43 protein-coding genes and 1 pseudogene (1 of these 44 running past the window's edge) are annotated in these 57671 nt (G+C 46.9%); 24 read left to right on the top strand and 20 right to left on the bottom strand.

The window, feature by feature from the left end:
• Positions 1-227: the beginning of a Dps family protein gene (locus QUB26_RS13755; protein ID WP_006632871.1), read on the bottom strand. Its footprint begins 316 nt before the window's first position; only the first 227 of its 543 coding nucleotides appear in the window; its start codon is at positions 225-227; the stop codon falls past the left edge of the window.
• A 355-nt stretch (positions 228-582) separates the two neighbouring features.
• On the opposite strand from QUB26_RS13755, the gene QUB26_RS13750 reads away from it, so the two are divergent.
• The 3 genes from QUB26_RS13750 (at position 583) to QUB26_RS13740 (ending at position 3541) form a co-directional block, all read left to right on the top strand.
• Positions 583-828 (top strand): Asr1405/Asl0597 family protein, encoded by a 246-nt coding sequence (locus QUB26_RS13750; RefSeq protein ID WP_333238114.1) that lies wholly within the window; start codon positions 583-585, stop codon positions 826-828.
• Positions 829-901: 73 nt separating this feature from the next.
• Positions 902-1564 carry a (2Fe-2S) ferredoxin domain-containing protein gene (locus QUB26_RS13745; RefSeq protein WP_333238111.1) on the top strand — a complete coding sequence of 221 codons (663 nt, stop codon included), beginning with the start codon at positions 902-904 and terminating at the stop codon, positions 1562-1564.
• A 645-nt stretch (positions 1565-2209) separates the two neighbouring features.
• Entirely contained in the window at positions 2210-3541 is a 1332-nt protein-coding gene (locus QUB26_RS13740) for a hypothetical protein (protein WP_333238109.1), read from the top strand.
• Positions 3542-3707: 166 nt separating this feature from the next.
• Here QUB26_RS13740 and QUB26_RS13735 read toward each other — a convergent pair whose 3' ends face one another.
• On the bottom strand, positions 3708-5870 hold the full coding sequence (locus QUB26_RS13735) for a flavin-dependent dehydrogenase (RefSeq protein WP_333238107.1): 2163 nt from the start codon (positions 5868-5870) through the stop codon (positions 3708-3710).
• Between the two features lie 181 nt (positions 5871-6051).
• On the opposite strand from QUB26_RS13735, the gene QUB26_RS13730 reads away from it, so the two are divergent.
• Positions 6052-6291 carry a hypothetical protein gene (locus QUB26_RS13730; RefSeq protein WP_333057703.1) on the top strand — a complete coding sequence of 80 codons (240 nt, stop codon included), beginning with the start codon at positions 6052-6054 and terminating at the stop codon, positions 6289-6291.
• 41 nt (positions 6292-6332) lie between these two features.
• The gene (locus QUB26_RS13725) at positions 6333-6896 is read left to right on the top strand and encodes a Uma2 family endonuclease (protein WP_333238105.1); all 564 of its coding nucleotides are present in this window, start codon (positions 6333-6335) and stop codon (positions 6894-6896) included.
• Positions 6897-6966: 70 nt separating this feature from the next.
• Here the strand turns inward: QUB26_RS13725 and QUB26_RS13720 are convergent, their stop codons facing one another.
• Positions 6967-8046, bottom strand: a complete 1080-nt coding sequence (locus tag QUB26_RS13720) for a M23 family metallopeptidase (RefSeq protein ID WP_333238102.1) — start codon at positions 8044-8046, stop codon at positions 6967-6969.
• A gap of 160 nt (positions 8047-8206) precedes the next feature.
• On the opposite strand from QUB26_RS13720, the gene QUB26_RS13715 reads away from it, so the two are divergent.
• Positions 8207-8908 carry a phosphatase PAP2 family protein gene (locus QUB26_RS13715; RefSeq protein ID WP_333238100.1) on the top strand — a complete coding sequence of 234 codons (702 nt, stop codon included), beginning with the start codon at positions 8207-8209 and terminating at the stop codon, positions 8906-8908.
• 11 nt (positions 8909-8919) lie between these two features.
• On the opposite strand, the gene QUB26_RS13710 is transcribed toward QUB26_RS13715, so the two are convergent.
• Positions 8920-9804 carry an aspartoacylase gene (locus tag QUB26_RS13710; RefSeq protein ID WP_333238097.1) on the bottom strand — a complete coding sequence of 295 codons (885 nt, stop codon included), beginning with the start codon at positions 9802-9804 and terminating at the stop codon, positions 8920-8922.
• 126 nt (positions 9805-9930) lie between these two features.
• On the opposite strand from QUB26_RS13710, the pseudogene QUB26_RS31990 reads away from it, so the two are divergent.
• The 3 genes and pseudogenes from QUB26_RS31990 (at position 9931) to QUB26_RS13690 (ending at position 14139) form a co-directional block, all read left to right on the top strand.
• Positions 9931-11200, top strand: a pseudogene (locus QUB26_RS31990) (IS4 family transposase).
• A gap of 387 nt (positions 11201-11587) precedes the next feature.
• Positions 11588-12481, top strand: coding sequence for an isoaspartyl peptidase/L-asparaginase family protein (locus QUB26_RS13695; protein ID WP_333238095.1), 894 nt, complete (start codon positions 11588-11590; stop codon positions 12479-12481).
• Positions 12482-12810: 329 nt separating this feature from the next.
• Positions 12811-14139 carry a carbamoylphosphate synthase large subunit gene (locus tag QUB26_RS13690; protein ID WP_333318429.1) on the top strand — a complete coding sequence of 443 codons (1329 nt, stop codon included), beginning with the start codon at positions 12811-12813 and terminating at the stop codon, positions 14137-14139.
• A 180-nt stretch (positions 14140-14319) separates the two neighbouring features.
• Here QUB26_RS13690 and QUB26_RS13685 read toward each other — a convergent pair whose 3' ends face one another.
• Positions 14320-16359, bottom strand: coding sequence for an ATP-binding protein (locus QUB26_RS13685; RefSeq protein WP_333318427.1), 2040 nt, complete (start codon positions 16357-16359; stop codon positions 14320-14322).
• A gap of 303 nt (positions 16360-16662) precedes the next feature.
• On the opposite strand from QUB26_RS13685, the gene QUB26_RS13680 reads away from it, so the two are divergent.
• Entirely contained in the window at positions 16663-16830 is a 168-nt protein-coding gene (locus QUB26_RS13680) for a hypothetical protein (RefSeq protein WP_333318425.1), read from the top strand.
• A 36-nt stretch (positions 16831-16866) separates the two neighbouring features.
• Here QUB26_RS13680 and QUB26_RS13675 read toward each other — a convergent pair whose 3' ends face one another.
• Both QUB26_RS13675 and hisD read right to left on the bottom strand, forming a co-directional pair.
• Positions 16867-17295 (bottom strand): universal stress protein, encoded by a 429-nt coding sequence (locus QUB26_RS13675; RefSeq protein WP_333238088.1) that lies wholly within the window; start codon positions 17293-17295, stop codon positions 16867-16869.
• Between the two features lie 324 nt (positions 17296-17619).
• Positions 17620-18933, bottom strand: a complete 1314-nt coding sequence (gene hisD, locus QUB26_RS13670) for a histidinol dehydrogenase (RefSeq protein ID WP_333318423.1) — start codon at positions 18931-18933, stop codon at positions 17620-17622.
• 893 nt (positions 18934-19826) lie between these two features.
• Between hisD and rpsT the strand changes: the two genes are divergently transcribed.
• The 7 genes from rpsT to QUB26_RS13635 all read left to right on the top strand — a co-directional run bounded on the left by rpsT (position 19827) and on the right by QUB26_RS13635 (position 33025).
• Entirely contained in the window at positions 19827-20129 is a 303-nt protein-coding gene (gene rpsT / locus QUB26_RS13665) for a 30S ribosomal protein S20 (protein ID WP_333066838.1), read from the top strand.
• A 356-nt stretch (positions 20130-20485) separates the two neighbouring features.
• Positions 20486-21265: a TatD family hydrolase gene (locus QUB26_RS13660; RefSeq protein ID WP_333238082.1), complete on the top strand. Its 780-nt coding sequence runs from the start codon at positions 20486-20488 to the stop codon at positions 21263-21265.
• Between the two features lie 21 nt (positions 21266-21286).
• Positions 21287-21517, top strand: coding sequence for a hypothetical protein (locus QUB26_RS13655; RefSeq protein ID WP_333238080.1), 231 nt, complete (start codon positions 21287-21289; stop codon positions 21515-21517).
• A gap of 451 nt (positions 21518-21968) precedes the next feature.
• Positions 21969-25355 carry a DNA-directed RNA polymerase subunit beta gene (gene rpoB / locus QUB26_RS13650; protein ID WP_333054817.1) on the top strand — a complete coding sequence of 1129 codons (3387 nt, stop codon included), beginning with the start codon at positions 21969-21971 and terminating at the stop codon, positions 25353-25355.
• A gap of 169 nt (positions 25356-25524) precedes the next feature.
• Positions 25525-26613 (top strand): HNH endonuclease, encoded by a 1089-nt coding sequence (locus tag QUB26_RS13645; protein ID WP_333238078.1) that lies wholly within the window; start codon positions 25525-25527, stop codon positions 26611-26613.
• Positions 26614-26696: 83 nt separating this feature from the next.
• Positions 26697-28571, top strand: coding sequence for a DNA-directed RNA polymerase subunit gamma (locus QUB26_RS13640; protein WP_333054814.1), 1875 nt, complete (start codon positions 26697-26699; stop codon positions 28569-28571).
• A 323-nt stretch (positions 28572-28894) separates the two neighbouring features.
• Complete coding sequence (locus tag QUB26_RS13635) at positions 28895-33025, top strand: DNA-directed RNA polymerase subunit beta'' (RefSeq protein WP_333238075.1); 4131 nt, start codon at positions 28895-28897, stop codon at positions 33023-33025.
• 312 nt (positions 33026-33337) lie between these two features.
• Here the strand turns inward: QUB26_RS13635 and QUB26_RS13630 are convergent, their stop codons facing one another.
• Together QUB26_RS13630 and QUB26_RS13625 are read right to left on the bottom strand one after the other, a co-directional pair.
• Positions 33338-33733 carry a response regulator gene (locus QUB26_RS13630; RefSeq protein ID WP_333238071.1) on the bottom strand — a complete coding sequence of 132 codons (396 nt, stop codon included), beginning with the start codon at positions 33731-33733 and terminating at the stop codon, positions 33338-33340.
• A 280-nt stretch (positions 33734-34013) separates the two neighbouring features.
• Positions 34014-34178 carry a hypothetical protein gene (locus QUB26_RS13625; RefSeq protein ID WP_333302439.1) on the bottom strand — a complete coding sequence of 55 codons (165 nt, stop codon included), beginning with the start codon at positions 34176-34178 and terminating at the stop codon, positions 34014-34016.
• 1592 nt (positions 34179-35770) lie between these two features.
• Here QUB26_RS13625 and gyrA point away from each other — a divergent pair.
• The 3 genes from gyrA to QUB26_RS13610 all read left to right on the top strand — a co-directional run bounded on the left by gyrA (position 35771) and on the right by QUB26_RS13610 (position 40173).
• Positions 35771-38323, top strand: coding sequence for a DNA topoisomerase (ATP-hydrolyzing) subunit A (gyrA, locus tag QUB26_RS13620; RefSeq protein WP_333318421.1), 2553 nt, complete (start codon positions 35771-35773; stop codon positions 38321-38323).
• Between the two features lie 159 nt (positions 38324-38482).
• Positions 38483-39895 (top strand): ATP-binding cassette domain-containing protein, encoded by a 1413-nt coding sequence (locus QUB26_RS13615; protein WP_333318418.1) that lies wholly within the window; start codon positions 38483-38485, stop codon positions 39893-39895.
• A 125-nt stretch (positions 39896-40020) separates the two neighbouring features.
• Entirely contained in the window at positions 40021-40173 is a 153-nt protein-coding gene (locus QUB26_RS13610) for a chlorophyll A-B binding protein (protein ID WP_333178327.1), read from the top strand.
• A gap of 167 nt (positions 40174-40340) precedes the next feature.
• Here the strand turns inward: QUB26_RS13610 and QUB26_RS13605 are convergent, their stop codons facing one another.
• From QUB26_RS13605 to trxB, 8 genes are all read right to left on the bottom strand, one after another.
• Positions 40341-41432: an RNA-guided endonuclease TnpB family protein gene (locus QUB26_RS13605; protein ID WP_333238063.1), complete on the bottom strand. Its 1092-nt coding sequence runs from the start codon at positions 41430-41432 to the stop codon at positions 40341-40343.
• Positions 41433-41653: 221 nt separating this feature from the next.
• Entirely contained in the window at positions 41654-42820 is a 1167-nt protein-coding gene (gene rpoD, locus QUB26_RS13600; protein WP_333054809.1) for an RNA polymerase sigma factor RpoD, read from the bottom strand.
• A 686-nt stretch (positions 42821-43506) separates the two neighbouring features.
• On the bottom strand, positions 43507-43671 hold the full coding sequence (locus QUB26_RS13595) for a hypothetical protein (protein ID WP_223300711.1): 165 nt from the start codon (positions 43669-43671) through the stop codon (positions 43507-43509).
• A 255-nt stretch (positions 43672-43926) separates the two neighbouring features.
• Positions 43927-44127 (bottom strand): hypothetical protein, encoded by a 201-nt coding sequence (locus QUB26_RS13590; RefSeq protein WP_333244525.1) that lies wholly within the window; start codon positions 44125-44127, stop codon positions 43927-43929.
• Between the two features lie 342 nt (positions 44128-44469).
• Positions 44470-45075, bottom strand: coding sequence for a DUF4276 family protein (locus QUB26_RS13585; RefSeq protein WP_333238060.1), 606 nt, complete (start codon positions 45073-45075; stop codon positions 44470-44472).
• A gap of 51 nt (positions 45076-45126) precedes the next feature.
• On the bottom strand, positions 45127-46335 hold the full coding sequence (locus QUB26_RS13580; RefSeq protein ID WP_333318416.1) for an AAA family ATPase: 1209 nt from the start codon (positions 46333-46335) through the stop codon (positions 45127-45129).
• Between the two features lie 169 nt (positions 46336-46504).
• On the bottom strand, positions 46505-47389 hold the full coding sequence (locus tag QUB26_RS13575; protein ID WP_333238056.1) for an ABC transporter permease: 885 nt from the start codon (positions 47387-47389) through the stop codon (positions 46505-46507).
• Between the two features lie 265 nt (positions 47390-47654).
• On the bottom strand, positions 47655-49025 hold the full coding sequence (gene trxB / locus QUB26_RS13570) for a thioredoxin-disulfide reductase (protein WP_333238054.1): 1371 nt from the start codon (positions 49023-49025) through the stop codon (positions 47655-47657).
• Positions 49026-49608: 583 nt separating this feature from the next.
• Here trxB and QUB26_RS13565 point away from each other — a divergent pair.
• A complete protein-coding gene (locus QUB26_RS13565) occupies positions 49609-50625 on the top strand; it encodes a methyltransferase domain-containing protein (protein WP_333238052.1) in 1017 nt (338 codons plus the stop codon).
• 260 nt (positions 50626-50885) lie between these two features.
• Positions 50886-51125 (top strand): helix-turn-helix domain-containing protein, encoded by a 240-nt coding sequence (locus tag QUB26_RS13560; protein ID WP_190735342.1) that lies wholly within the window; start codon positions 50886-50888, stop codon positions 51123-51125.
• A gap of 59 nt (positions 51126-51184) precedes the next feature.
• On the opposite strand, the gene QUB26_RS13555 is transcribed toward QUB26_RS13560, so the two are convergent.
• Entirely contained in the window at positions 51185-52294 is a 1110-nt protein-coding gene (locus QUB26_RS13555) for a diguanylate cyclase domain-containing protein (RefSeq protein WP_333238049.1), read from the bottom strand.
• A 419-nt stretch (positions 52295-52713) separates the two neighbouring features.
• On the bottom strand, positions 52714-53208 hold the full coding sequence (locus QUB26_RS13550; protein ID WP_333203908.1) for a DUF427 domain-containing protein: 495 nt from the start codon (positions 53206-53208) through the stop codon (positions 52714-52716).
• A gap of 113 nt (positions 53209-53321) precedes the next feature.
• Here QUB26_RS13550 and QUB26_RS13545 point away from each other — a divergent pair, with 113 nt between their 5' ends.
• Positions 53322-54602 carry a GH25 family lysozyme gene (locus tag QUB26_RS13545; RefSeq protein ID WP_333318414.1) on the top strand — a complete coding sequence of 427 codons (1281 nt, stop codon included), beginning with the start codon at positions 53322-53324 and terminating at the stop codon, positions 54600-54602.
• A 786-nt stretch (positions 54603-55388) separates the two neighbouring features.
• A complete protein-coding gene (locus tag QUB26_RS13540) occupies positions 55389-57347 on the top strand; it encodes a cation:proton antiporter domain-containing protein (protein WP_333318412.1) in 1959 nt (652 codons plus the stop codon).
• A 48-nt stretch (positions 57348-57395) separates the two neighbouring features.
• Here QUB26_RS13540 and QUB26_RS13535 read toward each other — a convergent pair.
• The coding region (locus QUB26_RS13535; protein WP_333318409.1) for a CHAT domain-containing protein at positions 57396-57671 on the bottom strand (276 nt) is incomplete at its 5' end.

Below are 57671 nucleotides of genomic sequence, written 5' to 3'. Positions count from 1 at the left end.
CTATCTTGAGCTTCTCCGTAGCTTTCTTCAAAGAATTTGTGCAAGGAGTAGAATTCTGCCCCTTCCACCACAAAATGATGTTTTTGATATTGCAGGTATAGAGCCTGAAAACTGGCCAGCAGCGCGTTCATTCCTTCACAAATCGGTGCTGTGACTGAATGTTCCAGTAGAACTGGGTTTTCGGCTATGTGGCCAAACGGTCTTAATGCACTCTGAGTCTCAGCCATGTGTGTTCTCCTCTCAATAGGCAGTTTTGTTGCCAATAGAGTCAGTCTAGCACCGTAAATTTACCAGTCAAGCAGAGTCTGCCTCAATAGTAGAAGATTTTATAGAGTAGGAATTTTTTTTTGTAAACCTATTGAGAATTATTAGCAGTTGGGTTATGCTTGAACAAGATCCTCGTTCTGAACGCTTCCTGAAAAGGGGGCGAACCTTCTGAAGGCAGAAGGCAGAAGGCAAAAGGCAGAATTTTTCAGGAAGGGCTTTTGATCATCTTTGATGTTCTGCTGAAATCTGGCTTTTAACTTCTACCCGCTACCAGTCAGGGTAAAAATTAATGCAAATTATTACTGTTGTTAAAAAATGAATCCAGCAGATCCAGAATTAGAAGTTTGTGACATTGTGCAAGTGAGTTGGCTAGATAGGTGGCAAGTTTACAAACGCTTGCAAGAGCTAGAAATTCCCTGCTGGTGTGCGGTTGACCAACCTTTGCGGGCAAAAGTCAACACTGCTAAACAAGCGGCTCAGTTAATGAGCGTGTTGAGGCAAGTCAGTGCCCCTCGGTACGAACTGGTGCAGTGGCTGGAATACTGCTGGCAAAGGGGCTAAAGGTAGAAGGAAGTTCGGCAACGAGCAATGTAGAAGATGTAACGGATGTAACGGATTTAAAGGAGTTATAACAATGTATAAGTCTGGCAAGCAAGTTTCCGAATTCAGTTTAGAGGGAGAAATCCTCGCCCTGATGGTTGAAGATGGCTGCAAACTTAAATATTTGCGAATTAGTAGCGATCGCGGAGTAGAATATCTTGTTAAACTTTGCAAGGAATTGCGGTCATTTCTGTCGCCTATTTTGACACCGGGGTTGAGAGTTCAAGTTGTAGGTGAGAAAGAGCTCAATTTGAAAAACGGTAAAATAAAACTTAAAGCTCGTAGCCTCAAGCTGGCTCAAGGTCAAAATGATCGATCGCACGAACACCTTGACTCCACTAATGGGCCTATTGGGGTATTGACATCGGACGATCGCGCGATCGGCAAAACCCAAGTCACCTCAACTGCAGCAGCTCAAACTGTAAAATCTCCGGCAAAAACCCAAACCAAAATATTAGTATGTCAAAAATCAGACTGCCAGAAGCGGGGCGCTGGAGGAGTCTGTAAAGCTTTAGAAAATGCTTTGAATGCGCGCGGTTTAGAAGACAAAGTGACAGTACAGGGAACCGGATGTCTCAAACAGTGCAAAGCCGGCCCAAATATAGTTGTGATGCCGGACAAAACTCGCTACAGCCGCATTGCACCGGCAGAAGTTCCAGCAATCATTGACAAACATTGTGCAGTTGTTAAAGCTTAGGCTATCGCCGGGATGCCGCAAGAGTGCGTTAGAGATCGGGAAAGATTATTTTAATAGGACTCTGGGCGAAAAACTTACAGGCGCATCTTACGTTTTAATTTGAGTTCGAGTTGTAGTTCGATCGCGCCACTCGATTCAGAGGTTATGGTCGCAAAAAACCGGAAAAATGCCAAAACTATCACCAAAAAATTTGGTTTGAAGCCCCGTCTTTCTAGGACGGCTTTAATTATAAAACTTTGTTAAAAGATCTAATAAATTCTAAGCTAAAGTTTAGAATTTAGACAGGCAAGTAAGAACAACCATCTACGTGTTGAAACGATTTCATAAGGTGAAACTCCTGGGTTGGATCGCTACTCGGCAATGCCGAGCCTGTCCAAACACGTAATAGTGAGTCGTTGAGCGTACCTAACTGGATTATTGATGGAATCAGAAAGCAATCTAAAAACAAAAGTAAGCGCAACAGCAATACTTCTGGTGCCAGTAGTTGTTTCGAGCGTGTAGATGCGATTTGACAGCGCATTTAAGACTTAAGTCTTAAGAATCTCCGTGGCTTTAGCCCGAAGAGTGTCAATTAGGGGCTTCCTTCTGTAGAATCTCTAAGGATAGACTGTATCTGAGACCCTGTGAGTATTGGGATAAAAAGCCATGTCAGAAGCTGATCTTCGAGCCCATCAGCACCAACCGCACCCTGCTGTTCCATCCGATACCGAACCATTTCATTCAGATTTTGCTGCTACTGGGGGTTTTGAGCCGATCGCCCCCCATGCGACAGACACTCCCGCAACGGTTCCCCAACAGCCAGAAGAAGACTGGCAAACAGTAGATTTTCCCAACGCCATCAGCGTAGATGCAATTCCCACAAAACCTGAAACAAAAAATTCGCAATCTCCGACACAGCCTACTGAGGCGGGCTCGCCCCCGATGTCAGAGAATCTAAAAAATCTGCTTGGGAATGCCGAACAGGCCAAGGGCAAAGGATCAACCCCAGTCACCCTCATGCAAGCGCTGCACGAATGCAACCGCGACCTTTTGCAGCGCATCGCCCAGCTAGAAACAGCTCTCGAAGAGTCCCAAAAAACCTTGCAGAATCGCGAAACTTTGCTAGAACAGCGGACTGCAGAACTCGAAAATACTCAAGAACAATTGACGCGGCTGTTTGGCAAAGTGGAAGTTTCCCATCAAACCCTCCAGAGTCAAGAAATTTTAGTCGAAAGTTTAAGAAGTCAGTTGGCAACCAGCCAAGTCAGGCTAGCGACTGTTGAGCGAGAATGTGCGTCTACTGTGCAGCGCTACAACGAACAGTTACACCAGTTAGTAGCCACAGAAAATATTTGCAGGGAATTGCGAGCCCGCTTGCAGCGCCAGCAGCGCCACACTCTGCAATTCAAAGCTGCCTTGGAAAGAAGTTTGGACAGGCCGCAGGTAAAGTCGCCAAGGATGGAGCCGCCTGACAATAATCTCGACACCGCCAGCGCACAATTAGAATCTTTGCTCGCGGCGGTCAAAAGCTCTCAGATGCCGGTGCCGCCAGCCTTCAACGCTTCCCCTGTCCAACCTTGGTCGGAATCAGAAGAGCTTCCAGAGGTAGCTGCTGCTGCGGAGGCGATCGAGCCTGAATCCCCAGCCCCTCTAGAACTCAACAAATTAGCCGAAGTATCCGGCATTCAATTGCACAAGAGCGAAACCTACCAACCTGATGAGCCGGCACCTGAGTTGGCCGAACTGGTTGCGGAACCTGAACTGCCGATGGCTGAGTCTGAACCGGAAACTGCTACCAAAGAGGAGGCTCAAGAATTGGCTAGGGCTTTTCAAATTTTGAACTCTGTTGAAACCTTTGGCATTCAAGAAGTGCGATCGAGTGTGGCAAAACCTACAGCAGTTGCCCAACCAGACTGGCTGAGCTTGATTGCCAGTCCGCTGCGGGCTTCTAAAAAACGTCGATCGTTAGCTGAAATTGAATTGCCGAGTTTTCGATAGCGAACTGATATCATTTCCCGTAACACCGGAATGATGTTGACGGTTGACGGTTGACGGTTGACAGTAAACAGTCAACAGTGAACAGTCAACAGTGAACTCGAATTTACTATTCCGATGCTAACGGATTGGATATGAGAGTTGCTAGTTTTGAGTCAACACTCAAAACTCAACACTCTTTTCTCCCCTTTCCCATGCCGTAGGTGAGAGCATAGCTGGTAGCCAACAGCCACAGCCAAACAGCCGGATACCGGGGTTCCAACCAAGGTTGTACCCTGCGGGCGAAGCTGGGAAGCCATCCGAATAGCAAACTGGCCAAAGCCAGCAGAGTAAAATTCAAGTAACTTCCCAGCCAGCGCCAAATATCCCCCAAGGTGACAAAATCTAAAATCCACAACAGGAGAGAAGGATTTTGTCCGGCTGCTTCGATCGCCAGTCGATTGAAAGTTAGCCAGTCGGTTCTGTCTTTAATAAAAGTTTCGGCTACCGCGAGTTTTTGTGCTGCCAAAATACCGAAAAAGGTATTGAGCATTGAATTAATTCTTTGGGGTGGCAAACTGCTGCCGGTAGGAACCATCATGCCTTTAGAAAATAGCCAAGTTACTGAAATATTGCTCTGGTAGGCGCGAATTTGGTTTAAGTGATTTGCCGTCAACAAATTGTGCTTTAATGCTGTATCCAAAAGGTCTGTTAAGCGGAAAAGATTGCGGACAAGAGAACCGAAGCCTGTGAAAACGAGGGGAGATTGCAAGGATGCTGCGTCGCCGATCGAGACTAGGCGATCGATCGCCACGGAGCGATCGCTGCTGTTGCTGCTAAAATGCCCCGGAATATAACCAAAGGTCGGTTTTTTCCAAACCAATTTATCGACATCGCAGCGGCGGTATTCCGGCAAAATTGCGAAAAAATCTTCGTACATTTCCAGCAAAGAACCGGGGTTCTCTGGATGTACTTGGTGGTAGTGAAATAGATAAACTGTCAGTTCTGTGCCGGCGCCGGGAAACAACTCCCAAATGAGCTGGCGTCCGCGGGAAATGTCCCCGTGAGTGTGGAGTACATCCCCGTACTCAGAATCCCATACTCCCGGCTCAATTCCTCCGTCGATGACTGCTCCCACTGTCGGACAAACGCTGTCAAAAGTCCGCCCTTCGTTCAATTGCCAAGCGATGGGAGAAGCCGACCCCATTGCATCCACCAGCAGCCGTCCTAATGCAGTGCGATCGGCTTTTGTCGGCAAGTGGTGGCCCTGAACTACTACTTTTTCTGCTGCAACATCTGCTCTAAGAAACTCAGTTTCATCCCAAATTTCTCCACCAGCTTCTGTTAGCTTAAGTCCCGCTAAATTCAGCAATTTCTCTCCGTCCAAAGCTACATTGAGTACCTTTGGTGTGTGCAGAACTGGCGCTTTAGCCACGGGCGGATTGTTAGCATCAAAAAACTTGTTGTAGCCATCTTTGTATTCTCTGGCAATCAAAGTTTCGATTTCTGCAGCAGTGAATAAACCCAAATCAATTAAGCTTTGAATTTCATCCCGCGAAATATTCCACTCGCGATTCATCCGTCCGAAAGGCATTCGTTCAACTAGCAGCACCCGGTAGCCCAATCTCGCCATGACTGCGGCGTGAATCACTCCCAAGGCCCCGCCAATATAAATTAAGTCGTAAAAAGTATCGCCAGAATCAGATACCAAAGTCGTGTCTTCTTCCTTCTTCCCTGTTCCCTCTTCCTTCTTCCCTCTTCCTTCTTCCCTCTTCCCTCTTCCCTCTTCCTTCAAAAACACTACTTGTTTTGGCGTTTGAGGATTGCGAGTGCCTTCGCGCCAACGCTGTTCCCACCAGTAGACGCGCTTGAGGTCATATTCGCCATTAGGCATTTTTTGGAAGTATTTGACGGTCAAGGGGTAATAGGGGGCAAGAGCCTCAAAAATTGACTGCTTGGAGAGGTCTATGACAGGGGGTTCCCGGTAGCGATCGGGAAACTTGTTTCTTACAGCAAGATTCAGAGCTTCCAGGAACTTTTTTTCTCCCGCAGGCGCCTCTTCTAGACGAAAGACTTTTAAATAAGTGGTGCGTTGCAGTGACCAGACAAAGGTGGAAAGTTCTGTCGATCGCCAATTTTGGTTTCCTGAATTGGTGTCAGCCAAGGCGGGTTTTGGATTGCCATTTTGAGTTCCAGACTTCTGAACCTCGGCTGTTGTGGCTGGTGAAAGCAAGCGAAAGCCGTCAGCAGTAATAATTTTTTCTCCGATTCCGGGATCGAATTCGTGCTGCAACCAAGTGCAGACTGCTGCTGTATCCGGTGTCGGAACTTCTAGATAAAGAATTTCTTGCATGATTGGGCTCTCAATTCTGAATAAATTAATAAAGATGGGGGAGTTGACAAGGGAGCAAAGTAGGCTATACTCCCGAATACTTATTTAGTTTTAAATAAGTTTACAGTGTTCTCAGATTTTTAGCTGATTCGCCGGAAGCCCCACAGCGGCTGAACATCTACTCCCTTCGGTATGCACTCTTATGAATTATCCCATTCCTACGAATCCTCAAGAAATGATTGCTTTGCGGCAGCAGCCGCTGAATGAAGAATTGGTGGCGTCGGCGATCGCGGGTGTGATTCAAATAGCTCGATCGCGATCTCAGTCTTTGGATGAATTGAAGGCTGAGGTACTAGCCGACGACAATCTGCTCGATTTTGCTCAGAGGCTATGGCTGAGCGACATTGTGGCTCAAGCTTGGAACAATTTGCCTGATTACTAGACTGCTGCTAAAAGATCTACTTCATTAGAGGTGAACTTAAAATGGTACAAACAAGATTAAAATCCTTAACTTTAGAAGAGTTTCTCCAACTACCCGAAACCAAACCTGCCAGCGAATACATTGATAATCAAATTATTCAGAAGCCAATGCCACAGGGGAAACACAGTGCGACTCAATGTGAACTAATTATTTTCATTAACGCTATATTAAAACCCAAAAAAGTTGCACGAGCATTTCCAGAACTCCGGTGTACCTTTGGCGGAAGGTCAACAGTGCCTGATGTTTCAGTATTTGTCTGGAACAGAATTCCCGCCGATGATAACGGCGAAATTGCTAATGTCTTTCCCATAGCTCCTGATTGGACAATTGAGATTTTGTCGCCCGAACAAAGTCAAACTAAAGTTACTAAAAATATTCTGCACTGCTTAAATCATCAAACTCAAATGGGCTGGCTGATCGATCCCGACGAACAATGCGTTTTTGTTTATGTTCCCCAGCAACAGACAGCAGTATTTGATGAACCCGAAATGCTGCTACCTGTGCCGTCCTTCGCTAGCGAACTGCGGTTGAGTGTCGGAGAATTATTTGGCTGGCTGCTGAAATAATCTTCGGAAGAATGTCCTATTTTTAATATTTTTTACTTTTCCCTAGTGACAACAGTCAACAGTCAACGGACTAACGCAACTCTACTTCTCGCTTGACTTCTGCCAAAACTCGATCGCCCCGCGTCAATCGGTATTCGGCCCGCCAAACTCCGGGAGTCAGAGGAGAATTTGTACTGTTTCTTTTGCCCACATAACCCAACCAAGTGCGGCTGGGGGCTTTAATTTCATTGGTTTGATCGGCGATGGTTGTGCCGTTGGGTGCAAATAATTTGTATTGTTCGCGATCGCCCTTGAGCACTCCGTAACTTTGCACCCAAAACAACAAAGCTGGACTGTTTACAGGGAGTTGAGTCTCTGAAAATTGTCCTTCCCAGACAGCGTTAATATCGGGTGGCTTATTGGCAAAACCAGCCCGAATTAAACCTGTGGAAATATAGTCTAGAGGCTTGTCCCAAATGGGATTGCGGGCGATGTTGCAGCCTACCTTCGCGTCGGGCCCGACAAAGGGATCTACGGCTTTGCCTTGATAGCGATAAGTTACGTGTACGTGGGGGAAAGATGCCATCCCAGAGTTTCCCACCATGCCCAAAACAGTGCCTTTTTCTACCTGCGTACCCGGTTTGACGGCAACGCTGCCTTGGCGGAGGTGGCAGTATTGGGCTTCCCAACCACCGCCGTGGTCAATTACCATGCCGTTGCCGCATTCTGTGCCTGCGAGATTGGCTTTTTCTGTCTCGTTTTGTAAACGCCGATCGACCACACCATCTCGTGCTCGCAAAACTTTGCCTGCTGCGGAGGCAATAACTGGAACTCCTTTTGCCATTGCTTTGGCATCTGGAATGGCAAAGTCTGTGCCGTCGTGGCCGTCGTAGGTTTGGCGCCCGCAGCCAAAATCGACGGCGGTGGGGCCGGGTTCTCGATCGAAATACAGCAATACAAAACAGTCTTTGCCGAGGGTACAGTCGATCGGCTGACCGAATTGCGGGTTGTTGGGCTTTTGGGCGACTGCGGTAGAGACGAGACGCTGGGCGATCGTGTGGGCTTCGGCGATCGGCGCAGTGACTCCGCTGTTCCTAGCACAACTAGAAAGACTTGTCAACCCCAAGGTCAACAAAATTGCAGAAATGTATTTTGTGGAGAGTATAGTCATTCGCCGATGGGATGTACAAGTTGAGGTGGGTAGTGAAAAATCAATTAATCATTCAGAATAGAGTTGCTCAAGCATCTAGACGATGGGTAAGGCGTTTTCGTTTCCTATCTTTGTTGTATTATTTTAAGTTGGAAATTTTAAAATTTTAATTAGTTCCAGAATGGGTTCTAAAATTCGATCGCTCATTTCGATAATTCGGCTTACCGGGCTTGCTGTTGCGGCTTTGGCGATGTGGGGATTTGCCACCATTGCCGAAGAGGTGTTGGAAAAAGAAAGTTACGCTTTCGATACCTCTATTTTACTCGCTCTGAGGCAATTGCACACTCCCTTGCGCGATCAAATAATGCTGGGATTTACCTTTTTGGGGGAGCCGAATTTGCTGCTAGTGATTTGTCTGACGTTGGGTATTATTTTGCTAGCGCGCAATCACCGATCTGAATCTGCAACTATTGCGATCGCGGGTGGTGGAGCGATCGGTTTAAATTTACTGTTAAAAAAACTTTTTGCCCGCGATCGACCTCAACTTTGGGAGCGCGTTGTTAATGTAACATTTTACAGTTTCCCTAGCGGACACGCAATGATTTCAATGGTTATTTACGGTTTGCTAGGATATTTCTTGGGTGTACGATTTCCCAAGCAGCGCTGGTTGATTTACAGCTTGACAGTTGTATTAATTGCTGCTATTGGTTTGAGTCGGCTTTACCTAGGTGTTCATTGGCCTACCGATGTTATTGCTGGTTATACTGCTGGTTTGGTGTGGCTAATTACCTGTATTATCACTTTGGAAATATGGAAGGAATTGCGTTCTTTTACTAGGGCTTCTAAAGAGGAGTTTTTGTCACAGGAAAAATTTCAAAAATAATTTGAAATTTTCTACTCAAAACTGACTATTTGCTTCTGGGTAAAACACATGGCAATTCCTTTTTCATAGTAAGCAGCCTCGTTAATGAAAATGGGATATACGGTTGATTTACCTTCATACAAGACCGACTTACCATCAAAGGTCAAAAACATCGGTTCGCCGGGATTTAGGGCTTGATAATCTCTGGATTGCAGGTGAGGATGAATCATTGCCTGAATTTCTCTGTTCTCGTTTCTGGGATAGTCGATCGCCCCAATGGTGTGATAAATAGTCAGGGGATTCTTGACCGCAGGCACTGTGCCTTGATTGTAGGCTTCTACGCAGTCTAATATCGTACCGACAACTTGCTCAGTTTCCTGAAATAAAGACGCATCTAATACGCTTTGTGGCACTGCACCAACTTCCAGCGTCCCGCCTAATTCCGAAAGCGAGCGCAGCACAGGACTATCATGATTCTTGGTTGTAGAAGTGAGTACCTTGATGCGGGGATACACAGAGGTTAAATAAGCTGCTAGTTGCAGGTTAAATGGATGATGGCTGGCGAGAATAAATGTTAGCCCCATGTTGGATGTGGTGCTGTGCAAATCGATAATTAAGTTGGGCAGATGAGTGTTTTTTGAGCTAAAAATGCCGTAGATTTCTTTCGCCCGCTGGGCTTCATAGCTGGAGAGATGGGGATTTTCTAAATCTTGCTTTCTAAAGCAGCGGTTGAGGTCTATATCGATGTAGCGTGTCCCGATTTCGCAAGCTTTGGGATTGGCTAGCAGGGTGATAGTTTCAAAAGTCGATCGCCCAATTAACTCTGGCGCGCGATCGAATTTCTTCACGAGGTAAATTCCTGTGAGTTCGTTTCCGTGGGTTCCTCCCACTATGGCAACACGTTTAATTTGATTCATAAACAAATAATTTCCTATCCCAAGCCTGAGAGGTGAGAACCGAGGGAAAACCCAGAGGGGGCAATTGTTTGAGATAATGGAGAAGTCATAAAAAAGCGGGTGACTTTTGGAACGACCCCACAAAAAATGCTAAAGACATTATACCAAAAGTTATTACGCATCCACTTGAGCGAGAGTCAACCACTCACCTTAGAACTCTTAGTTCAGATGCTTCAAAGCCATCGACAACTCAGACGATCAAGATTGGCTAATATTTTTCTACAACCGATTCAATACAATAGTCGCGTCCGAAATCTCCAGCTATTTCTTAATCTCCCCCAGCTTTCGACCCAGTTGCTGTGGTTTCCTATAACCAAAGCGGCTTGAAAGTCTGAATTTAGAGAGCAAAGATTTAATATAGCGCAACGAAGAAACTGTTCAAAATTAACCTTCAAAACTAAAAAATATGTAGAATTTGCTCTCAACCGAACTCAAGGGCGAGACCGGAATCTGCTGATAGTCACGATAATTTTTGGGAGTCATGCTTGGCCAATATATTGGCAGTGAATGTCGAAATTATGGAGGAGTTATTTCCCTGAACACAACTGGTAATGACCCCGATTTTGACACGTTAAAATCCTTATCCTATCGTGGTAATCGGAGACCTAAAGTTTCGTAGCGGGAAGCTCGCAAACTGTCTCATGACCAAGAATTTCAAAGGTGGTACCCGCCACGTGATTGATCCGTGGAATCAATCCAAAATCTAAAATCTAAAATCGAATGACTAAGGGTTAAGACCTAGCTTTGAATCAAGAAAAGAGTGTTGCTGTCGCGACTTCTGACCAGCCTAGCCAGCCTTTGACAAAACAAGAATTTAAATCTAAATAATCTCATTTATTCAAAAATGTAACCATTCACATATTTGCATTTATTTATAAATTAAAAGTAGGAGCTTATTGGAAACACCTAATCAAAACATGGTTAAAAAACTTAAATTTGACTGAATCAAGTTTCAATTTTTAAGCTGGCTTAGAAATTTTATTAAGCGCGAATAATATCAAAATAAGGTTTATAAAATCGTAAAAATAGCGGCTATTATTCGGAATACAGTTTCGTGAATTTCACCCGATTTTTAGCTTGATTTTTGTAGATTAATTCTGCTTGGTGGCTAGCGACTATCGCCGGGAAGGAGTTCCAATATAACCACTTCGTAGCTTACCTCGATCGCTCGGAAAAAACCCCTAATAATTTTCCCCATTACAGTATTTTTGGGTTCGGATTATCTGGTTATGCTTGGAGTCACTCCCTAGTTTTATGGCGAGATCAGATGTTAGCACTGATAGCCCTAAAGCCCCATAAAGCTCAGAATTTTCGCCAAGGACTAAATGCTCTATCCCTTTTACAGCAATCGGTATAGCTCTCTTGTCACCCTCTCAGCAAAGTCTCATTCTTCAGGTTTACCCATTTTGCCTATTAATGTGTAGCGCATCGCCTTAAGTTTTACCCCATCTTGACTCCCTAAATATTTAAAAGTTGTTAACTAAATCGAAGCCAAATTTGCTCATACTATTGACATAACTTGGCCCAGTTTTTATTAAAAATTATTAAATAGCTAGGTCGGGAGGAACACAAAGAGCGGCCAAAATAATTACATCTGAAGATAGAAGAAGCCAAAATTCAACACTGCTAACCTGTACAAGTATGATGGTAAAAAAAATACTTAAAAGTTGCTTAATAATTGATTTAAAAAATTCAGTGATCTAAGTAAGTTTTAAGTATTGCTTAAGGTTAAAAAAGGCAATTTATGGTAATAAGCATTATTGTTCACGGTGGAGCGAAAACCATCTCAGAAGACAAGGTTGCAGCCAACAATGCAGGCTGTACCGCAGCAGCAGAAGCTGGTTGGGCAGTGCTCGCAAGTGGGGGTACCGCAGCAGAAGCTGTTGAGGCAGCTATCCGGGTTCTGGAAGCTGACCAGACATTTAACGCAGGCTTTGGATCGGTTCTCAACAACCAGGGAGAAGTAGAGCTAGACGCAGCGATCATGGAAGGCCGTTCCTTAGCTTGGGGAGCGATCGCAAATGTTCAAGGCGTGCGCCATCCCATCTCAGTGGCGCGAAAGATTATGGATAAAAAACCCATGTTCTTAGTAGCGGATCATGCAGAACATTTTGCTGCAGAAAGTGGAGCCGAGATGTGTACAAAAGAAGACTTAATCGCGGATGAGCAACAGGAAGAGTGGGAGGAGGAAAAAGAAGTTCTTGACCGCCCCAATACCGTTGGTTGTGTAGCTTTGGATAGTAGTGGCACCTTAGTTGCCGGTACCTCAACAGGCGGCACTATGAATAAGCCCGCCGGTCGCGTCGGCGACAGCGCCATTATTGGCTCAGGCTTGTTTGCTGAAAATGAACAGGGCGGTTGCTCGACCACAGGCGATGGCGAGTCCATTATGCCAGTAGTTCTAGCTAAGAGGGCGATCGACATTCTAGCGTCCGGCAAGCACCCAGACGAAGCAGCGCAGATGGCAATTGAGACTCTGGCATCTAAGGTGGCAGGAGAAGCTGGGTGCATCCTCATAGACCCTCAAGGGCAGGTTGGCTGGGCGCATAACTCAACGGACATGGCTTGTGCTTATATGACCGAAGGAATGGACAAGGTGGCTGCGTTCACTAAGAAAAAACAACTCGTCCATCGTTGAAGTTATTGAGGTTGCATTCTCTCTAGTTGGAGAGAGTTAAAATTCCGCAACTAATATCTTGTTTCCTAGTTATTAAGTAGCTTGACATCAATTAATATCCCGGTCGGGGTGGGTTTTTGAGATTGTCAATTATGGGCAGGTATTGTTGGTGAACCCACCCCTACAAAAATCGCGGTCGCTCGACCGGACATGATGTCAGTTGGTAGTTCCATTGCCTTCGAGGCTTGAAACCCTTATTCTACGGTTGGTAATCAAAAACAGTCCGAAGTATTGATCAATAAACACTTTGTCAATTTGTAGGGCGGGCAATGCCCACCCTACTTTTAATTATGTCGAGCTACTTAGTGGCCGGGAAAACAGTTCAATTCAAACTCGACTTGGATGTTTCTATGAACTCAACATACGACTTTCCTTACTTTCAAGGCAACTCTCTTTCCGATTTGTTTGCTCCAGACATCACAGATGCACGTTATGCGTTCATCCTAAATTACCCTGCCACCGCCAGTTGGGCTGCTTATCCCAACAGGAAAAAATACTTTATTCAAGACGGCAGCAGTGAAGCCACCAAAACTTCTTTCGACAAGATTGGTCAGAAGGAACCTTGGAAAAATCTGGCTGTGTTAGGCGATGCCATTCCAGGGATTGTGATTAATTCGCCGCCGAACTCGCTGATTGACTATTGGCGGGAGCATTTGGGCTTCAGTAACAGCAGTATGGAGATGATAGACTGCTCAACTTATCTCGAAGATATCAGCATGAGCGATCGCTTTGAGAAACTCCTGACTCTATTTCCCTTCGACAATCTCAAACCCGAAAAACACGCCGTTCATCCCGACATCCACTACCACTTACTCAGCAAAGCAACGCTAGCAGAATTAGGCGTGCAATGTCCGAAATACGAAACCTACAATCTGCACGAAGTCAATCTCGAAAGCATTCAGTTACCAGAGCAATTCCCCTACTTGATTAAAACATCTCACGGACTTTCTGGAGAAGGCACTTATATTATCAAAAGCGCCAGCGATATGAACTACTGCTTGCAGGAAGTGAGGAAATATCTCGATATTAAGTTGGTGGATACGATTATTGTCTCGGAATTCGTCAAGAATGAAGTGCAGAACTATTGCGTACAGTTCTATGTAAGCAAAACGGGAAATATCACGCTTATCGGCACTACCGGCCAACTTGTCACTCCAGAGGGCAACTATTTAGGGGGACTGATTCACTACCGCGAAACCGACATGAGTAGGTTTTTTGAGATGATTGCCGCTATTGGTAAATATGCTCATCAACAGGGTTATTTCGGCGTTATTGGCTTCGACGTGCTGGAAGACTCGGAGGGACGGTTGTATGCTATTGATGCCAATTTCCGAGTTAATGGCTCGACTCCGCTTTGCTTACAGCGCCATACCTTACTGGGGCGGGGAAAGGAGGTGGCTAAATATTCCAGTGACTGCCGAATGGATGGGACTTTGGAGTCGATTCTTGTCACGCTGAAACCAGAACTCGATCGCAAGGACTTGATAATCCTGTCAGCTTTAGAGAAGGTTAAATACGGGAAAATCTACACGGAAATTTACGGGATAGTTGCGGGTGAGGATATGAAGGAAATGCAGCACATCGAGGAGAATTTGCACTGTAAGGGATTGCAGCAATAGGGTTAATATCTACTCTACCGATTGCAGCGGTTATGCGGTTTTCCCCCTCATCTCGATCGCATGGTTCGGTGATATCGGGAAACGGGCCATCACAAATCAAAATTGAAGGTTCCACAGCTTTGAAGTGACCCGATTCATGGGGCTCGGCAAAATAAGGCCACAGTTCGCGAATATCCTCAACTAAATAACACTTTGATTCAGAGGAATTTCGATCCAAAACTCTGTTCTTTCTCCGGGTTCTGATGTACACCACAGTTTCCCTTTATGCTTTTGGATCACAATTTGATAACTTATAGACATCCCCATTCCCGTACCTTTTCCTACCGGTTTGGTTGTAAAGAATGGGTCGAATAGCCGTTTTTTGACTTCCTCTGTGATGCCACACCCATTATCAGCAATACAAATTCTGACCAATTCTGAGTTATACAGACTCGTACTAATCCGAATTGTCTTTTTCTCCACCCGATGCTCATCTAAAGCATCCAGAGCATTTGTCAGAATATTCATAAATACCTGGTTAAGCTGTCCTGCATAACATTCGATCGGTGGCAGATTACCGTACTCTTTGATCACTTCAATCTCTGGATGTGTGTGTCTGGGCTTGAGACGATTTTGCAGAATCATCAGGGTGCTTTCAATGCCTTCATGGATATCGACAGCTTTGAAATCTGCTTCGTCCAATCGAGAAAAGTTCCGTAGAGATTTAACAATATCGCGGATACGTTCAGAACCTACTTTCATAGACTTGAGCAGTTTTGATAAGTCTTCGCTCAAAAATTCGATCTCAATATCTTCCGACTTGGCTTGAATCTCCGATACCGGCTGGGGATAATACTTTTGATAAAGCTGTACTAGCTCTAGTAAATCTTGGGTATATTGGCTAAGATGAGATAAATTACCGTGAATAAAATTCGCGGGATTATTCACTTCATGGGCAATCCCGGCTACCAGTTGCCCCAGAGATGACATTTTCTCACTTTGGATGAGTTGGGCTTGAGTCTCCCGTAGTTCTTGAGTGCGTTCTTCTACTTTTTGTTCAAGGGTGTGGTAAGAGTTCTTTAATTCGTGACTCATTTGATTAAAAGATACTGATAAACTTACCAATTCCTCTACGAGAGTGTCGGGAACATTTTGCTCGAAATTTCCACTGGCGATCGCCTGACTGGCTTGACTCAATCGCCGAATAGGTTTAGCTATCCATTGTGAAGTGATAATTGCTAATCCTGTTGCGATTACCAGTGATAACAGACAAAGGATAATCGTCGTATTTCTATTATAATTTATTTGCTCCATAAAATCAGATTCAGGCACGACGACTACAATTAGCCAATCCATGCCTCTACCATCATTCAGCGGTAGCAACTGAACAAACTGCAGTTCACTGTTGAGGGTAAATTCTAACTGTTCTGATTTATGAATTTGGTCAAAGTTACCAAAATATTTCTGCAAATATTTAGCTGTCTCCCGCACAAATGGTTCGCTACTTTCCACGGCGTCAATCATCTTCTGAGCTTTACCTTGTCCTTTGATTAGTGGCTCTTTTGTGGAACTAGAAATCATTGAACCCGATCGCTCCATCACAAAAGCCTTACCTGTTTTACCAATAGACAAACTTCCCAGAAATTCCCTTAAATTTTCTGAGAGGACAACAAGAGTGGCACAGACACCCACAAGTTTACCTTCTGAGTTATAGACAGGTTCGCTGGCAGTAATTGCAGGCTTACCATTGTTGACAATATTCACAAAAATCTTGCTCCAAGTAGGTCTCCCTGCTTTCACAGCAGAAAGATACCAGGGGCGTTGGCGAGGATCGTAAGAAGAGTTTACCTTTTCTAGGAATTTTTGCCGATCGCCCCAATTATCCATTTCATAAAAATAAAAATGATAGTTTGTTTCTTTATTACTCGCAGTCATCGCGATTTTTGACTCTCGACGAGTCGCACCCAGATAATATCCTTGGGCATCGCCACAATAGGATGAAAAAACAAAAGGGGAAATTTGCACTTGGGTTAAAAATTGCTTAGCGTTGCGGCCATTCATCATGTCCATGTGGCCCTGTGCAAAAGCGACTGAATTCACACGATTGATATCATGAGGTTTGTTGATATATTGCTCGAGTTCTCCTTCAATGCGTGCTATCAGCTCCTGACGAAGTTGAGCCGCCACATCGTTAACCGCTTTTTGTCCATTGCGTAAGGAAAGCCAACCTGTTAAGCTCACTCCTGTAAAGATTTGTAGAACAAATGGAACAACAAGAACACCGCGCAGAGGAATTTTTAGGCACTTCGCAGTTGGAGGCATAGATGATAATGCTTAGCCATTGGTTATTTGTCTATCATAATATCAATTCATTAAAGGAGCCTGAAGCGGAGCTATCCTGATCGTGAATCGCCCTTTTTGTAGCCCCGTTAATCTGCGGTTAAAAGCGATCGCTTACTGGAAGTTTTTTATTTGTTCGTTGGTCGGTAAATTGACAAAAAGCATATATTTGATAGGTCGTTAATTTTTACATTCTACTAACAAATGATCTTATACAAACTCCGGGTTGCTCATCCCCTTTATCCTATGGTAGGGTGCGTCGCTCGATCGCTTTCTGGGGAGAAAGAATTGTTAGTGGCGACGCACCCTACTTTTACTAAACATCAAGGAGATACGATACCCGGATTTGGTATTAATAGCTATCTTGGTTGATGTAAATGCAATAGTCGATCGCATTTACCAGCCTACTTACTTCGCCCGCACCACCAACACCGAACAAGGAGCCTCAGCCACAACCTCCGCACTCACCGAACCCTCCAAAATCCGCTTTAAACCAGTCAAACCCCGACAGCCGATCGCAATTAAATCCGCCTTATAGATATGAGCCAAACGGACAATTTCTTCGGCAGGTTGTCCCGAAACAATCTCCAATTCGCTCTGGCAAAGCAACTTTTGCTGATAAGATTGCAGCAACTTCTCTACCTCTCGGTAATCAATCTCATCTCCCTGAGCGTGAGGTCGATCGACAACCGCGTCAAAATCCGACCTACCAGAACTCACAACATGAACTAGAATCACCTTGGCCGTCGATTCTAGCTGAAATTGTCCTACAACTTGCAAAACCCGTTCTGCAAGCTCTGAATTGTCGATCGCTACCAAAACAGTATTCAATACCATGCACCTTTAAATTTCCGATATTTAGACTTTAAATTTTTCGATGATTCTCGCCTACTGTCCACAATTTCGCGCTTCCCACCAACATCATTATTACCTACCCATAAACCCGGTTTCTTAACATTATTGCGTCTTTTCAGCAAGATTCTTGAAGAAACCGGGTTTCTTAAACCCGCAGTGCGTAAGTAAGTAGGTGCAAATAAACTGGGTCGATTGTCACAGAATGTAAAGCTACCATAATCGCAAGAGAATTGCTTCCTTTCATTGCATTTCAATCGCTTTTGACTACCTATGTATTTTGCCGATCGCCCATCTCAAATTTACCATCTAAAACTCACCCTTTCCCTCATTTTCAGTCCGCAGCCGCACCGAATCAGCGTGAGAAGGAAGCCCCTCTGCTTCGGCCAAAACATTAATCGCCCTACTCACCTTCTTAAGTGCAGCCGGCGAATATTGAATCAAACTCGAATGCTTCATAAAAGTTTCGACACCCAGCGGCGACGCATAGCGCGGAGCCCCAGAAGTCGGCAAAGTGTGATTCGGGCCAGCCAAATAATCACCTACAGCTTCCGGCGTCGAGCATCCCAAGAAAATCGCCCCAGCGTGGCGAATTTGCTCGAGCAAAGCCCAAGGATCTGCAACTTGCAATTCCAAGTGTTCGGGCGCAAACTCGTTAGAGAGTTCCGCCGCCGCTTTGAGCGAGTCAACTACTACGACTAAGCCATAGTTGGCGATCGCCTTTTCTGTTAAAGTTCGGCGCGGGTGATTTGCCAACTGTCTGTCTACCTCAGCCACCACCTTCCTAGCCAGCACCGAATCCGCCGTCAGCAAAATTGCCGACGCCATCGAATCGTGCTCAGCTTGAGCCAACATATCCGCAGCGACGTGGACAGGATTCGCCGAACCATCCGCAATAATCAGCACTTCCGACGGGCCAGCCAGAGAATCGATCCCCACAGTCCCGTAAACCAGTTTTTTAGCCAGGGTGACGTAAATATTCCCCGGCCCAGTAATTAAATCCACCTTCGGAATAGTTTCCGTACCGTAGGCTAAAGCTGCGATCGCCTGCGCCCCGCCGACTCGATAAATCTCATCAACTCCCGCTTCCTGAGCCGCTACCAGCACCGCAGGATTCATTTTCTTCTCCTGTCCGGGGGGAGTACACATCACCAGTCTCGGCACCTTGGCGACCTTCGCAGGAACCGCATTCATGATCACCGAACTCGGATAGGACGCCTGACCGCCAGGAATGTAGATTCCCGCTCGATCGACCGGCGTGTAGCGCTTACCCAAAACAATCTCGTCATCACCAAACTGCACCCAAGACTTGGGTACGCGCTGTCGGTGAAACGCCTCTACCTGTTTGCAAGCCAGCCGGATGGCATTTAATAATTCTTTAGACACCTGTTGGTAAGCAGCATCCAATTCGGCGCCACTCACCCGTAAATCTTCCACATTTAGGGTCATGCGGTCAAATTCAGCAGTGTAGTGCAGCACAGCCTGATCGCCTCTGCGCCTTACAGCTTGCAGCACCTCCCGCACGGTGGCTTCTTTGTGAACGACAAGTTCGTCATGGGTGCGATCGCAGATCCGTCGCAGTTCAGCTTGTGCCTCAACCCACTGAGTAATGATTCGCAGCATGGAGATTAGGAATGCCGTCTATAACTTCACTAACATTTGCTTGACAATTGGGGATTTTTGTGGCGATCTCCTAGAGAAGTAGGCCACCACCAGTCCACAAGCTTAAACCGCGAGAGTCGCGGCATTTTCCAAGGCTTCAGTGCAGCGTTTAAATCTCTGTCGAGGATTTTGCAACACTGAGGACAAGTCACAACCTTCTCTAGGAATTGCCCGCTAGAGAACCGGGTGCGGAGGGAGAGGGTTGGAACGCAGAGGGGGAGAGTGTCCGACCCCGATAATATCCGAGAGGGAGAGTGTTCGAGCGGGAGAATTTTGATTCTGCCTTCTAGCTTCTACCTTCAGATCCGGCTGTCTTCTACCTTCTACCTTCTACCTTCAGCTTTTTACCTTCTACCTTCGGTAAGTGCTTCTTGCCGAAGCCCAAATAACCCGTATTCTTTGTTATAGCTTAACTTGGATTTTTCAGAGAATTGGATTTTAAGCAAAATAGGTGCTATATTAGTTTTTCCAACACCTGATAATTTTTTTATAAAAAAACGCCAAATTATTGTATACTTGAAAATTGCGCGCAAGAAACCGTGACTTTAACTCGTGACGGTGGAAACACCGCAAAACGCCTCCGTAACACCCGTGTCATACCTTTGGGTATGGTCAGGGGTAAATAACAGGCAGTTAAATGAGTCAATAAAAAATTATTGCGCGGGCGATCGCCAAAAAGTAGCCACAGACTCAGCTCAATCTGAGCGCATGGAGAGTGGCTGTCTCACTCCGCCCTTAAAAATCAAGCTTTTTGCGGATCGATCCCGAAAAGGTTGTCCTTCAAAATCCCCGTGTCTTGGGACTGTCTTGAGACTAGGGTGTATCAATGAATACCTACTTCCAGCAACTGAACTATGGCAAATATTAAGTCCGCCGTCAAACGAGTCAAAATCGCCGAACGTAACCGCTTGTACAACAAATCTTACAAGTCAGCGGTCAAAACTTTGATGAAGAAATATTTCGCTGCCGTAGACAAGTACGCCGCAGCTCCGAGCCCGGAATTAATGCAAGAAGTCCAGCAGCGAATGTCTGAGGCCTACAGCAAAATTGACAAAGCTGTCAAAAAAGGTGTACTCCACCGCAACAACGGCGCTCGCAAAAAGTCCCGCTTGGCAAGAACCCTCAAGCCGCACGAAACATCCTCGGTAGCATCTTAAGGAAGCAGAAAGTTCGGCAACGAAGCAGTGTACAAGATTGAAGGGATGGATGTTGAGGGAAGAAGTCAATCGATTTTCGATTTTCGATTTTCGATTTTCGATTGAAGCATTGACTTGCGCGAGATAAATACGTTCGGCAAGTTTCATCGGATACAGGTTTTTTATTTCTGAACGGATGAATCACGTGGCGGGTATCCTGGATGCTTGATTGTCAAGCGTGAAGCAGGAAGAAGGAAGAAAGAAGACGGAAGATTTTTCCCACACACTCTCTCCCACTCCCACTCCCCGACTCTCTCACTCCCCCCTCGCCCTATCCCACCAAGACTCTCCCGTATCACCTCTAATCTGCTTCCCCCATGCAGCTCATCGACACTCACGTTCATATCAACTTTGAGACCTATAAATCTGAGTTAGAAGCCATTCGAGAACGCTGGCGCGAAGCTGGTGTAGTTCGGCTGGTTCATTCTTGTGTAGAGCCAGAAGAGTTTGCCGGCATTCAAGCAATCGCCAATCAGTTTTCAGAAGTCTCGTTTGCGGTTGGACTTCACCCCCTAGATGCGGACAAGTGGAAAGACGAGACTGCGAGCCAGATTAGGGAATTAGCAAGTTCGGACTCTAGGGTAGTAGCGATCGGCGAAACCGGACTGGACTTTTATAAAGCTGACGATCGAGAACACCAGTTTAAAGTGTTTGAGGCACAGCTTGAAATCGCCCAGGAACTTGACAAACCAGTCATTATCCACTGTCGCGACGCCGCCGCCCCCATGGCCGAAATGCTGAGGAACTTTTGGCAAACACGCGGGCCAGTGCGCGGGGTCATGCACTGCTGGGGAGGCACACCCGAAGAAACCCAGTGGTTTTTAGACCTAGGTTTCTACATCAGTTTTAGCGGAACAGTCACCTTTAAAAAAGCCTTGCAAATACAAGAATCAGCTTGTATGGTAAATAGCGATCGCATCCTAGTCGAGACAGATTGCCCTTTTCTCGCCCCCGTACCCCAGCGGGGAAAACGCAACGAACCAGCCTATGTCTACTACGTAGCCGAGCAAGTTGCTAAATTGAGAGGAGTTTCTCTTTTAACTTTGTCCCAGCAGACAACCGAAAATGCCTGTCAGCTATTCGGCTTTTCTGTTTAAGCTGTTCTCCATTTAAATTGTGTGTCAAAAATCACTCAAATTATTGTGGGATGGGCTTCTAGCCCGTCCAGAATATGCAATTTAAACGCGCAACAGCTTAGTTATAGCAGAGCAGAGAAACGAGGAAAACAGGTTGATTTAGGAGCCAGCGATCGGGATAATCCCATTTCTATCCTGCCAGAAAAACCGGATTCATCCTTTATTGGAGATTCTTTTGGCGTTGCCTGTTGCGATCGGATTTGCGTCCTATAATAAAAAGAACCGACCGATCGGGCGTTGGCTTAGTATCCGATCCTGCGATGTCGCCCAGGAACTACCAACACAACGCGAGTACGCTAAACTTCGGGATAGGTCAAAACTTCAGGCAATACCTCAAACTTACACACTCAAACTTACACATCAGAAGAAACTTGGAACCTCAGCAATTTGGCAATAGCTGTCAAGTCAATTTTAGGAGTCAAAAGTGTAGGGAATTCACCCCGGGATACCACGAGATCAAAGCTAAAAGCATCTCGATCGAAACTAAAATCCGCACAAAAATACTGCGAGCCCCAAGCAATAATAACCGTTGCAGCAGTTGGCAGGCGATCGAAAACATCATATAAATTCTCTCACACAATCCATCAAAAAAACGCAACAAGGTAAAAAAGCCCAGCCTTGGCGCCATGTAAAAAGCTAGAGCCACTGCGGAAAAAGGACACCCATGACCACTAAAGATTACACAGAATTCGCCTTCACCTTGCCCGATTTGATCGAAATCCAGCGGGCAAGTTTTCGCTGGTTTCTAGAAGCCGGGCTGATCGAAGAACTCGACAGCTTCTCCCCGATTACAGACTACACGGGCAAGCTGGAACTCCACTTCATGGGCAAAGACTTCAAACTCAAGCGCCCCAAATATGATGTGGACGAAGCCAAGCGCCGGGACAGCACCTACTCGGTGCAAATGTACGTCCCCACCCGCCTGATTAACAAAGAAACAGGGGAAATCAAAGAACAAGAAGTCTTCATCGGCGACTTGCCCCTGATGACCGAGCGCGGCACATTCATCATCAACGGCGCGGAACGGGTGATTGTCAACCAAATCGTGCGTTCCCCCGGCGTGTACTACAAATCGGAAACCGACAAAAACGGTCGGCGTTCCTATAACGCCTCGCTCATCCCTAACCGGGGCGCGTGGCTCAAGTTCGAGACAGACAAAAACGATTTAGTCTGGGTCAGAATCGACAAAACCCGCAAACTATCGGCTCAGGTGCTGCTCAAAGCCCTCGGACTTACAGACGGCGAAATCTACGACTCACTCCGCCACCCGGAATACTTCCAAAAAACGATCGAGAAAGAAGGACAATTCGGCGAAGAAGAAGCTTTGATGGAACTCTACCGCAAACTACGTCCCGGTGAACCCCCCACCGTGGCGGGAGGCGAACAGCTCCTCAACTCGCGCTTTTTCGACCCCAAACGCTACGATTTGGGCCGAGTCGGCCGCTACAAACTCAACAAAAAATTGCGATTGACAGTCCCCGATACCACGCGGGTGCTGACATCGCAAGATATCTTGACGGCGATCGACTACTTAATTAACCTCGAATTCGACATCGGTTCCACCGACGACATCGACCACTTAGGCAACCGTCGCGTCCGCAGTGTCGGAGAACTGCTGCAAAACCAAGTCCGAGTCGGCCTCAACCGCTTAGAACGGATCATCCGCGAAAGAATGACCGTCTCGGATGCCGACTCCCTCAGCCCCGCCTCTCTGGTCAACCCCAAACCGCTGGTAGCAGCAATCAAGGAATTCTTCGGTTCCTCCCAGCTATCCCAGTTCATGGATCAAACCAACCCTCTGGCAGAACTGACTCACAAACGTCGGCTTTCCGCCTTGGGCCCTGGAGGTTTGACTCGCGAACGCGCCGGGTTTGCAGTGCGGGACATTCACCCGTCCCACTACGGCCGGATTTGCCCGATCGAAACACCAGAAGGCCCTAACGCCGGTCTGATCGGTTCCTTAGCAACCCACGCCCGAGTCAACCCTTACGGCTTCATCGAAACTCCTTTTTATCCAGTAGAAAAAGGACGGGTGCTGCGCGACAAAGCCCCTGTTTACATGACAGCCGACGAAGAAGACGATTTGCGCGTCGCCCCCGGAGACATCAGCCTCGACGAAAACAACAACCTCTTGGGCGAAACCGTAGCCGTCCGCTACCGCCAAGAATTCACTACCACCACTCCGATGCAGGTGGACTACATGGCGATTTCGCCCGTGCAAATCGTCTCCGTCGCGACATCGCTGATTCCGTTCTTGGAACACGACGACGCCAACCGAGCTCTGATGGGATCGAATATGCAGCGGCAAGCTGTGCCGCTACTGAAACCAGAACGGCCCCTCGTCGGTACGGGCTTGGAAGCTCAGGCGGCGCGAGATTCGGGGATGGTTGTGGTTTCCCGGATCGACGGCGAGGTGATTTACATCGACGCTACCCGGATTATTGTCAAACCCCTGGCTGTAGATGCCGAATCGAATTCCAGCGAAGAACATTTCCTGATTAAGGAATACGACGATCTCAAAGTCAAACAGCCCTCGGTTTGGAAGCAAAAATATGCTGGCTGCATCGAACACGAACTGCAAAAATATCAGCGTTCTAACCAGGATACTTGTTTAAACCAGCGTCCGCTGATTTATGAGGGCGATCGAGTCGTAGCAGGTCAAGTGCTCGCCGACGGTTCGTCCACCGAGGGGGCAGAACTCGCTCTGGGTCACAACATCCTCGTAGCTTATATGCCTTGGGAAGGCTACAACTACGAAGACGCGATGCTAATTAGCGAGCGTTTGGTGTACGAAGATGTCTACACTTCGATCCACATTGAAAAATACGAAATCGAAGCCCGCCAAACCAAACTCGGCCCCGAAGAAATCACCCGTGAAATTCCTAACGTCGGCGAAGACGCGCTGCGCCAGCTAGACGAACAAGGGATTATCCGCAAAGGTGCCTGGGTAGAAGCCAGCGACATCCTAGTGGGCAAAGTCACCCCCAAAGGCGAATCCGACCAACCGCCGGAAGAAAAATTGCTCAGAGCAATCTTCGGCGAAAAAGCCCGCGATGTGCGCGACAATTCCCTCCGCGTCCCTAACGGCGAAAAAGGCCGCGTGGTGGACGTGCGGGTGTTTACCCGCGAACAGGGCGACGAACTGCCCCCCGGCGCTAACATGGTCGTCCGTGTCTACGTAGCTCAAAAGCGGAAGATTCAAGTCGGCGACAAAATGGCCGGCCGCCACGGAAATAAGGGTATTGTGTCCCGGATTCTGCCGATGGAGGATATGCCTTATTTGCCCGACGGGACTCCGGTTGACATAGTGCTCAATCCCTTGGGCGTACCGTCGCGGATGAACGTAGGTCAGATTTTTGAGTGCTTGCTGGGATGGGCGGGCGAAAATCTGTCGATGCGGTTCAAGATGGTGCCTTTTGATGAAATGCACGGCGCTGAAAAGTCGCGGGAAACCGTACACGGCAAGCTACAGGAGGCACGCGAAAAAACCGGCAAGCCTTGGGTGTTTAACGAAAAGCACCCCGGCAAGACTATTGTCTACGATGGCCGAACTGGGGAACCGTTCGATCGCCCGATCACAGTCGGCATCGCCTATATGCTGAAGCTGGTTCACTTGGTAGATGATAAGATCCACGCCCGTAGCACAGGCCCTTACTCGCTGGTAACGCAGCAGCCTTTGGGCGGCAAAGCGCAGCAGGGGGGTCAGCGGTTCGGAGAAATGGAAGTCTGGGCGCTGGAAGCGTTCGGCGCCGCTTATACTTTGCAAGAGTTGCTGACTGTGAAGTCGGACGATATGCAGGGGCGGAATGAAGCGCTGAATGCGATCGTCAAAGGCAAAGCTATCCCGCGCCCCGGTACGCCGGAATCTTTCAAGGTGCTGATGCGGGAGTTGCAGTCTTTGTGCTTGGATATTGCTGTGCACAAGGTGAATACGTCCGACGAGGGCAGCGAGCACGTTGAGGTGGATTTGATGGCAGATGCTGGGGGCAAGCGATCGCCCTCCCGGCCTACTTACGAATCGCTTTCTCGTGACGAACTTGACGAGGATTAGGGATTTTAGATTTTAGATTTTAGATTTTAGATTGAAGAATTGTTTGACAGCATTCAATCTTACATCTCACCTCTAAAATCTAAAATCGAGAAGTCCCAATTAAAATGCCTCAGCAGTGGTACGAACACTGGTGAGGCGAATCAACGCTCTTAAGAGGAGAGACGCTGACATGACTATTGTAACAGTTGTCCCAGGAATAGAAGGAGAATTTGACCGGGCGACAGGCTGTATTAACTGGCAAGGGAGCAAGTTTGGCAACGGTTACGGGCGCAAGTGGCTCGATGGCAAAACGGTATTAGTCCACCGATTAGTCCTCGAATCAAAAATAGCAGGATTCCTTGGTTCCGGTTATTTTGCTTGCCACACCTGTGACAATCGAAGCTGCATCAACCCAGCACATCTCGTAGCGGGAACTGCGGCGGAAAATACCGGGCAGATGATCGAGCGCGATCGCAAAACTCCCAGACGGAAAAGTATTCCGGGTATTGGCATATTGTCGATCGAACAACTCCGGGAAATTCAGACTAAATATTTATCTGGAACAGTCAAAAACCACCTAGCAAAAGAGTATGGAGTACAACATGAAACTATTACTAAGATACTTCAGACAAATATTCCCGATAACTTCACTACAGTTTTGCCCGGTTTTTTAGGAGAAATTCAAGACAACGGCTGCATCATTTTTCAAGGCTCAAAGGACGGTCAAGGCTATGGCAGATACTGGAAAAATGGGAAATCGAAATCAGTTACTCGTGCTGTTTTAGCTGAGAAATTAGGATGTGAAATTCCGACTTCGATAGATGCTTGTCATACCTGCGACAATCCCAGTTGTATTAATCCAGAACACCTTTGGGGTGGTACTCGCACTCAAAATTCATTAGATGCTTCTAAGAAAGGACGCACTCAAGGCAAAAGTCATCCCCTTTCCAATGCCAAATTAGACTGGGAAAATGTGCGAGAAATTAGGCAAAAGCTAGCAGCCGGAAAGAGGATGAAGGATGTAGCACAGGAATACAGTGTCGACCGCAAAACCATACACGATATTAAGTATCACGTCACTTGGAAAGAAGAAGGTCAAGAGGTTCCAGTTCCCCGCATGGGTGGACATCTCGAACGCAAGCTAACTTTTGCTCAAGCTATTGAGATCCGAGAACGAATCCAAGCCGGAGAATCCCTTGCTAAAATAGCTCAGGAATTTGGAGTATCCAGAAATATCATTTCTGATATTAAAAGAAACATCACCTATAGAGGAGCGTAATATTGATTTGAGTTCAAAACGAAGCAAACAAAAAATATAAATTGCCAGCACTAATCGACAGTAAATAATCAATTGGAGTCAAAATGGCTAAAATAGAACAACGCTTTGATTACGTCAAGATAGGATTAGCTTCACCAGAAAGAATTCGACAGTGGGGAGAGAGAACTTTACCCAACGGTCAGATAACCGGTGAAGTGACAAAACCCGAAACAATAAATTACCGGACATTAAAACCTGAAATGGATGGCTTGTTTTGCGAGCGCATTTTTGGGCCTGCAAAAGATTGGGAATGTCATTGCGGGAAGTACAAACGAGTTCGCCATAGAGGCATTGTTTGCGAAAGATGCGGTGTTGAAGTCACTGAATCTCGCGTCCGCCGTCACCGGATGGGATTTATCAAATTAGCCGCTCCAGTAGCTCACGTTTGGTATCTCAAAGGCATTCCGAGTTACATGGCAATTCTGTTAGATATGCCGCTCCGAGATGTCGAACAAATCGTTTATTTCAATGCCTACGTTGTCCTAAATGCAGGTAATGCAGAGAAGCTGCAATACAAACAATTGCTTACGGAAGATGCTTGGCTGGAAATAGAAGACGAACTTTACAGCGAAGATTCCACACTCACAGGTGTAGAAGTGGGGATTGGTGCTGAAGCTTTGCAAGTTTTGCTGCAAAATATTCCGCTAGAAAGTGAAGCGGAAAAGTTGCGGGAAGATATTGCCAATGCTAAAGGTCAAAAACGGGCGAAGTTAATTAAACGTTTGCGGGTAATTGACAACTTCATCGCTACGGGATCTCAACCCGATTGGATGGTGCTCAATGTGATTCCGGTGATTCCCCCCGACTTGCGGCCGATGGTGCAGTTAGACGGCGGGCGTTTTGCAACCAGCGACCTCAACGACCTATATCGGAGAGTCATCAACCGGAATAATCGGTTAGCGAGACTGCAAGAAATTCTGGCGCCGGAGATTATCATCCGCAACGAAAAGCGGATGCTACAAGAAGCTGTGGATGCGCTGATTGACAACGGTCGCCGGGGCCGGACTGTGGTGGGCGCAAACAACCGCCCGCTGAAGTCGCTGTCGGACATCATTGAAGGGAAACAAGGGCGCTTCCGGCAAAACTTGCTGGGTAAACGGGTTGACTACTCCGGGCGTTCGGTGATTGTGGTGGGGCCGAAACTGAAGATTCATCAGTGCGGTTTGCCGAGGGAAATGGCGATCGAACTTTTCCAGCCTTTCGTCATCCACCGCCTGATCCGCCAAGGATTGGTCAACAACATCAAAGCTGCCAAAAAACTGATTCAGCGCAACGATCCTAGTGTTTGGGACGTGCTTCAGGAGGTGATTGAAGGACACCCGGTCATGCTGAACCGGGCGCCAACGCTGCACCGTTTGGGGATTCAAGCCTTTGAGCCGATTTTGGTAGACGGAAGGGCAATTCAGCTTCACCCGCTAGTCTGTCCGGCGTTTAACGCTGACTTTGACGGCGACCAAATGGCAGTGCACGTGCCTTTGTCTCTGGAATCTCAGGCGGAAGCGCGCTTGCTGATGCTGGCTTCTAACAACATTATGTCGCCGGCAACCGGAAGACCGATCGTTACTCCTTCTCAAGATATGGTGCTCGGTTGCTATTACTTAACAGCCGAAAATCCTGACGCTCAAAAAGGAGCCGGTCACTATTTCTCCAACCTCACCGACGCGGTTGTAGCTTACGAACAAGGAGTCGTTGACTTGCACTCCTATGTGTGGGTGAGGTTTCAAGGCGCTATCGAAAACATAGAACCTGAAGGAGAACCACTGAAGGTAGAACGCTCTACCGACGGTATCGTGACGAAAGAATACAAGTTCCGCCGAGTTCGGGAAGACGGAGACGGCAAGGTGCTCAATCAGTTCATTCGCACTACTCCGGGCCGGATTATTTATCACCAAACTATTGAGTCGGTGATAAATAATTAGGAGGTAATGGGTAAGGGTTGGTGGGTAATTACTGATAAGTAATCGCTAATAAATAATGGTGATTTAAGTTAGGAAATTTACCCATTACTGCTTACTAATTACTAATCAATACGGTTGGGTTAATGTTGGGTGGGTGAAATGTTGGGTGGGTGAAATGTTGGGTGGGTGAAATGTTGGGTGGGTGAAATGTTGGGTGGGTGAAATGTTGGGTTTCGTTCCTCAACCCAACCTACTTACTACTGCCCTCTGCCTCGCAGCAAGAGAGCCTCCTGCGTCAATACTCCAATTACCAATTACTACTACTACTACTACTACTCAGAAAAATGACAGAAAATAAGGAAATTGTTTTTCGCAATCGAGTTGTTGACAAAGGTCAGCTCAAAAAATTAATCTCTTGGTCTTTCATGCACTACGGAACTGCCCGTACAGCGCAAATGGCAGATAAACTCAAAGACTTGGGTTTCCGCTTTGCGACACGGGCCGGAGTTTCGATTAGCGTAGATGACTTGCAGGTGCCGCCATCAAAACGATCGCTCCTAGATGCAGCCGAAGAAGAAATCCGCATCACCGAACAAAAATACACCAGAGGCGAAATCACCGAAGTCGAACGGTTCCAAAAAGTAATCGACACCTGGAACAGCACCTCAGAAGACCTCAAAGACGAAGTAGTCAAAAACTTCCGAGCCACAGACCCCCTAAACTCCGTCTACATGATGGCCTTCTCCGGGGCGCGGGGAAACATTTCTCAAGTGCGGCAGCTAGTCGGAATGCGCGGATTGATGGCAGACCCGCAGGGGGAAATTATTGACTTGCCAATTAAAACCAACTTCCGCGAAGGACTCACCGTCACCGAATACATTATTTCTTCCTACGGCGCGCGCAAAGGCTTAGTAGATACAGCCTTGCGGACAGCAGACTCTGGCTATCTTACTCGCCGTTTGGTGGATGTGTCCCAGGATGTAATTGTGCGCGAAGTAGACTGCGGCACCCAGCGGGGAATTCGAGTCCGGCCGATGACCGACGGAGCAACAGTGCTGATTCCCCTCAAGGACAGGCTGCTAGGGCGCGTGTTGGCGAGGGATGCGGTGCACCCCAAAACGGGGGAAATCGTGACTTACGGCAGCGAAAAAGCCGTCCGAAATCAGCCAATTACCGATGAGTTGGCAACGGAAATTGGTAAAGCTGGGGTAGCAGAAGTGTATTTACGATCGCCCCTGACTTGTGAATCGACTCGATCGGTTTGTCAGCACTGCTACGGCTGGAGTCTGGCCCACTTGAAAATGGTGGACATGGGAGAAGCGATCGGGATTATTGCAGCTCAGTCGATCGGCGAACCCGGAACCCAGCTCACCATGCGTACCTTCCACACCGGCGGCGTATTCACCGGAGAAGTCGCCAAACAAGAACGCGCCCCCTTCCCCGGCGTAGTGAAATTCAAGAACTTGCGTACTCGCTCCTTCCGCACCAGACACGGCGAAGAAGCACTGGTAGCCGAAAACAACGGCAAACTCGTATTTGAAGGCGACGGATTTGAAGAAGGAAAATCCGGCGCCAAAAATCAAAAACTGAAAATCGAATTAGCGATCGTCCAAGGTTCGACTCTGATGGTCAAAGACGGACAGCGCGCCATTCCCGGTCAAGTTTTGGCAGAAGTGCCGATCGTCGGTCGCGCCGCCCGCAAAACTACGGAAAAAGTGACTACAGACGTGGCTTCCGACTTAGCCGGAGAAGCCAAATTTGCTGATTTGGTGCCAGAAGAAAAAACCGACCGCCAAGGGAACACAACCCGCACAGCCAGCAAAGGCGGGCTGATTTGGATTCTCTCAGGAGAAGTCTACAACTTGCCCCCCGGCGCAGAACCAGCCGTGAAAAATGGCGATCGCATTCCGGCCGAAAGCGTGATTGCCGAAACCAAACTCGTCTCCGAACACGGTGGCGTAGTCCGCATCGCTGACCCCAGAGAAATCGAAATAATCACCGCCCAAGTCCTGCTCGACCAAGCAGTCGTGCGGGCCGAAAGTGCAGGCGGCCGCGACCACTACACGATCGAAACATCTTCCAAGCAGCGGTTTTCCCTGAAGACTGCTCCTGGGAGCAAAGTCATCAACGGAGAAGTCGTCGCCGAACTGCTCGACGACAGCTACCGCACAGCTACAGGGGGCATTGTCAAGTACGGCGGGGTGGAAGTCCACAAGCGCGGCAAAGCTAAACTTGGCTACGAAGTCGTCAAAGGCGGCACTCTGCTCTGGATACCGGAAGAGTGCCACGAAGTCAATAAAGACATTTCTCTGCTGCTGGTGGAAGATGGCCAGTACGTAGAGGCCGGTACAGAAGTCGTTAAGGATATTTTCTGCCAAACCAGCGGGGCAGTGGAAATCACTCAGAAAAATGACATCCTGCGGGAAATTGTGATCAAGCCGGGCACACTCCATGTAGTTGACCGCCCGCCGCTAACTTTCGGGGAAGGTCAAATCGTCAATGCCGGTCAAGAGATTTCCCCAGGCTTGATTGCCGAAGAATTGGGCTATGCCGAATATATCGAAACTCCCGAAGGCCCCGCTTTGCTGCTGCGGCCGGTGGTGGAGTTCCCGGTGCCGGATAAGCCACCAGTGCCTTCTCAGACAGCGCTGAATGAGTCGATCTCTTTGAAAGCAGTGCAGCGACTCCCTTATAAGGATGGGGAGCGCGTCAAATCTGTCGAGGGATTGGAACTGCTGCGGACTCAGCTTATTTTGGAAATTGGTTCGGGAGCTCCGCAACTGGCGGCGGATATTGAGCTGCTGCCGGATGAGGATGATGCTATGGCTTTTGGGGCGGACGGTTCGGGCCCGGCTTGGGGTTCGCCTGAAGACGTTAGTGCGTCGCAAGAGTTGGCGATGCCCCTGGCCGATGGGGGCGATCGAGTTTCCAAGACTTTCCGCTTGCAGCTAGTCATTTTGGAATCGCTAGTCATTCGGCGGGATGTGTCTGCTGATCCGACTCAGGGCAGCACTCACACGCGGCTGTTGGTGGAGGATGGGCAGTCGATCGCGCCCGGGGCAGTAGTCGCCCGCACGGAGATTCTCTGCAAAGAAGCGGGTATCGTCCGGGGCATCCGCGAGGGGCATGGCGAACCAGTGCGCCGACTGTTGGTGATGCGAGATGCGGATTCTATTTCGATCTCTGTGGCGAGTACGCCGGATGTGAGTCCGGGTCAACTGCTGGTGGCTGGTACCGAAATAGCTCCGGGAGTTGTTCTCGAAGAGTCCGGCCAAGTTGTGAAGGTTGTACCTGCGTCGGAGACAGAATCGGCGAAACTCTTGCTCAGGGTGGCTCGTCCTTACCGGGTTTCGGCCGGTGCGGTGCTGCACGTAGACGACGGCGATTTGGTGCAGCGGGGTGACAATTTGGTGATTCTGGTGTTTGAGCGGGCAAAGACTGGGGATATCATTCAGGGTTTGCCACGGATTGAGGAACTTCTTGAAGGGCGGAAGCCGAAGGAAGCTTGTATTTTAGCCAAGCGGCCGGGGACGGCTCGCGTGGTTACGGATGACGATGTTGTGGAACTTGCGGTGATTGAGGATGATGGCCGGATTGAGGAGTATCCTTTGTTGCCTGGTCAAAACCCGATCGTTTCCGACGGACAGCGCGTCGGCGTCGCCGAAGCTTTGACCGACGGGCCTGCTAATCCTCACGAAATTCTGGAGGTGTTCTTCCACGTACTCAAAGAGCGGCAGTCTACTTTTGAGGCTGCCTTGGAGAGTTTCCAACAGGTGCAGACGTTTTTGGTGAATGAGGTGCAGTCGGTTTATCAGTCTCAGGGCGTGGATATTTCTGATAAGCACATTGAGGTGATTGTCCGCCAGATGACCAACAAAGTCAGGATGGAGGATGGTGGCGATACTACTATGCTCCCCGGTGAGTTGGTAGAATTGCGGCAGGTTGAGCAGGTGAATGAGGCGATGTCAATTACTGGTGGAGCGCCGGCGGATTATACTCCGGTGTTGCTGGGGATTACTAAGGCTTCGCTGAATACTGATAGCTTTATTTCTGCTGCTTCGTTCCAGGAGACGACGCGGGTGTTGACTGAAGCTGCGATCGAGGGTAAGTCTGACTGGCTGCGGGGGCTGAAGGAAAATGTGATTATCGGCCGCCTGATTCCTGCGGGTACTGGGTTCAATGCCTATGAGGATGCTGGGGTCCAGGATGCGGGTTTTGATGGTGCTGTGTTTGATGACGACATCCACGATTTACAGGAGGATGTGGTACTTGACGATCGATCGGCGCGCCGTGCTTATACGATCGAGAGCGGTTATGAGATCGGGCGCCCGTCCGATCTTGAGCCTGATGAGGATTTTGAGGAAGTTGAGGTTGATGAGGACGATTTTGTCGCTGAGACTGAGGATGATACTTTGGGCCCGGATGTTGACGATGATGATGATATCGGTTTTGACTTCGATGAGGACGAAGAGTAATCATAGTTTTGAGATTGCATGAATGAGTGAACAGCGTTGCGCTCGCTGAGGATAATTTGGTTCCTCGCCGCAACGCACACTTCGATTTCACTCGTCATAAAAATCTCAATTTTTTCCTCACAAATTACAAGTCCGAACTCATAGCATTGTGCTTTCTTGACATCGACAGGAAGAAGGAAGAAGGAAGATTCAGAGTTTAAGCAAACTTTGTAATTCTAGAGTTTTAATTGTTTGTTGATTCAAACAAACAATTCTTTCTTCTTTCTTCCTTTTTCCTTCTTCCTTCTTATTCCTTCTTCATGTATGGTTCACTCAATCAGGCAGCAAAGCCTTGATTTGATTCACAAACTCTTGATGGTCTACCACAGGTTTAGAGATGTAACCGTCGGCACCGCTTAGATCCAGAAATGTTTCTTTATCACCAGCCATCGCGTGAGCAGTCACCAAAATAATCGGCAGCCAGGCCGTTTGCGGGTCAGCTTTGAGCAGTTGAGTAATCTTAATGCCGTCAACAGATTTGCCCTGGTACACGCTGCGCGAAAGAGACACATCCATTAAAATCAAATCAGCTTCGCGGTTGGCAGCAATCTGCATCACCTCTTCAACATTTTCCGTGTGTTTCACGGCTAAGCCCCCCCGCTTAGTCAGAATTTTGGAAAAAACCCGAGCATTAACCAAATCGTCCTCTACAATCAGAACGGTTTTCATAAATAAATATGGGAAGTATAGAAACTTTGTGACTTTAGTCCAAAGAGGAACACGACACGGGGACTACATTCCCCGTCAAAAATGCAGAGTTTTTAGCGCCATCAGCCGGGAACCCTGCAAAACCCGTATGTATATCCTTGAGCCACTAGCTGTCAGAGGGTTTACAGATGCCTAGAAGCATCCAGTACCATCATTTAGACTACTATACACAGACAGTTTAGTTCTTTTTTATAACTAGACCTGACAGTGGTGAGAGTCTCAAGATTCTCAGGTAGCAGGTTTATAGTACAATCCTGGACGCATGGACGACGCCTCGCAACCAGGTTTTTGCTAGTTGTGGCGGGCTATAACGAACTATTGCTATGAAAAAACCCGGTTTCTGACTACCCGTGCGTCCAGGAATTATAGTATCCTCTCTTTCGCTCAAGCCTCCGGCTTCTACCATTTTAGATTTTAGATTTTAAATTTTAAATTTTAGATTTTAGATGGGAACTGATAGACTGGGTATGGGTTGGGATCACGGGCCTACAGTTGCATTATTTTTTGAACTGGTATTAGAGTCGGGAATGTATGATAATTATTTTCCTTCCTCCTCATTAGAATCAAGCCATGTTTATTCACATCCTCCCCTCGCCACCGCATTCGGAATAGCGAATCTAGCGGGGATTGTTGGAGATTCCTAATACTCAGTTTTAACCCCTCAAAACGGCTGAAAATATCGACGCTTGCGTTCATCAAGGGGATGTCAGACTAGGAGATATCGCCAGGAGAGCTTTTGACTGATGAATTCATCAATATCGGCATTTTTGACACTCTCAGCGAGTCAGGGCCACGCTCTATGGTTGAATAAGCCCAAAACTTGGACTTCCCTCATCAGAAAAAATGGGTAGAAACCCCGTGCTAGAAGCACGGCTTTATATTTTTGATTTACTACCGCCTTGGGATTGGTTAACGGGAGTGTACTTTTGTATTGCACTTTCAACGGGACAATTACCGCTTCCAATCTTCCAATCCTGTACGCATAGTATTTTGCACGGGTTGTGCCTCCCATGAATGGGGTAATGTTAGCTTCGACAATGTTTCGAGAGCTTGTTAGACCTGCAACACTGTTCCAGTGACCTTAGAACTGTTTAATTGCAGATGACAGAGCAGGGGACTAGCTACGCATCCACAGGGTGTCGTGACTCTCAAAACGTAGGCAATTAAGCCTTAGTCTGGTCAGTACGGCTTGCCAGATTTCTCTTGCAAGCCCCGTGTCTTTAGACCGGGGTTACTGACAGTCCAGTCGCCTCTACACGATCAGAACAAGTGCCAGTACCACAGGTATTCCAATTCCGCTTACTTTTCTTTTGTAATACTTTCGGAGTCCATCACGCTTGCCAAAATACGATAAGCTCGATCGTCAACCATTGCTGCTTGATCCACGCTACGGCTGTACCGAGACGAGCTCAATCCAGGGTTTCTCCTGAATAAAATATTTCTTCGTGTAGATGGTTATTCCTAATTGCAATTAAATTCTATCATAGATTGACGGGGACTCCAGTCCCTCGTGACCGAAAGCATCGAGGATACAAGCCCCCGGATTCATCCGTCCAGAAATAAAAAACCTGTATCCGATCAAGGAGCCCCCGAATTTATCTCGCGCAAGTCAATGCTTCAATCTAAAATCTAAAATCTAAAATCTAAAATCGATTGACGCTTTCCTAGGAAGAGCTACAGCCTCACTACGTTCTGAGTTTCTGGCATTCCGTGTTCTCCTGTCTATTTACATTCTGCCGTGAGAAGGTAAATAGACAGGTAGGCGCAAATGAAGGCAACATAGAGGTTAGGGTAAGAGTGGAGAGTAAGAGGCAAGTGTTGCCCGTCTTCGGGACTCTGATTCTGCTTTCACAAGTTAAGTTTATTTTTATTCTTCAACTGGGCGGTTGGGTCGAACTTTCGGTTCGCCTGCGGCAAAGGCTTTTCAATCGAGACAGGGAACCTCGGCATTATTGACAGAGGCTGTTTTCACTCAGGAATTAACGGACACAAGGACTCATGGCTAAACAACTCAACCTACTTTCCGGGCAAGTAATTTCTACGCCTCTGCACGCCGAGATGCAGCAATCGTACCTCGAATATGCCATGAGTGTGATCGTCGGGCGAGCTTTGCCTGATGTCCGCGACGGTTTAAAACCAGTTCACCGTCGAATTTTATATGCGATGCACGAACTAGGTCTGACGCCAGACCGACCTTACCGTAAGTGCGCCCGGGTAGTTGGAGATGTTTTGGGAAAATATCACCCCCACGGCGACCAATCGGTTTACGACGCTCTGGTACGCATGGTTCAGGAGTTTTCGAGCCGCTATCCTTTACTGGCGGGTCACGGCAATTTCGGTTCGGTGGACAATGATCCGGCGGCTGCTATGCGGTATACGGAAACGAGGCTAGCACCGATCGCCCACGAAGCTATGCTAACCCAAGTCGGTGACGCAACTGTTGATTTTACTGGTAACTTTGACAATTCGCAGCAGGAACCGACGGCGCTGCCTGCTCAGTTGCCGTTTCTGTTACTCAACGGCTGTACGGGCATTGCTGTGGGGATGGCAACTAATATCCCGCCACACAATTTGGGGGAGGTGGTAGACGGTTTAATTGCTTTGATTGAAAACCCGGAACTATCCGATGAGAAGTTGATAGAACTGATTCCAGGCCCGGATTTTCCAACCGGAGGGGAAATCGTCGCTACAGAGGGCATTGTTGACGCCTACACTAAGGGTCGAGGCAGCATTGCGGTCAGGGGTGTGGCCGGGGTGGAAGAAGTGCCAGGTAATCGCAAGGTGCGTACTAAAACGGCGATCGTGGTGACGGAGTTTCCGTTTCAGGTAAATAAGGCGGCTTGGATTGAAAAGGTGGCGGAGTTGGTCAATGCTGGCCGCCTCGACGGTATTTCTGATTTGCGTGACGAGAGCGATCGCGAAGGGATTCGAGTGGTGATTGAACTCAAGCGGGAATTTACTCCAGAAGCGGTTCTCGCTCGTCTTTACCAACAAACTGACCTGCAAACAAATTTTGGGGCGATTTTGCTGGCAATTGTCAACGGTCAACCGCGACAGTTGACGCTGAGACAATTGTTGCAGGAATTTCTGGATTTCCGGGAAGTGACTCTTACCCGCCGCTACAATTACGAGTTGCAGGCTGCGGAACGCCGGTGTCACATTGTCGAAGGCTTAATGTTGGCTTTGACAAATCTCGATACAGCGATCGACATTCTCAGAAATTCTCCTGACGGCTCTACTGCTAAGCAAACTTTGCAAGTTCGCCTCAATTTGAGCGAAAGTCAAGCTGATGCGATTTTGGCGATGCCTATGCGTAGGCTGACTGGTTTGGAAAGGCAAAATTTGCAGTCTGAGTTTGATGAGTTGATGGCTAATATTCAAGAATTGCAGCGGTTGTTGAGCGACAGACGCGAACTTTTGAAGGCTTTAAAGAAGGAATTTCGATCGCTCAAACGCAAGTACGCTGACCCCCGCCGCACTAAATTCGCCAATGGAACTGCACGCGCAGCAAACGCCGAACCACAATTTTCGGGTAAGAAAAATTCTGGGGTCAAGCAGTTGTCGCCGGCAACGATTCAGCCTAACTTATTGCCGGTTCTAGAGGCAGAGGAAACTATTGTTGAATTTTCCCACAAGCAGTACGTGCGACGCTTGCCGACTGGGGAAAAGCCACGCTCGAAAAGTCGCGAAAAATCGGTTTCAGCTTTAGAAAAAAATGAAGATTTTATTGTGACGGCAAATCTGACGAAAACCGATCGCACTTTGGTCGTCTTAACTCCTAACGGCAAAGCTTACCCGCTGAAAGTGGCCGATATTCCTAGTAGTAGCGCCAAAGACCGGGGAACGCCCATCGTTAGTTTGTTGTCGCCGAGTGCTACTAAAGACAGTGCCGGTCGCGCTTTGTCGGAAATCACAGTTGCACACTTTATTTTGCCGGAAAATTCGGAGGCGGCGGATTTAGTAACTCTGACTCAGCAAGGAAAAATTAAGCGCTTGGCAATGCAGGAATTTGCTGATTTGACTAATCGCGGCGTTACTGTTGTTAAACTCAAGGAGGACGATCGGCTGCGCTGTGCGAGTCTGGCTAAAGTCGGCGAGCAAGTGGCGATCGCAACTTCAGGAGGCCGAGTCCTCCGGTTTGAGATCGATGATGAACAACTGCCGCCAATGGGCCGCGCGGCCCAGGGTTCTCAAGTAACCAGGTTGCGGAAGCAGGAACAGTTGGTGGGCTGCATCACTCTCGACCCGAACGACAGTCTGGTGCTATTTTCCGAGTTGGGTTGGGCAAAACGAATGCCTGCAGGTTCTGTCAGACTTACTAACCGCGGCGAAATTGGCACTCAAGCTTTTCGTTTCTCAGAGCCTAAAGATGCTTTAGTTGGCTTGCTGCAGGCTGTTCCGGGTACGGATGTCAAACTTTTTACTAATTCTGGCCGCCTGCTGCGATCGACTATTGATGCTATAGCTTTTTGGGGGAAAGATGCTGCGGGCGATCGAGTTTTTGACCTCAATCCGGGTGAAAAAATTATCAAAGTTATCAGCAGTCAGTAGTCAATAGTCATTAGTCATGGGTCATTGGTAATGGGGAATTATTCTTCTTGCAGGACTTCTTAAGCCTTGTTCCCAGGCTCTGCCTGGGAATACATACCCGGAGGCTCTGCCTCCAATTCCCCAATCTAAAATCTAAAATCTAAAATCTAAAATTGTTTAATGGCGCAAGTTGTATTAGAAAATATCTACAAAAGCTTTCCGCTCCGCCCAGGAGAACAGGAAAAAGAAGCAAACACTGTCGCAGAAAGTGTCTCGCCTATAGCCGATCGCCCTGCGTCTAACAGCGTTTTGCGGCGCATTAACCTGACGGTCGAAGACGGGGAGTTCATGGTGCTGGTGGGCCCTTCTGGCTGCGGAAAAAGCACTTTGCTGCGATCGATCGCCGGTTTGGAAGTTTTGACTGCAGGCAATATTTGGGTGGGCGATCGGCTCCTTAACGATTTGCCTCCTAAAGACCGAGATATCGCTATGGTATTTCAAAATTATGCTCTCTATCCTCACTTAACAGTTTACGATAATCTCGCCTTTGGATTGCGCCGATCGGAAAGGGAGAAGGAAGAAGGAAGAAGGAAGAAGGAAGAGGGAAGAAGGAAGAGGGAAGAAGGGATAAGGGGGAAAACACAAGGAGAAGAAGGAAGCATCCAGAAGATAGAAAAAATCAGGAATAAGGTAGAAGAGGTTATTAACGATTTAGCTTCTAATTCTTTTAAAAATCCTCTAACTTATCCTTTGTTTGAGGACTTTTTGGTAGGAGCTACTCGCAAGTTGCCTCCAGGTTTGCGCTATTTGTCGGAACGGGAAAAGGCTGTAGGAAAACGAGTGCGGGAGGTAGCTGAATTATTGCAAATAGAATCTCTTTTAAATCGCTTGCCAAAACAACTTTCGGGAGGGCAAAAGCAGCGGGTAGCTTTGGGTAGGGCGATGGCTCGAAATCCTGAAGTTTTTTTGATGGACGAACCGCTATCGAATCTGGATGCGAAATTGAGGGCCCAAACGAGATCGCAAATTGTGCAGTTGCAGCGACAGTTGGGAACTACAACTATTTATGTAACTCACGACCAAACTGAGGCGATGACTATGGGCGATCGGATTGCTATTATGAAGGTCGGCCAGATTCAGCAAGTAGCTCAACCTCTAGAGCTTTACAACAAGCCGGCTAATCTGTTTGTGGCTGAGTTTATCGGTTCTCCGCCGATGAATTTCTTGTTGGTGGAATTTAGTGCCCCGTTGTTGATTTCTCACCCGCAATTTCGCTTTACTTTACCCGATATTTGGGCAAAAAGTCTACAACAATATGACGGGCGAGGGCTGATTTTGGGCATTCGGCCGGAACATCTGAGCATTAACCCTCCGGCTACCAAAAATCTTTCGGTACAAGTGGAAATTGTAGAGGCTTTGGGACACGAAACTTATTTGGGGGTTTGTTTGACGGACGCTCCAGCGGTGCGGATGCAAGTGCGGGTTCCTCCTGAGCGATCGATCAGAGTTGGCGAAGAGCTTTGGTTGGCTATCGCCCATGACAAGATTCACTTGTTCGACCCTGATACCGAGCTGGCTATTTTTCCTCGTTAGGCAAAATCCTCAAGGTCGATCGACCGTTGTGACCGATATCACTAATCACAAGCTTGCATTTTTATCAAAGAATGTTATATTTATTTACATAAGCCTTACAAAAGTTAACGAAAGGAGTTCGCACTATGCAAGAACAAAAACGCAATGCTTGGAACTGGGGCTTCACAGAAGGCGCCGAAAATTGGAACGGTCGTTTGGCGATGATTGGTTTCTCTGCCGCTGTCATCATCGAATTGGTTTCCGGTCAAGGTCTCCTTCACTTTTGGGGCGTGATGTAATTTTCTAGTTAAGACTTTTTTGACAATGCAAAGCTTGGGAGTTCCGTTACGGACTGCTTTGTAAAACTTATCTAAACTTGTCTAAACACATTTTTAGACACAATTTGGAGCTTACTTCCTACGCTGTTGGGTAGACGGCTAATCCCAAGATAAGTAGGCTATCCCCCTCAAGCCGAGGGTTCCCAATTTAAAATGTTCAGGCTCGCGTTAAAATCACGATCCAAAGATATGCCACAAGCAGGACAGTCAAAAGTCCGAACGCTTAGTGGCATATCTTTTTTTATGCCACAATTAGAACAAGTCTTAGTGCTAGAAAACCACTGGTCTACCAACACTAAGCTAGCTCCATACATTTGGCACTTGTAGTCGAGTTGACGTTTAAATTCGTAGAAGCCGAGGTCAGATATTGCCCCTGCTAACTTATGATTCGCCATCATTCCTTGAACGTTCAAGTTTTCAATCTTAATTAGCTTGAAAGTTTTAGCTAAATAAGTTGTCAACTTGTGGAGAAAATCTAAACGAATGCGAGCTATCCCTGCATGGAGTTGACTAATTTTATTGTAGGTTTTGCGCTGGTTTTGAGAGCCTCTTACCTGCTTAGAGGCTTTGCGTTGTAAAGTGGCAAGCTTGGTTTTCGCTTGCTTTAAGGGTTTTGGTGCATTAAATACCTGCTGAGTTGATAGCGTGGCAAAAGAATTAATGCCGACATCAATTCCTACCGAACTTTCAGACTGCTGAACAGGTAGACGCTCAGCATCAACGCAGAATGAGACAAACCAACGACTTCCTTCTTTTGAAATCGTGAAAGTTTGAGAGATGAAGCTACACTCTAAGGGTTCAAAAAGTCGAAAAGTTCCCAACGTAGGAATCTTAATAGTGCTGCCAGCGGTTAGCAAAACTTTGCCGTTAGACGAATCAACTGTAAAAGATTGACCGTCTCGGCGACTAGCGAATCTTGGATGACCTGCTTGGACAGAGCGATACCGACTAAACGCCTCTTTTAGATCGATTAAGGCATTTTGGTAAACTCGGCTAGACAACTGGTTCATCCAGCCGAATTCAGGCTGCTTCTTGACGTAGTTGGTGAGAACTTTTTTGACTTCCTTGAGCACCTTCGAGTCTGTAAATTGTCCCTCGCCATACATTTGAGTCCGCAAGCTTAACCCAAAGTTGAATACTACGCGCCGGAATCCTGCGTGTTTTGCCATCAAAGTCGCTTCCTTGTTATTTAATTTGAGCGCTCGTTTGACGGCAAACATAAAACTTCCTCAAGGGTGATTAACTATGGATAAGTTTAGAAAACTGTTTGGCACTTAAGTCTTGCTCCCTAAATTTTGGCAGCGCGATTTGGGCCACAAATAGCCAATTGCTCCCTGCAGTTAGCAGCACAAAATTTAACAGCTATAGATCAAACCGGGTCGGGGGGTTCCCCCCCCAAAAGAGTGATTATCACTCTTTCGGGTGATGCTAGCAAATTACTCTAGCGGATATATTCTTTCAAGATGCTGTTCCGGTTGGGATGGCGCAACTTCCGCAGAGCTTTAGCCTCGATTTGGCGAATCCGCTCACGAGTGACGTTAAAGATTTGACCAATTTCCTCCAAGGTCTTCATCCGTCCGTCATCTAAGCCGTAACGCAGCCGCAGTACATCCCGTTCGCGGGGGCTGAGAGTATCCAAAACGCTTTCCAAGTCTTCCCTGAGCAGGTTTTTCGAGACTTGATCTTCTGGCGTTTCCCCGTCAGATTCAATAAAGTCTCCCAGACGTGAGTCTTCCTCTTTGCCGATCGGAGTTTCTAGAGAGATTGGCAACTGTGCGGACTTAGCAATGAACCGCAACTTCTCGATCGTCATTTCCATGCGGGTAGCAATTTCTTCTTCCGTAGGCTTGCGACCCATTTCCTGAGACAGGAGTTTGGTAGTTTTCTTGATCCGCGAAATGGTTTCGTAAAGGTGAACAGGTAGGCGGATAGTGCGCGATTGGTCGGCGATTGCCCGGGTGATGGCTTGACGTATCCACCAAGTTGCGTAGGTAGAAAACTTGTAGCCTTTTTCGTGATCGAATTTTTCAGCGGCCCGGATCAGACCCAAAGAGCCTTCCTGAATCAAATCTTGGAAAGACAAACCGCGATTCATGTATTTTTTGGCGATCGACACCACCAAACGCAGGTTTGATTGCACCATTTTTTCCTTAGCCCGACGGCCGACGTGGAGTCGGTGACGGAATGCAGGAAGTGCCATATCTACAGCATTCGCCCATTCGCTGTCTTTGGGTTCGCGGTTATACTCTTCGAGCAGTTGTTCTCGAACTCGCTCTAATTCCAGCAAATCTGCAATCTTGCGCGCTAGTTCAATCTCTTCGTCAGCTCGCAGCAGTCGAATCCGACCGATTTCTTGCAGGTAAAGACGAATAGAGTCTTCAGTATAATGCTTTTTCTTTGCCTGTGCCCGACGGCGGGCTTTGGCGCCTTTGCCAGCTTTAGTGTCGTCCTCAGATTGAGAGTCTAAGAATTCTTCTCGATCGTCTTCTTCGTCGATAAAGAGTTCCAACTCGCTCTCAGGTAGAACGCTTTCGGCGCCCCGAAGCAACTCGAGTGTTTCCATTTCCGGTGTAATTGTGGTTGCGAGTACGGTGTTAGCCTGGATCATGCCGTCTTCCTCATGCTCCTGAATTAAAGAATAAATAACAGTGGAATAGTGTCTGTTTGTAGTTTAGACAAGTTAGCCAGTATTGACATTCCCGCAGGAAAAAATAGTGGGATTTTCGGTCTGCTAGCTGAATCTGTTACCGAAACTGCACCTGTTTTATGAGTCACGGTTCGAGTTCTGGTTTGAAGCAGGCAGCGCATTCAATCGATCGCAAATTTTAACATCGCGACCTTGAATTGAGCTAGCGGCTTTTTCTTTCGGAACGAGTTACCACATCACCTGCGATACCTTGCCCACAGAAGCAAACCATGAAGTGCGATCGATCGCACTTCCAAAAATACTGGCTTTTTTACTCGGTACTTCGAGCTTTTACCCGTACAAGTTTTCCCGCACGGAACCCTCTAACTTTTGTATTGGAGGTATCGAACTTTTGATTCGCCTTGCTTTCACTCTGGTTGTCAGACATGACAGTTGCACGGCAAATTTTCGCCACCTTGGATGTCGGTCTGCTGCCTCAAATGCAACAGCAGAGGGTTGAAGCACCAAAAGGGGAGAATCGGATCTTGCCAAGACCTTCCCGATTGTAGCCTTTCTCACAAAAAATGGAAGTTGTTTTCCATTGTTTGTCAAGAACTAGGAAAACTCTGTCAGCTTAGCTTGACAATACTAACTCATGTCCAGCTCTGCTAAATCCTGAGAACGGCCCGCAAAAACTTTGGCACGATCGAACGGCGCTGTTTTCTGCGTATATCTGGGTGAACGGCTGCGGCGTAGTTGGCCAGACAGTTAGCAGACAATTTTTGAGTTGCCCAAATTGGAACCAATACAATCCGTGTAGATACACCCATCATTACCCTGTTTCCCTGAATTGAATCATACGCAATCTGCGATTGAATAAAGCTCGTAGCTTTAGTTTTAAGCCGGCCACTCTGGATTAGAGACCGACTCTGACCCCCTATGAAGCGTTGCGGGTTGAGTAGTGCAACAGGGGCTTTCATTGTTAAGTTAGCTCAAATCTCAGAAATTGGCTTTAATTTTGACGTTAAATCACATTAAGTTCTTAACGTCACATTCTTATTTAAGCAGTTCGACTCGAGTTTGTCCCGTCAGTGGCAAAAACCACCAGGATAAATTCTACTGAGAGTTAACCCGCCGCGCAACTCTCGGCTGTGGACTTCTCTAAAATTTTTGGCTTTCGGTTCGCACTTACGCGATCGCACTGTCTCACAAACAATACAATTCGACATCTCCCGGAAGTATAACTTCACGATTCCTTTAAATATATCGTGACAGTGTGAAGATTCCATAAACCCCTTTAATTAAATTTAGATAGCATTCCAGAATTGTCTTGATAATTTCAAGCAGACGCAAAAAAATCCCCAGCGGACGTTGATGCAACTACCAGCAGATAATAACTCCGCCAGGGAAGAAAAATTTACCCAGTTAGCGATGTGCTTGCTATTGTGAGAGAATGCCTAAACCGCAGGATGCGCTTAAAGATGTGGAGGGGTAGGACGCTGGTGCGATGCTCAAAATTTTGTTATTATTTACAGCGTGTCATCAGAAAGCGCTGATCTAGGTTTGATCTCTAAATCATTCCTGGCTCCTAGCTCAGCAATGACGAGAGCGAAAATTGTCTATAAAGTTGATTATACCTGCTTACTATTGATGATTTCTAATAAACCTTGATAAAAGACTTTGAAGCTTTTAGAGAGATTTGATTCAGGATTCATATATTTAGAAATTTCGCTAGAGGCTTTATATTTTTCTAGTCCTCCCTGATGGTATCCAGCGTTCCGTAATACTCTTTCTAAAGCCTCCCAGGTGCCTCCTTTGATAGCATCAGGCTCTCGATATTTTTTTTGAGTAGCTAAATTGGGAGAGACTTTAGGGTAAGCTTGGCGAATTGCTTCAACATCGCCGAAAAACCACGCTTCTAATTCTTCAACTACAATTCGATTTAAGACTTGGAATGATTTATCTTTTTGACAGGAAGATTTAGTGATAAATCCCGATGATATTGCTATTATTTCTAGGTGTTGTTTTAATTTTATACAATCTTCTCGATCTTCATCTATTAAAATAACAATTTTCCAATCAGGCGGAAGCCATGCTTGATAACCTTTCAAACGGTTAGGCAATTTAGCCAGTAAATCGGTTTTCCCTCGAAAAGCATGAATTTTATAGGTAACAGTCGATGGCAATATTTTGGGTAAAATCTGGGTTAAAGCTGATTCTAGTGATGCTTCTTCCACTAAAAACTCAAGATGCAAAATCCTCACCTACTCTTAATTTTAAAGTTAAAATCATTGCGGTGCACCCGCATTTTTAAGCGGATTTCCCACCTCAAAGAAATCTTCCATCCACAGCGAACCCAGTAAGGCACCGTGTTCCATAAATTGTTTTACTCCCTGCATATCTGCGGTTCTTTTTGCTTGAGTAAAACCTTTCTCATCTCGATATAATACCCATAATTCCTCTGGCTTCAAACTATCCACAAAAAAGGGAGAATGCGTTGTCACCATTAATTGAGTATTCGCAGAAGCAGAACGACATTCTTCTGCAAGCTGAGGTAATAATCTCGGATGTAAATGATTTTCTGGTTCTTCTATCCCCACTAACTGCGGGGGATTTGGGTCAAATAATACTATCAAATAAGCTAAGAGCTTTAAGGTACCATCGGAGGCAAATTTTGCCAGAATTGGATGAGAAAAAGGAGCATCTTTAATTTCCAACAAAAGTCTGCCATCCTGCATGATTGATGCTTCGACTTTTTCGAGGCGTGGAATACGAACGGAAAGGGTTTTTAATATTTCTTCTAACCGTTGGGGATGTTGTTCCTTGAGGTATTGGATAACATTTGGTAAATTATCCCCCGTGGCGGACAATCTTTCCTGTGCACCTGCTTCGGTAAGGCTGCGGGTATGATCTGCGGTTAAATATGATAAATACCAGCCTGTAATAAAACGTCTTAATGCACTAACACGGGGATGTTTGGCAAATTGTCCTAATGTATTTACTGCTAAAAATTCAGATGATTCTAGTTTTTCGGTTATCCTTTCACCTTCTTCATCAGGACTTTCACCACTAATGACTTGTCCTTCCCCTTTTTTGAAGTCTAAAAAACGAAAGGGTTTTCCTTTTCCCGATTGTCCGCGTCGCCAATGCAACCATTCTTCAGCAATGAAGGGACGATTATTTTCTTCATCTATAGCGAGATGATAGGTAATTAAAGGCGATGCGGATGTCTCTCGATATTTTAATTCAATGATAATGCAGCCTTCGCTGTCTCTGGTGCGTAATTCTCGAAATCTGCCCCGTCTATCCCAGGCTTTTCTTAGGCTTTCGGTAAAACATTCGGATAGGAAAGCGAAAACATCGAAAATAGTTGACTTTCCGCTACCGTTTGGGCCTAAGAAGACTGTTAAGGGGGTGAGATTTTTGAGTTCGAGATTGTTCAAAGCACGGTAATTTTGGACTTTGAGATATTCAATACGGGGAATATTTTTCATCATTTCACCTCCTCAATTATAATCTGGGTTTTTTTCCTCCTAATTTCTCCTTTAACGAACCGCGAAGACGCGTTAGGCGAAGCCGCGCGTAAGCGCTAGGGCGCGAAGGAAGAAAAGAGAAGAAGAAAAAACTCAAGTCCTGACTGTGAACTTAATTTAAGCGCGAGACTGATTACTGCTGATTCCGCAGGCGAGGGTTGACAAATTCGTTTAATCCTTCCCCCACCAAAGATAGTCCCACTACCATTAAAGTCATCGCCAAACCGGGAAACAAAGCCGTCCACCAAATGCCAGTAGGTAGCGCATCTAAAGCTAAACGCAAGTCGTGTCCCCATTCGGGAGTTGCTTCGGGAAGCCCTAATCCGAGAAATCCCAAACCTCCTAATGTTAAAATTGCATCGGCCGCGTTGAGCGCAAACAGCACAGGTACGCTCTGAATCACATTCAGAAACAGGTAGCGCGAAAGCACTGTCCAAGTATCGGCACCCATTGCTCGCGCCGCTTCGACAAACAATTCGGTTTTGACGCTGACGGTGTGATTCCTGACGACGCGGTAGTATTGAGGGATGTAGGAAATGCTCAGGGCGATCGCAGCATTCAAAACTCCTTTTCCCACTACAAATGCTAGCGTCAGAGAAAGTAGCAGCCCCGGCAAAGTATAAATTGTATCCATTAAAAATAACAACACTCGATCGAGCTTACCGCCCAAATAACCGCTAACCAAACCCAGCGGCACACCGATAAACAAACTCAAAGCAGTGGCTAAAATTACCACTTGCCAAGCCGCGCGAGAAGCAAACAGCGTGCGGGAAAACACATCGTAGCCACTGCGGCTAGTACCAAACCAATAATTCGCCGACGGCGGTTCGTGGATGGGGTTAATCAAAGCCTCGGTAGGATTTTGCAGCCATCCCCAAGCTTGCATAGCTGGAGACAAGGTTGCTACCAATATAAACACGGCAGTTATTGTCAAACCTGCCCACATCATTTTCATGGACAGGCTTGACGGTGAGGCACTGTTGAGAAATCGCGGCAGTCGGAGGCGGCTTTGAGCCATAATGACGATCGACCTATATAAGACTTTTCGATTTTAGTAGCACTCAGGCGAAAAAACCCGGAACGGTCAAAAATCCTCTTTCTCATTCGCCAAACACTCGTGACAAACCGGGTTTTTTCGCGCGATGGGGCTACAAAAAAATCGGTTTCTCCCCTGCACGAGACTGGCGCGCAGGGGAGAAACCGGGTTTTTGGCAGGTGGGACACAAGTTGAGTTTAGGAAAAATCTCTCTTGGCACACCTCCAATCTAAAATCGATCGAATTCCTACAAATTACTGGCAATTAACTCGCGGTACTGGCTTTTCGGCTTAACTCCCTTGAGCTCAGCTACCAAATCTTTGTCTTTGAAATACTGAATCGTCGGCGTACCAATCACGCCAGCATTTTCAGCAATTTCAGGATCTTCTTCGATGTCAATTTCCACGTAGTGGATTTTGCCATCGAACTCATCTACTACTTTGCTCAAAATCGGCTTGAGGCTGTGGCAAGGCCCACAACTCGGAGAGGCATATTTGACCACAATCAGTCGATCGCTATCGTGGAACAACTTCCGCAAAGCATAACCTCCTTCGTGGCGCGTGTCGTTGATATCAAAGTTCTCGCTGGTTTTGCGTACTTTTTGAGTTTCCGGCGCTGCTGTGGGTTGCTCGGATTCCTCGGTTTGATGGAATTCCTGCGTTAAACCGTTAACTGACAGCCAACGTTCTGCCAGCATCGCACCCATACAACCGCTGCCGGCCGCGGTGATTGCTTGGCGAAACTCGTGGTCTTGTACGTCGCCGACGGCGTAAACTCCCTCGACGCTGGTTTCTACCGAACCGTGTTTGGTGGCGATATAGCCTACTTCGTCGAGTTCTAGCTGACCTTGGAACAGTTGAGTGTTGGGAGTGTGACCGATCGCGTAAAACAATCCTTTCACCAGCAAATCGCTTTCGGCGCCGGTCTGGATATTTCTAATTCTCACCCCGTCCATTTTCCCGCCCGCTTCGCCCAAAATATCCACTGCTTCAGTGTTCCAGTGCACGGTAATTTTTGGATTGCTCAGCACTCGGTCTTGCATGGCTTTGCTGGCGCGCATTTGATCGCGCCGCACCAGCATATGTACGTGAGAGCCGTATTTTGTCAAATAAATAGATTCTTCCGCTGCGGTGTCGCCCGCGCCGATTACAGCTAAGTCTACTCCTTTAAAAATTGGGGTAGCGCCGTCGCAAATCGCACAGGCCGAAATGCCGTGACTCCAAAATACGTGTTCGCTAGGCAGCCCCAGCCTTTTCGCCGTCGCGCCTGTAGCGATTACTATGGTGTGGGTTTTGATTTCTCTGTCTTCCGATCGCACTGTAAACGGACGCTTCGTCAAATCTACGTAAGTTACATCTTCTGTGTATAATTCTGCACCCCAGCGCGCTGCTTGAGCTTTCATCCGATCCATCAGTTGCGGCCCGGTGATGCCTTCGGGAAAGCCAGGGAAGTTTTCGACTTCTGTGGTGGTCATCAGTTGACCGCCGGGGACGCCTCCCATTTGGTAGCCTTCAAAGACTACGGGTTTCAGGTTTGCTCTCCCGGCGTAGATTGCTGCTGTGTAGCCTGCTGGGCCTGAGCCGATAATTACTAGGTTTTCTACGGTTTCGTTGGTCATAGCTATTTAATTAAACTCATAACGACTTCGTTTTACTAATTCTAGCAGAGTTCGATCGAGTTTGGTTGGATGCCATTGTGCGATCGACCACCTGTATCTATATCTTGAGGGTCGATCGGTCTTTGGGGCAATTCCAGCTACTTTAATAAGCAAAAACAATCTAAAAGTCGATTTAGTTTTAAATGTTCGATCTATTTTAAGGGCTGAAATCTTAAGAAAATCTAAAGACGACCAAAATTATTGACTTCATTCTCAATTATTTTACCTATTTACTTGCTTTGAGGCTTGTGGTACGATTTTCACAATCCAGGGGCATTATGACTAATTTTAGTTTTTGACGCTGAAAGCTTTTAAAATGGTAAAATTAACGAATTCGCAAATGTAATAAGTACAATTTTTTATGCAAAATCCGCATTTGATGGTTTAAGAATTGTAACGCAGATTTTGCCATTTTTGACAAAATACAGTATTTGTGGTATGCAAGGTGCAAGGGGGGGAAATTAGAAGGAAATTTTTAACCGCTTTGGAAGCACAGGCGGGACGCCCGTGCCACGATAAAATAGAATTTTCTATTTGTGTCTGAATGGATAAAATCAAGATATTGTTTGTGTGCAGTCAGAATAAGTGGAGAAGTTTGACTGCTGAGAAGATATGCGAGAATCTTAGCGGCTACAGCGTGCGATCGGCGGGAACGGAAAAAGGTGCAAGAATTAGAGTAACTGAGGGTTTGCTGGGCTGGGCAGATTGGATATTTGTGATGGAGAAGAAGCATGGCGATCGACTTCGCAGCAAATTTCCCGAAAGTCTCGAAGGCAAGAAAGTTATTTGCCTGCAAATCCCGGACAATTACGAATATATGGAACCGGAGTTAGTCGAGCTTTTGCAGGCAAAACTGAACCCCTATATGGAAATGCCAGATAACGAGATAAATTTTATGCAGCGAGTTTTGGAACCGGAAGTGATGGATTCCTTGGAAGAGGCGATCGAATACGATTCGATGGACTTTACTGAGGTTAATGCTGCTTTTGCTCAGAGTGCTGCGGCGTTGGGGCCGGTTTTTGGAAACGTTTTGGATGCGGGCACGGGTACGGCGAGAATTCCGATCGCACTTTGTCAACTCCGGCCAGCATGGAAATTGACTTGCATTGATTTGTCGGCAAATATGCTGAAAGTTGGGGCCCAAAATGTGGAAAAGGCCGGCGTGCGATCGCAAATCAATCTAGAATTAATCGATGCTAAAGCCATGCCGTATCCAGACAACTATTTTGACATGGTGATTTCCAACAGCATTATCCACCATTTGCCCGATCCGCTGCCGTTTTTGCAGGAAGTCAAGCGGGTGTTGAAGCCGCAGGGAGCAATTTTTTTGCGGGATTTGCTGCGGCCGGAAAAAGCGGAAATCAGGGATAATTTAGTCAATCTGTATGCGGGAGATTGCAACGCGCATCAGAAACAGTTATTCAGCGATTCGTTGCAAGCAGCATTTACGCTGGATGAAGTTGAGGAGATGATCCAAAATGCCGGGTTGGATGGGTTGAGGATTTATGAATCTTCAGACAGACACTGGACGGCAGAACGTGCTTGGTGCGAGTCTTTGTAGGCACGGGGCGATCGTCCGATCAAATTTTCTACGCAGTATTGCACACCTTCAGGCTAAATACTTGTCCAAATCCGACCAACTGCGGAACCTATCCACGACGCTTCTATTGTCAATTGGGAAGCAGGCAAACAATAATTTAGGAATTCAGACGCTGTTGGTAAGGCATAATCGATTCATGCTCCTTTCTAAAATTGTCTAATCAATTTATTGTTTAGTCAAGATGCTTAAGCATCTTATATAAAAAATGTGCGATCGAGGATATGCCGAAAAAGCCCGTTCCGCGACCTGAAAATGAAGAGTCGCATTTGAAGAAGCTCAGGGAAGAACTGGAGATGAGTCAGGAAGATTTGGCGCGAGAGCTTGGCGTTTCGTCGCAAACCATCAGTCGTTGGGAGTTGGGGAAGAATGTACCCACGTTCACGGTCAAGCAGATGAAAGCTTTGGAGAAATTGCTGGCTAGCATCGGCAGGTCGATCGGCGATTTGCCAGACAATCTGTGATCGAAACCATTAAACAAGCCCACGGATAAATCCGTGGATCGCTTTTTCCAATCTAAAATCTAAAATCTAAAATCTAAAATTACTCGATCGCGCCCTAGGTCTTTAGCATGATAAAGCGCGCGGTCTGCCGCTGCAAGTAGGTTTTCCTGAGAAGTTTCGGGCTGAGGAAACGTGCTCGCTACCCCCAAACTCAGCGTCACGAAAGAACACACCGCTGAATTAATGTGTTCGATTTCTAGTTCTTTTACCCAAACTCGAATTTGCTCTGCAATCCAAACAGCTATTTCAGACGAAGTGCGGGGTAAAACTACCGCAAATTCTTCACCTCCGTAACGAGCCACCAGAGTCTCCCCGGAAACTGCGCCTGCGGAGTAATGTACAGCCTCAACAATAGTTTTGGCTACCTGCTGCAAGCAAGCATCTCCCGCCTGATGTCCGTAAGTATCGTTGTATATCTTAAAAAAGTCAACATCGCATAAAATCAAAGATATTTCTGCCGCAGATTCTCCCAATTCTTGCCATTCTTTTTGTAAGTATTCGTTAAAACAGTGGCGGTTGGCAATCTGAGTTAAGCCATCTAAGTTAGCAAGGCGATACAATTCTGAATTAGCTGCTTTTAATTGAGAATTAGCTGCTTCTAACTCGGATTGTGTGACTGATAAATTGTAATAAAGTTCGCTCATAGACCAAGTAGCTTCTTGGTGAATTTGGGATAAAGCTACCCAGAGTTGATGCACGTCTAAAAGTCGGTAAACTTGAGGTTCTAACTGCACCACAATCGGCTCGTAAAGTAGTTCCGGCGGTCGCTGCACGGAGCGCTGAGCTGCCATGACAATTAAGGCTACTCCTGGTAAAATCAAACTATCGGTTTGAGCTATTTGATACAAGGCTATAATCGGTCTGCAAGCAAATATATCTACTCCGTAAGGGCGGCTCATGCGTTCCATAAATCGCCGACGCGATATCATCCCTAAAAATTCTCCATTTACGGTTAAGATAACTCCCGGAAGCAGCGGGTGAGATTGAAAAAACCGGGCTACTTCTTTGGCTAGATATGAGGAGTCAACCTGAAAATTGAATAGAGCCAGATCCTTAAGAGTAGACTCTAAAGATAAATTTTTGGGTGAGTTTTCTGGCGAGTTGGACGGCTCAATAAATTCAACAGACACAGCACAGATCCGAATAAATAAATAATAAAGAAGCAACAAAGCTAGTGTCAGATATTAACTTATACTAACATTTATTTATGAACAGTCACTGTATTCTTGACTACACTGTTTATATCAAGGGATAAGCGGCTGCGTTAGCTTCTGCCTTGCCTGCATTGCATTACATTGATTCATCCTCACTCAATTAGAAAGCTATTGAATTAATTATTATTCATTTTTTTACTGTTGGCTTTTTGCGTCGTAAGAAAAAGATTTCAGAGCCATTCCTTAACTCATTCAAGGCGCTCACACACTCAAGAAACCTGGTTTTTATTTAAACCTGGGTCAAAGCTGTAACGATGTTTAAATAAAAAGACGTGGTTTCTGTCGCTGTTCTCAACTCAAAACTGAAAACTCAAAACTGAAAACTCAAAACTCCCTCACCACCCCCAAGTTCCTGGCCCTCCCTTAAACGGGCCGACAATATCTTTGGTAATCCAGCCGCCGTAAAAATCCCCTGGTTGAGATTGCACTAATTCCCCGTCCACATAACAGGCATCCATCTTGCTCGGATAAAAAGCCACATAATCTTTAATAGCTGCAAAAACCTGATTAGGATTGGGATAAAACCAAGCAGCATTTACTACTTCTTTCGACTCTACCGTCACAGTGTAATAACCGGCTTGTCCCTTCCACTCGCACCAAGAACCTCGTAAAGTTTTGTGCAAATATTCCATTTTGATGTCATCGGGGCAGATATAGTAGGCAGGAGGGTGGCTTGTCTCCAATACCCTCTGAGGACGGCGCGTGTCGGCGATCGTCACTCCATTAAAAATTATCTGTACGTGTTTGGTCGATTCCTCAAGCCGAGGGGGACGTGGGTAATCCCAAACAGACTCTTGACCAGGGCCGGGCTCTATTCGATCGAAGTTCATTTGCACTATCTCCCCTGCAAAAAAAACAATTAGCGACTTAGCATTACAATTTAATGTACCCTTAATCGAGTCGCTGCTTCAGAGCAAACCAGCTTTTCTCAACTCTTCGTCATATGAGTATTCGCGGTATAGATGTTTCCGACTACCAGCCCAATGTCAATTGGCCAGCAGTTGCCAGGGATGGTATTACCTTCAGTTTTGTCAAATCGACCGAGGGTGCAACGTTCGTTGCCCAAACTTTCGCCCGCAATTGGGCGGCCATGAAAGCTGCGGGGATTCAACGCGGCGCTTACCACTTTTTTCGACCGGCAAGCAGCATTCAAGGACAAATAGATTTGTTCTTGAAAACTGTAAAACTCGAACCGGGGGATTTGCCGCCAGTCTTGGATGTGGAAACTACAGGCGGTTTGAGTGCGGATCAATTGTGCGATCGAGCCGCAATTTGGTTAGAAGCAGTCGAAAAAGCCACGTTGATGCGGCCGATTATCTACACCTACCCCGGTTTCTGGGACAACCTGGGGACAAAACGGTTTGCCGATTACCCACTGTGGATTGCTCACTATACCACTGCTGAGAAACCTTGGGTGCCCGGCGGCTGGAAAACTTGGACTTTTTGGCAGTACAGCGACAGCGGCAGTGTCTCCGGCGTATCGGGCAATGTAGACACCAATATTTATGAAAGCGTCCGAGAAGGCGCCCAAAGTTATAAAGTTGCAGACATCCAAAGGGAATTAAGAATTAAAGGTTTCTATCAAGGCGCGATGGACGCTAAATTTGGAGCTACCACCACAGCGGCGCTCATCTCGTTTCAGAAATCTCAAGGTCTCAATCCAGACGGCATTGCCAGCCTCAAAACCTGGGCCGCTTTGATGCGAAAATCTCCCAAAGTAATTGTCCCTCCTCCAGCGCCGACACCCGTCCCGCAGCCGACTCCAACTCCAACTCCCACTCCCATCTCAGACGTGCGGCTGACTCAGGTATTCTCGTCTTATCAAGCTAAGGCTAGCCAAGATACAGCCTTAATTTGGCTGCAAAGTCAAGTTTCTACCTCTGTTTTAGGGGAATTTGCTCAAAAATGGCGGGCGACTACCTTACCTCAAGATAGTAATTTGCGATTGATAGATGTGGGCAAATTTTATCGCGGTTTGGCACAACAAGACCAAGCTTTAGATTGGCTGCAAAAACAACTTTCTCCGGCTATTATTAACGAGTTTGCACAAAAATGGCGAGCTCAATCAACTGTCACTAATTCTCCGATTCGGCTGATAGATGCGTGCAAATTTTATCGGGCAGCACCCCAGCAAAACCAGGCTTTAGATTGGCTGGAAGGGCGAATTTCGCAGGCCATTCTATCGGAGTTTTTTCGCAGGTGGCAGAATGCCAGTCGATTATAGATTGTAGATTGAGTCTAAAGATGAATCTTGCGATTTTAGATTTTATATCATGTCGGATCGAGTGACCGCGATTAAAAGGGCGGGTTTTTGAGATGGTCAATTATTGGCCGGTATTGTTGGTGAACCCGCCCCTACCGTATTAGGGGTAATCGACCGGACATAATATTAGATGGGAACTCTACTCTAAAGATGAGTCTGAGGGCGATCGATTAGATTTTAGATTTTAAATTTTAGATTTTAGATTGACTCTACAGATGAATCTTGGGATTTCAGAGTTTTTTAGATGGAAACTCTACTCTAAAGATGAGTCTGGGGGCGATCGATTTGAGATGTGAGCTTTTTGATTGGAGATTGACCGAAAGCATCCAGGATACAAGCCCCCGGATTCATCCGTCCAGAAATAAAAAACCTGTATCCGATAAAGGCGCCCCCCAATTTATCCGTGGGGTCAATGCTTCAATTCTTTAATCTAAAATCTAAAATCTAAAATCTAAAATCGATTGACTCCCCATCAAAATTCGTCAAATCCTCTCCCTCTGTGCCCGCATCCCCATCGGACTCTGGAAAATAACAGACAATCTCTGGCTTAGCTACAGCTTACTCGCATCTTTGACGCCAAGAGAATTATCTGATAAAGTTATAGCGACTATCAAGGTTTTTTAATCTTATTGGGAAAAATCCAGGGCCGTGCCGAGTTTGTAAGCTGCGCCGAAAATAGCGCCTGCACTCAAATTACCCGCGATCGAACATTTAAAACTGAGCGGGCAGCCTGTAACAATTATATCTATGGAAATCCCCTTTAACATCACCCAGTTGATGGTCATGACCGTCATCTGTGGCATCAGCGCTCAAGTTATCGCCGCTTATCTGAAAGTTCCGGCGATCGTCTTTTTGCTGTTTTTTGGCATTTTAGCCGGCCCAGACTGCTTGGGAGTGCTGCACCCCAATCTGCTGGGAAGCGGTTTGGAAGTTATGGTATCGCTTTGCGTAGCTTTAATTCTGTTTGAAGGCGGCTTGAATTTGGAATTGCGAGATTTAGGCAAACTTTCCGGCAGCATCCGCAATTTAGTTACCGTAGGCACTTTAATTACGCTCATAGGCGGCGGAATGGCCGCACACTGGTTGGGGGAATTTCCCTGGCCGATCGCATTTTTGTATGCTTCTCTAGTAGTCGTCACAGGCCCGACAGTAATCGGCCCTTTGCTCAAACAAGTATCCGTTGACAAACAAGTTGCCGCCTTGCTAGAAGCAGAAGGCGTTTTAATCGATCCAGTCGGGGCAATTCTGGCAGTATTGGTGCTGAATATTATTTTAAACGGCAATGCTGATTTGGTGGTTTTGTTCCGAGATTTAATCGTGCGACTCTTCGTTGGCGCACTCGTCGGAGTTGCGGGAGGTTGGTTGCTGGGATTCATCCTCAAGCGATCGCAATTTCTCTCAGAAGACCTCAAAAACTTAGTAGTATTAGCTGGTTTGTGGGGATTTTTCGGCTTAGCAGAAGAAATCCGCAGCGAATCGGGACTGATGGCAACAGTGGTATCCGGCATCGTCCTCAGAGCCGCTGCTGTGCCAGAAGAAAGGCTGCTGAGGAGGTTTAAAGGTCAACTCACAGTCCTGGCTATTTCCATGCTGTTCGTGCTGCTGGCGGCCGATTTATCCCTCGCTAGTGTGGTCGCCCTCGGTTGGGGAAGTTTGTTTACAGTTTTAGCTTTAATGTGGGTAGTGCGACCGATCAACGTTTGGGTGTGTACTTGGAACAGCGGACTGAATTGGCGGCAGAAATTATTTGTTTGTTGGGTAGCGCCGAGGGGAATTGTCTCAGCGTCGATCGCATCTTTATTTGCAATTTTGCTCACCCAGCGGGGAATCAACGGCGGCGACTCGATTAAAGCCTTAGTTTTCCTAACAATTATTATGACAGTTTTCGTCCAGGGACTAACTGCCGGACGGATGGCTCAACTTTTGGGCGTCACCTCAAAATCTGCAACCGGTGCTGCAATTGTGGGGTCAAATCCTTTGAGCAGATTAATTGCTCGCTTGTTTCAAGAACGCGGAGAATCGGTGGCAATTATCGACACGAACCCGGAAGCTTGTGCACAAGCAGAACGAGAAGGTTTGCGGGTGTTTTTGAGCAGTGCTCTGGATCACAGCGTGTTAGAAGAAGCCGGACTGGATTCGATGGGAACTTTTTTGGCAATGACTAACAACGGTGAGGTAAACTTAGTGTTAGCTCAGCGAGCAGCCGAAGAGTTTGCACCGCCGAGAGTTTTGGCAATATTTCCCAAAGATCCGCAAGCAAATACACCTGTAAATCAGAGTAAAATCAATCAAGCCTTTGTCTCAGATTTGTCGCTGAAGGATTGGAACGAATATTTGATCGACGGCGAAGTGAAATTGGGGGAAACTGAGTTAAAAACAGAGGGATTGCAGTTTCAGATTGCTCACTTACAAGCTTTAGTTAAAGCCGGGGAGTTGGCGCCGTTGCTGGTGGAAAGGCAGGGGTACTTGCAAGTAGTGTCGGCGACCCAGATTTGGCAAGCGGGCGATCGAATTATTTATTTGCTGTGCGATCGCAAACCGCAATTATTGAAAAGGTTGTCTGGTTCGTCGCAGTCTCGCTTGACTTTGGAAAAGCATCCGGTAGTTGAGAAAGTGCCGATTCCTTCTCCGGTTTTAGAGGAGGTTTTGGAGTCAGCAAAAATAGTTCCAGAGGATGAAATTTTGCAGCCGCCTGTTTCGCGATAAGGGTTTGTATCCCGATCGTACTCTGTAATCTGCTTGTCGCGATCGTCCTTACTCTGCCTCCCCAATTAAAGTAAATGCTGCCCAATTTCGCGGCTCTTGATGAGTTTTCATCGTGGCTAACATTGCTTGCCGCAATGCCTGTGCTTTGTCGGGATTATTTTGCAAGTTTTGATAAAACGACTGCATCAATTCCGATGTCGGCGCATCGGGAACCGCCCATAAAGAAACAATCACACTCGGTACTCCTGCCGAAATCAAAGCGCGCGACAAGCCAATCACCCCATCCCCGGTAATCCTGCCTTCTCCAGTGTTGCAAGCACTCAA

The organism is Microcoleus sp. B4-C1, assembly GCF_036705285.1.
Classification (GTDB): domain Bacteria; phylum Cyanobacteriota; class Cyanobacteriia; order Cyanobacteriales; family Microcoleaceae; genus Microcoleus.
This window is presented reverse-complemented; position numbering and strand designations above follow the sequence as displayed.

Coding starts and splice junctions, on each gene's coding strand:
- QUB26_RS13730 (WP_333057703.1), top strand. CDS start 6,052: ATGAATTATCCCATTCCTACGAATCCTCAAGAAATGATTGCTTTGCGG.
- QUB26_RS13695 (WP_333238095.1), top strand. CDS start 11,588: ATGGTAATAAGCATTATTGTTCACGGTGGAGCGAAAACCATCTCAGAA.
- trxB (WP_333238054.1), bottom strand. CDS start 49,025: ATGACCAACGAAACCGTAGAAAACCTAGTAATTATCGGCTCAGGCCCA.
- QUB26_RS13720 (WP_333238102.1), bottom strand. CDS start 8,046: ATGACTATACTCTCCACAAAATACATTTCTGCAATTTTGTTGACCTTG.
- QUB26_RS13565 (WP_333238052.1), top strand. CDS start 49,609: ATGGATAAAATCAAGATATTGTTTGTGTGCAGTCAGAATAAGTGGAGA.
- QUB26_RS13690 (WP_333318429.1), top strand. CDS start 12,811: ATGTCGAGCTACTTAGTGGCCGGGAAAACAGTTCAATTCAAACTCGAC.
- QUB26_RS13605 (WP_333238063.1), bottom strand. CDS start 41,432: ATGTTTGCCGTCAAACGAGCGCTCAAATTAAATAACAAGGAAGCGACT.
- QUB26_RS13615 (WP_333318418.1), top strand. CDS start 38,483: ATGGCGCAAGTTGTATTAGAAAATATCTACAAAAGCTTTCCGCTCCGC.
- QUB26_RS13740 (WP_333238109.1), top strand. CDS start 2,210: ATGTCAGAAGCTGATCTTCGAGCCCATCAGCACCAACCGCACCCTGCT.
- rpoD (WP_333054809.1), bottom strand. CDS start 42,820: ATGATCCAGGCTAACACCGTACTCGCAACCACAATTACACCGGAAATG.
- QUB26_RS13645 (WP_333238078.1), top strand. CDS start 25,525: ATGACTATTGTAACAGTTGTCCCAGGAATAGAAGGAGAATTTGACCGG.
- QUB26_RS13675 (WP_333238088.1), bottom strand. CDS start 17,295: ATGGTATTGAATACTGTTTTGGTAGCGATCGACAATTCAGAGCTTGCA.
- QUB26_RS13735 (WP_333238107.1), bottom strand. CDS start 5,870: ATGCAAGAAATTCTTTATCTAGAAGTTCCGACACCGGATACAGCAGCA.
- QUB26_RS13540 (WP_333318412.1), top strand. CDS start 55,389: ATGGAAATCCCCTTTAACATCACCCAGTTGATGGTCATGACCGTCATC.
- QUB26_RS13680 (WP_333318425.1), top strand. CDS start 16,663: ATGATCTTATACAAACTCCGGGTTGCTCATCCCCTTTATCCTATGGTA.
- QUB26_RS13635 (WP_333238075.1), top strand. CDS start 28,895: ATGACAGAAAATAAGGAAATTGTTTTTCGCAATCGAGTTGTTGACAAA.
- QUB26_RS13610 (WP_333178327.1), top strand. CDS start 40,021: ATGCAAGAACAAAAACGCAATGCTTGGAACTGGGGCTTCACAGAAGGC.
- QUB26_RS13630 (WP_333238071.1), bottom strand. CDS start 33,733: ATGAAAACCGTTCTGATTGTAGAGGACGATTTGGTTAATGCTCGGGTT.
- QUB26_RS13640 (WP_333054814.1), top strand. CDS start 26,697: ATGGCTAAAATAGAACAACGCTTTGATTACGTCAAGATAGGATTAGCT.
- QUB26_RS13660 (WP_333238082.1), top strand. CDS start 20,486: ATGCAGCTCATCGACACTCACGTTCATATCAACTTTGAGACCTATAAA.
- QUB26_RS13560 (WP_190735342.1), top strand. CDS start 50,886: ATGCCGAAAAAGCCCGTTCCGCGACCTGAAAATGAAGAGTCGCATTTG.
- QUB26_RS13590 (WP_333244525.1), bottom strand. CDS start 44,127: ATGGAATCTTCACACTGTCACGATATATTTAAAGGAATCGTGAAGTTA.
- QUB26_RS13715 (WP_333238100.1), top strand. CDS start 8,207: ATGGGTTCTAAAATTCGATCGCTCATTTCGATAATTCGGCTTACCGGG.
- gyrA (WP_333318421.1), top strand. CDS start 35,771: ATGGCTAAACAACTCAACCTACTTTCCGGGCAAGTAATTTCTACGCCT.
- QUB26_RS13625 (WP_333302439.1), bottom strand. CDS start 34,178: ATGGTAGAAGCCGGAGGCTTGAGCGAAAGAGAGGATACTATAATTCCT.
- hisD (WP_333318423.1), bottom strand. CDS start 18,933: ATGCTGCGAATCATTACTCAGTGGGTTGAGGCACAAGCTGAACTGCGA.
- rpoB (WP_333054817.1), top strand. CDS start 21,969: ATGACCACTAAAGATTACACAGAATTCGCCTTCACCTTGCCCGATTTG.
- QUB26_RS13580 (WP_333318416.1), bottom strand. CDS start 46,335: ATGATGAAAAATATTCCCCGTATTGAATATCTCAAAGTCCAAAATTAC.
- QUB26_RS13725 (WP_333238105.1), top strand. CDS start 6,333: ATGGTACAAACAAGATTAAAATCCTTAACTTTAGAAGAGTTTCTCCAA.
- QUB26_RS13745 (WP_333238111.1), top strand. CDS start 902: ATGTATAAGTCTGGCAAGCAAGTTTCCGAATTCAGTTTAGAGGGAGAA.
- QUB26_RS13545 (WP_333318414.1), top strand. CDS start 53,322: ATGAGTATTCGCGGTATAGATGTTTCCGACTACCAGCCCAATGTCAAT.
- QUB26_RS13750 (WP_333238114.1), top strand. CDS start 583: ATGAATCCAGCAGATCCAGAATTAGAAGTTTGTGACATTGTGCAAGTG.
- QUB26_RS13550 (WP_333203908.1), bottom strand. CDS start 53,208: ATGAACTTCGATCGAATAGAGCCCGGCCCTGGTCAAGAGTCTGTTTGG.
- QUB26_RS13575 (WP_333238056.1), bottom strand. CDS start 47,389: ATGGCTCAAAGCCGCCTCCGACTGCCGCGATTTCTCAACAGTGCCTCA.
- rpsT (WP_333066838.1), top strand. CDS start 19,827: ATGGCAAATATTAAGTCCGCCGTCAAACGAGTCAAAATCGCCGAACGT.
- QUB26_RS13710 (WP_333238097.1), bottom strand. CDS start 9,804: ATGAATCAAATTAAACGTGTTGCCATAGTGGGAGGAACCCACGGAAAC.
- QUB26_RS13595 (WP_223300711.1), bottom strand. CDS start 43,671: ATGATGGGTGTATCTACACGGATTGTATTGGTTCCAATTTGGGCAACT.